Source organism: Streptococcus sp. 2100 (assembly GCF_013276335.1).
Taxonomy (GTDB): Bacteria; Bacillota; Bacilli; order Lactobacillales; family Streptococcaceae; genus Streptococcus; species Streptococcus pseudopneumoniae.
The window spans coordinates 1-57,671 of the sequence record NZ_VMKV01000003.1 but is presented as its reverse complement, the minus strand read 5'-3'; the positions used below and the strand labels follow the sequence as shown (position 1 = coordinate 57,671).

At 40.4% G+C, this 57,671-nt stretch carries 44 protein-coding genes and 3 pseudogenes (1 of these 47 running past the window's edge); 38 read left to right on the top strand and 9 right to left on the bottom strand.

From position 1 onward, the window contains the following. The 3 genes from HT669_RS00530 to HT669_RS00520 all read left to right on the top strand — a co-directional run. Positions 1 to 606 carry the end of a PFL family protein gene (locus HT669_RS00530; RefSeq protein ID WP_050207598.1) on the top strand. It extends 732 nt beyond the left edge of the window, so 606 of the gene's 1,338 nt are visible here — the last part of the coding sequence; its start codon lies beyond the left edge, outside the window; the stop codon is at positions 604 to 606. 17 nt (positions 607 to 623) lie between these two features. Next, a complete protein-coding gene (locus HT669_RS00525) occupies positions 624 to 2,093 on the top strand; it encodes an N-acetylmuramoyl-L-alanine amidase family protein (protein ID WP_050207597.1) in 1,470 nt (489 codons plus the stop codon). Positions 2,094 to 2,325: 232 nt separating this feature from the next. Then, positions 2,326 to 3,018 (top strand): histidine phosphatase family protein, encoded by a 693-nt coding sequence (locus HT669_RS00520; RefSeq protein WP_000241534.1) that lies wholly within the window; start codon positions 2,326 to 2,328, stop codon positions 3,016 to 3,018. A 184-nt stretch (positions 3,019 to 3,202) separates the two neighbouring features. On the opposite strand, the gene HT669_RS00515 is transcribed toward HT669_RS00520, so the two are convergent. The 5 genes from HT669_RS00515 to HT669_RS00495 all read right to left on the bottom strand — a co-directional run bounded on the left by HT669_RS00515 (position 3,203) and on the right by HT669_RS00495 (position 9,528). Beyond that, the gene (locus tag HT669_RS00515; RefSeq protein WP_000440015.1) at positions 3,203 to 4,861 is read right to left on the bottom strand and encodes an iron ABC transporter permease; all 1,659 of its coding nucleotides are present in this window, start codon (positions 4,859 to 4,861) and stop codon (positions 3,203 to 3,205) included. Beyond that, entirely contained in the window at positions 4,851 to 5,942 is a 1,092-nt protein-coding gene (locus HT669_RS00510) for an ABC transporter ATP-binding protein (RefSeq protein WP_101514792.1), read from the bottom strand. Before HT669_RS00510 ends, HT669_RS00515 begins: the two co-directional genes overlap by 11 nt. Positions 5,943 to 5,954: 12 nt before the next feature. After that, complete coding sequence (locus HT669_RS00505; RefSeq protein ID WP_000731166.1) at positions 5,955 to 7,001, bottom strand: ABC transporter substrate-binding protein; 1,047 nt, start codon at positions 6,999 to 7,001, stop codon at positions 5,955 to 5,957. 111 nt (positions 7,002 to 7,112) lie between these two features. After that, complete coding sequence (locus HT669_RS00500) at positions 7,113 to 7,886, bottom strand: response regulator (protein WP_000475415.1); 774 nt, start codon at positions 7,884 to 7,886, stop codon at positions 7,113 to 7,115. Further along, complete coding sequence (locus tag HT669_RS00495; RefSeq protein ID WP_172933595.1) at positions 7,879 to 9,528, bottom strand: histidine kinase; 1,650 nt, start codon at positions 9,526 to 9,528, stop codon at positions 7,879 to 7,881. The genes HT669_RS00500 and HT669_RS00495 overlap by 8 nt, the downstream gene beginning before the upstream one ends. Positions 9,529 to 9,675: 147 nt before the next feature. On the opposite strand from HT669_RS00495, the gene leuS reads away from it, so the two are divergent. The 4 genes from leuS to HT669_RS00475 are packed head-to-tail and all read left to right on the top strand — an operon-like array spanning position 9,676 to position 14,240. After that, entirely contained in the window at positions 9,676 to 12,177 is a 2,502-nt protein-coding gene (gene leuS / locus HT669_RS00490) for a leucine--tRNA ligase (protein WP_000011746.1), read from the top strand. A 41-nt stretch (positions 12,178 to 12,218) separates the two neighbouring features. Beyond that, positions 12,219 to 13,061 carry a hypothetical protein gene (locus HT669_RS00485; RefSeq protein ID WP_001081167.1) on the top strand — a complete coding sequence of 281 codons (843 nt, stop codon included), beginning with the start codon at positions 12,219 to 12,221 and terminating at the stop codon, positions 13,059 to 13,061. 55 nt (positions 13,062 to 13,116) lie between these two features. Next, positions 13,117 to 13,812 (top strand): GNAT family protein, encoded by a 696-nt coding sequence (locus HT669_RS00480; protein ID WP_172922615.1) that lies wholly within the window; start codon positions 13,117 to 13,119, stop codon positions 13,810 to 13,812. Between the two features lie 11 nt (positions 13,813 to 13,823). After that, positions 13,824 to 14,240: a GNAT family N-acetyltransferase gene (locus tag HT669_RS00475; protein WP_000628384.1), complete on the top strand. Its 417-nt coding sequence runs from the start codon at positions 13,824 to 13,826 to the stop codon at positions 14,238 to 14,240. Between the two features lie 823 nt (positions 14,241 to 15,063). Here the strand turns inward: HT669_RS00475 and HT669_RS00470 are convergent. After that, entirely contained in the window at positions 15,064 to 15,156 is a 93-nt protein-coding gene (locus HT669_RS00470; protein WP_000970294.1) for a type I toxin-antitoxin system Fst family toxin, read from the bottom strand. A gap of 115 nt (positions 15,157 to 15,271) precedes the next feature. Between HT669_RS00470 and HT669_RS00465 the strand changes: the two are divergent. Both HT669_RS00465 and HT669_RS00460 read left to right on the top strand, forming a co-directional pair. Beyond that, a pseudogene (locus tag HT669_RS00465) lies at positions 15,272 to 15,713 on the top strand (IS630 family transposase); the annotation flags it as partial. Between the two features lie 228 nt (positions 15,714 to 15,941). Next, on the top strand, positions 15,942 to 16,595 hold the full coding sequence (locus HT669_RS00460; protein WP_001074692.1) for a DUF4352 domain-containing protein: 654 nt from the start codon (positions 15,942 to 15,944) through the stop codon (positions 16,593 to 16,595). A 595-nt stretch (positions 16,596 to 17,190) separates the two neighbouring features. Here the strand turns inward: HT669_RS00460 and HT669_RS00455 are convergent. Continuing rightward, positions 17,191 to 17,283 carry a type I toxin-antitoxin system Fst family toxin gene (locus HT669_RS00455; protein ID WP_000970381.1) on the bottom strand — a complete coding sequence of 31 codons (93 nt, stop codon included), beginning with the start codon at positions 17,281 to 17,283 and terminating at the stop codon, positions 17,191 to 17,193. A gap of 131 nt (positions 17,284 to 17,414) precedes the next feature. Here HT669_RS00455 and ruvB point away from each other — a divergent pair, with 131 nt between their 5' ends. The 20 genes and pseudogenes from ruvB (at position 17,415) to HT669_RS00355 (ending at position 40,263) form a co-directional block, all read left to right on the top strand. Beyond that, positions 17,415 to 18,413: a Holliday junction branch migration DNA helicase RuvB gene (gene ruvB, locus HT669_RS00450; protein ID WP_345889806.1), complete on the top strand. Its 999-nt coding sequence runs from the start codon at positions 17,415 to 17,417 to the stop codon at positions 18,411 to 18,413. Beyond that, positions 18,394 to 18,966: pseudogene (locus HT669_RS00445) on the top strand (nucleotidyltransferase family protein). The gene ruvB and the pseudogene HT669_RS00445 overlap by 20 nt, the downstream one beginning before the upstream one ends. 305 nt (positions 18,967 to 19,271) lie before the next feature. Continuing rightward, complete coding sequence (locus HT669_RS00440; RefSeq protein ID WP_000466722.1) at positions 19,272 to 20,030, top strand: isoprenyl transferase; 759 nt, start codon at positions 19,272 to 19,274, stop codon at positions 20,028 to 20,030. Between the two features lie 8 nt (positions 20,031 to 20,038). Continuing rightward, complete coding sequence (locus HT669_RS00435; RefSeq protein WP_172933594.1) at positions 20,039 to 20,842, top strand: phosphatidate cytidylyltransferase; 804 nt, start codon at positions 20,039 to 20,041, stop codon at positions 20,840 to 20,842. A 21-nt stretch (positions 20,843 to 20,863) separates the two neighbouring features. Continuing rightward, the gene (gene rseP, locus HT669_RS00430; protein ID WP_000900657.1) at positions 20,864 to 22,123 is read left to right on the top strand and encodes an RIP metalloprotease RseP; all 1,260 of its coding nucleotides are present in this window, start codon (positions 20,864 to 20,866) and stop codon (positions 22,121 to 22,123) included. 12 nt (positions 22,124 to 22,135) lie between these two features. Next, positions 22,136 to 23,989 carry a proline--tRNA ligase gene (locus tag HT669_RS00425; RefSeq protein ID WP_054392882.1) on the top strand — a complete coding sequence of 618 codons (1,854 nt, stop codon included), beginning with the start codon at positions 22,136 to 22,138 and terminating at the stop codon, positions 23,987 to 23,989. 98 nt (positions 23,990 to 24,087) lie between these two features. Further along, positions 24,088 to 25,467 carry a 6-phospho-beta-glucosidase gene (gene bglA / locus HT669_RS00420; RefSeq protein ID WP_101514829.1) on the top strand — a complete coding sequence of 460 codons (1,380 nt, stop codon included), beginning with the start codon at positions 24,088 to 24,090 and terminating at the stop codon, positions 25,465 to 25,467. Between the two features lie 191 nt (positions 25,468 to 25,658). Next, on the top strand, positions 25,659 to 27,467 hold the full coding sequence (gene glmS / locus HT669_RS00415) for a glutamine--fructose-6-phosphate transaminase (isomerizing) (protein WP_000334290.1): 1,809 nt from the start codon (positions 25,659 to 25,661) through the stop codon (positions 27,465 to 27,467). Between the two features lie 444 nt (positions 27,468 to 27,911). Next, positions 27,912 to 29,681 carry a PTS mannitol-specific transporter subunit IIBC gene (locus tag HT669_RS00410; RefSeq protein WP_023939117.1) on the top strand — a complete coding sequence of 590 codons (1,770 nt, stop codon included), beginning with the start codon at positions 27,912 to 27,914 and terminating at the stop codon, positions 29,679 to 29,681. Between the two features lie 23 nt (positions 29,682 to 29,704). Then, positions 29,705 to 31,660, top strand: a complete 1,956-nt coding sequence (locus HT669_RS00405; protein WP_031222573.1) for a transcription antiterminator — start codon at positions 29,705 to 29,707, stop codon at positions 31,658 to 31,660. A gap of 1 nt (position 31,661) precedes the next feature. After that, entirely contained in the window at positions 31,662 to 32,099 is a 438-nt protein-coding gene (locus tag HT669_RS00400; protein WP_016397206.1) for a PTS sugar transporter subunit IIA, read from the top strand. A gap of 61 nt (positions 32,100 to 32,160) precedes the next feature. Beyond that, complete coding sequence (locus tag HT669_RS00395) at positions 32,161 to 33,297, top strand: mannitol-1-phosphate 5-dehydrogenase (protein ID WP_050315664.1); 1,137 nt, start codon at positions 32,161 to 32,163, stop codon at positions 33,295 to 33,297. 251 nt (positions 33,298 to 33,548) lie between these two features. Next, positions 33,549 to 34,598: an LLM class flavin-dependent oxidoreductase gene (locus HT669_RS00390; protein WP_000229792.1), complete on the top strand. Its 1,050-nt coding sequence runs from the start codon at positions 33,549 to 33,551 to the stop codon at positions 34,596 to 34,598. Between the two features lie 206 nt (positions 34,599 to 34,804). Further along, complete coding sequence (locus HT669_RS00385) at positions 34,805 to 35,812, top strand: uroporphyrinogen decarboxylase family protein (protein WP_000202171.1); 1,008 nt, start codon at positions 34,805 to 34,807, stop codon at positions 35,810 to 35,812. A 9-nt stretch (positions 35,813 to 35,821) separates the two neighbouring features. Beyond that, complete coding sequence (locus tag HT669_RS00380; RefSeq protein WP_000823549.1) at positions 35,822 to 36,025, top strand: hypothetical protein; 204 nt, start codon at positions 35,822 to 35,824, stop codon at positions 36,023 to 36,025. Positions 36,026 to 36,027: 2 nt separating this feature from the next. After that, entirely contained in the window at positions 36,028 to 37,026 is a 999-nt protein-coding gene (locus HT669_RS00375) for a uroporphyrinogen decarboxylase family protein (protein ID WP_172922011.1), read from the top strand. 11 nt (positions 37,027 to 37,037) lie between these two features. Then, positions 37,038 to 37,916: a transporter substrate-binding domain-containing protein gene (locus HT669_RS00370; RefSeq protein WP_000039542.1), complete on the top strand. Its 879-nt coding sequence runs from the start codon at positions 37,038 to 37,040 to the stop codon at positions 37,914 to 37,916. Positions 37,917 to 38,070: 154 nt separating this feature from the next. Further along, positions 38,071 to 38,763, top strand: a complete 693-nt coding sequence (locus HT669_RS00365) for an amino acid ABC transporter permease (protein WP_004256697.1) — start codon at positions 38,071 to 38,073, stop codon at positions 38,761 to 38,763. A gap of 3 nt (positions 38,764 to 38,766) precedes the next feature. Next, a complete protein-coding gene (locus tag HT669_RS00360; RefSeq protein WP_000362517.1) occupies positions 38,767 to 39,489 on the top strand; it encodes an amino acid ABC transporter permease in 723 nt (240 codons plus the stop codon). 9 nt (positions 39,490 to 39,498) lie between these two features. After that, positions 39,499 to 40,263: an amino acid ABC transporter ATP-binding protein gene (locus HT669_RS00355; protein WP_000942261.1), complete on the top strand. Its 765-nt coding sequence runs from the start codon at positions 39,499 to 39,501 to the stop codon at positions 40,261 to 40,263. A gap of 75 nt (positions 40,264 to 40,338) precedes the next feature. Here the strand turns inward: HT669_RS00355 and spuA are convergent, their stop codons facing one another. Continuing rightward, positions 40,339 to 44,199 (bottom strand): LPXTG-anchored pullulanase SpuA, encoded by a 3,861-nt coding sequence (gene spuA, locus HT669_RS00350; protein ID WP_101514417.1) that lies wholly within the window; start codon positions 44,197 to 44,199, stop codon positions 40,339 to 40,341. A gap of 580 nt (positions 44,200 to 44,779) precedes the next feature. Between spuA and HT669_RS00345 the strand changes: the two genes are divergently transcribed. Then, positions 44,780 to 46,777, top strand: coding sequence for a thiol-activated cytolysin family protein (locus HT669_RS00345; RefSeq protein WP_172933593.1), 1,998 nt, complete (start codon positions 44,780 to 44,782; stop codon positions 46,775 to 46,777). 257 nt (positions 46,778 to 47,034) lie between these two features. Here the strand turns inward: HT669_RS00345 and HT669_RS00340 are convergent. Next, positions 47,035 to 47,195: pseudogene (locus HT669_RS00340) on the bottom strand (helix-turn-helix domain-containing protein); the annotation flags it as partial. Between the two features lie 274 nt (positions 47,196 to 47,469). Here HT669_RS00340 and rpsL point away from each other — a divergent pair. From rpsL to HT669_RS00300, 8 genes are all read left to right on the top strand, one after another. After that, positions 47,470 to 47,883, top strand: a complete 414-nt coding sequence (gene rpsL, locus HT669_RS00335) for a 30S ribosomal protein S12 (RefSeq protein WP_001142332.1) — start codon at positions 47,470 to 47,472, stop codon at positions 47,881 to 47,883. Positions 47,884 to 47,902: 19 nt separating this feature from the next. Then, on the top strand, positions 47,903 to 48,373 hold the full coding sequence (gene rpsG / locus HT669_RS00330; protein ID WP_000087873.1) for a 30S ribosomal protein S7: 471 nt from the start codon (positions 47,903 to 47,905) through the stop codon (positions 48,371 to 48,373). 279 nt (positions 48,374 to 48,652) lie between these two features. Next, complete coding sequence (gene fusA / locus HT669_RS00325; RefSeq protein WP_000090348.1) at positions 48,653 to 50,734, top strand: elongation factor G; 2,082 nt, start codon at positions 48,653 to 48,655, stop codon at positions 50,732 to 50,734. 103 nt (positions 50,735 to 50,837) lie between these two features. Further along, on the top strand, positions 50,838 to 55,229 hold the full coding sequence (locus HT669_RS00320; protein WP_172922010.1) for a PolC-type DNA polymerase III: 4,392 nt from the start codon (positions 50,838 to 50,840) through the stop codon (positions 55,227 to 55,229). A 37-nt stretch (positions 55,230 to 55,266) separates the two neighbouring features. Then, entirely contained in the window at positions 55,267 to 55,944 is a 678-nt protein-coding gene (locus HT669_RS00315) for a hypothetical protein (protein WP_000970259.1), read from the top strand. A gap of 13 nt (positions 55,945 to 55,957) precedes the next feature. Continuing rightward, entirely contained in the window at positions 55,958 to 56,110 is a 153-nt protein-coding gene (locus tag HT669_RS00310) for a hypothetical protein (RefSeq protein ID WP_031222513.1), read from the top strand. 21 nt (positions 56,111 to 56,131) lie between these two features. Next, positions 56,132 to 57,373 (top strand): aminopeptidase, encoded by a 1,242-nt coding sequence (locus tag HT669_RS00305; protein WP_023932544.1) that lies wholly within the window; start codon positions 56,132 to 56,134, stop codon positions 57,371 to 57,373. Between the two features lie 9 nt (positions 57,374 to 57,382). Beyond that, a complete protein-coding gene (locus HT669_RS00300; protein ID WP_023932538.1) occupies positions 57,383 to 57,613 on the top strand; it encodes a GlsB/YeaQ/YmgE family stress response membrane protein in 231 nt (76 codons plus the stop codon). Positions 57,614 to 57,671 lie beyond the last annotated feature (58 nt).

The window sequence follows — 57,671 nt, the reverse complement described above, 5'->3', positions numbered from 1 at the left end:
ATCACTCGGATCGGTCAATTGGTTGGTCAAATGGCCAGTGAGAGACTGGGTGTGGAGTTTGGTATTGTGGACTTGAGTTTGGCGCCAACTCCTGCGGTTGGAGATTCTGTTGCACGTGTCCTTGAAGAAATGGGGCTAGAAACAGTTGGTACGCATGGAACGACGGCTGCCTTGGCTCTCTTGAATGACCAAGTTAAAAAGGGTGGAGTGATGGCCTGCAACCAAGTCGGTGGTTTGTCTGGTGCCTTTATTCCTGTTTCCGAGGATGAGGGAATGATTGCTGCAGTGCAAAATGGCTCTCTTAATTTGGAAAAACTAGAAGCTATGACGGCTATCTGTTCTGTTGGTTTGGATATGATTGCCATCCCAGAAGATACACCTGTTGAAACCATTGCGGCTATGATTGCGGATGAGGCTGCAATTGGTGTCATTAACATGAAAACAACAGCTGTTCGTATCATTCCAAAAGGAAAAGAAGGCGATATGATTGAGTTTGGTGGCCTATTAGGAACTGCACCTGTTATGAAAGTCAATGGAGCTTCGTCTGTTGATTTCATCTCTCGTGGAGGACAAATCCCAGCACCAATTCATAGTTTTAAAAATTAAGAAAATAGGAGAAATTCATGAAAAAAGAAATGAAACATGCTTTAGTAGCTTTAGGACTGTCGACTTCACTAGTCCCAACTTTTGCTAGTCAAGTAGTTTATGCGCAAGAAAATGATATTGATTCTAGTAATGAGAGTTTTTACAAAACACGGGCAGATTTAAAGAGTGCAGTTAGAAATTATTCTGAACAAGTAAAGAAAAAAATATTAAAAGAAATTGATGATATTGATTGGTATACTGTACAATTTAAAGAGGTTGATGTTTTAAAACTCAAGAATGCCATAGTTAAAAAAATAGATGAGGTGATAGAGGAGAGAGAGGAAAATATAAATAGATTTTCAAAAAGAGATCATTACTATTCGTCTGACATAGAAGGAACTATTAATAGAATGAAAGGTGATATGCCTAACTCTTTAGAATATGTTTTTGATATTGCTAGAATAAAAAAATTTGACTTACTACTTCAGCAAGTAGAAAAAGATAGTAATTTATACTCATCTGTTGAGAAGGAAAAACTAATTAGCGATTTAAAAAGTTTTTACGGACCATTAACAGGCTGGTCGTTACCTCGGTCTCGTCATTTTGGCGATGATGAGCCATACAATGATAGTAACTTAACATTAAAAGAGTATGTTCAAAAATTATCAACTTTTTATAACAAAGTTGATAAATGGAGCCCTAGTTTAATTCCTACGGAAAAAAATATCAGAGAAATTAATGCTGTTGCTTTCATGGAGAAGACAGCCATTAGTAATGATGATACACTTTCAAAAGCAGATAAAGTTTCTATGTTTAGTAAGATTGATGATATAGTTGAAGAGGGGATACACAAAATCAGGAAAGAAGCAGGTCTTGTATATAAGGAAGAGACTGTAAGACACATGTTATCCCCTGAAGAGTTATCTGTCTTTACTAAGCGTATCGAAGATGTTTACCAAGGAAAAGCTAAGCCTAAGGTGACAAAAGAAGAGGCTATTCAAGCAGTTTCTACTGGAACTTCATCCTCAGTTTCAACTTCATCTCAAGCTATTATTACCTCTAATGGAGAGACTAAGAAAAATCATCAAGCAAGTAAGTGGTTTAAAGAGTCTGGCAAATGGTACTATAATGACCTTTCTGGCAATCTTGTAAGAAACCGTTGGGTAGGCCGTTATTATCTAAAATCAGATGCTTCAATGGCTGCAAGTGAATGGATTTATGATGAAGACTATAAGAGCTGGTTTTATGTAGATTCAACTGGTAGTTATGTGGAGAAAGCTTGGCAGGGAGAATACTACCTAAAACGTGGCGGTTACATGGCTAAGAGTGAGTGGGTATTTGATTCTCAGTATGATAGTTGGTATTATCTGAACCAAGATGGTAAGTACGCTCGTAATCAATGGATTAAAGACGGAGATAAGTGGTATTACTTGTTAGCTGATGGGAAATTGGCAAAAAATATGACCATTAACGGCTATAAAGTAAATGAAAAAGGTGAATGGGTATAATTTTTTAAGCTCTATTTAAGGTTAGCTGTGTATACTATAATCATTAAATAAAGACCTCCTAATATTATTTGAAACAGATAATACTGATTTAGTTTGAATTTGATTTTCATCTAATATCTTTATTTAATAGAACTCCTAAACTTTTTCATAATAATCTCCTGCAAAAGTCACCTGTCTGGGTGGCTTTTGTTTTATCATCCATGATATAATAGAAGCAAACGGAGGACGGAAAATGGTAAAAGTACGATTGTATTTGGTACGTCATGGCAAGACCATGTTTAACACGATTGGTCGCGCGCAAGGTTGGAGTGATACTCCCTTAACAGCTGAAGGTGAGCTAGGAATTCAAGAATTAGGAATCGGTTTGCGAGAATCTGGTCTACAGTTTGAGCGCGCTTATTCCAGTGATTCTGGTCGCACCATTCAGACTATGGGAATTATACTTGAGGAGCTTGGACTGCAAGGGAAAATCCCTTATCGCATGGACAAGCGTATCAGAGAATGGTGTTTTGGTAGCTTTGATGGAGCCTACGATGGCGATCTTTTCATGGGCATTATTCCTCGTATCTTTAATGTGGACCACGTTCACCAATTATCTTATGCGGAACTGGCTGAGGGCTTGGTAGAGGTTGATACAGCTGGTTGGGCTGAAGGATGGGAAAAACTCAGTGGTCGAATCAAGGAAGGTTTTGAAGCGATTGCCAAAGAAATGGAAGAACAAGGCGGGGGCAACGCCCTTGTCGTCAGCCATGGAATGACCATTGGAACCATTGTTTATCTGATCAATGGTATGCATCCGCATGGCCTCGATAATGGTAGCGTGACGATCCTTGAATATGAGAACGGCCAGTTTAGCGTAGAGGTTGTTGGTGACTGTAGTTACCGAGAGCTAGGATGGGAGAAGATGGAAGCGACCTCTATTTAATACTCTTCGAAAATCTCTTCAAACCGCGTCAACGTAGTCTTGTCGTAGATATGGTTACTGACNNGATTTTCATTGAGTATAATCAGTCTAGACTTGCTTGCTATGAACTAGGGATTTGATAGGAATATCAAGATAAGAAAAAACAGCCGAGGGTAATCCTTTCGGCTGTTTTTGATGGGGGAAACTAAAGTGTAATGCTGTTGCTTTTAGAGATTTTCATAAACAAGAGCAAGGAACCTACTGTTAGAATAGTCAAGATAGTTGACAAGGCTGCGGCTACACCGTAATTCCCTCTGAGAACCTCTGTATAAATGGCTACAGTCATTGTTCTTGTTTTGACATTGTAGAGGAGGATAGAAGTAGAGAGTTCTGAAATCATTGTGACCCAAGATAAGATGGCTCCAGAAATAATACCAGATAGCATCATTGGAGTTGTAATCTTGGCAAAGGTATTGAGACGACTACTTCCTAAGCTTTCCGCGGCTTCTTCAATACTTGGTGCTATTTGTTGCAAACTAGCAACAGATGAGCGAATAGTATAAGGTAATCTTCTGACAGATAGGGACATAATCAAGATGAAAGCAGTTCCTGTAATCATAAGAAATCCACTTCCAAATAGGCCAGTATTGAAGGAAGAAATGAAGGCAATCCCTAGAACGGTTCCTGGTACAATATAAGGGACCATACTGAGGCTGTCAATTAAGTTTGTAAATAAATTCCGTTTTCTAACGGCTAGGTAGGAGATAAATGTTGCAAATAGGACAACTAGAACTAAGGCAATCAAAGGGATACGAATAGTATTGAAAATAGCAGATCCCATACGATTGAAAGCTACCTTGTAACTGTTTAGAGAATAGCCTTTGACAAATACCATACCTGATGTTTTTAGGAAAGAAGTATAAATCAAGTAGACTTGAGGTAGAACAGAGAACAAGATAATTCCGTAGACTGTTGCATAAATGGCAACCATTTTTCCTTTTGTGGTTTTTTTAGGCTCAATTGGATGGAGCGAATTCATACTGAAACTGTAGCGGTTTGAAATGTATTTTTGGATAAGGAAGATTGCCAAGGCAATGATAATCGCCATAATTGCTAAAGCAGATGCAAAAGCAGAATTTCCTCCAACCTCGCTAATAAATTGAGTATAAATCAAGACGGGGAAAGTCCGATATCCTTCACCAATCAACATAGGCGTTCCAAAGTCTGAGAATGCTCTCATAAATACAAGTAGGGCAGCAGCTAGTAAGGTTGGAACTAGGAGAGGCAAAACAACCGTTACGATACGCTTAAATCCGAAGGAACCCATGCTTTCAGCAGCTTCAAGTAGAGAATTGTCAATACTTTTCATTGTCCCAGCAACGTATAGAAATACCAGTGGGAATAGTTGCAGTGTAAAGACAAGTACAATTCCTTTGAATCCATAAATATCGATAGCTGGAAGATGAAGGGTATTTGTCAGGAATTTAGTAATGACCCCATTTCGTCCCAGCAAGAGAATCCAGGAGTAGGCTCCCACGAAAGGAGCTGACATGGAAGCAATGATAATCAATATTTGTAGAAATTTCTTTCCCTTGAAGTCATACATAGAGAAGAGATAAGCTAATAGGGTTCCTACAACTAAGGAAGTGACAGTAGCGGTAATGGAAACCTTGAAACTGTTGACGAGTGTCTCAGAGTAGTAGGCTTTACTAAAGAAAGTGACAAAATTAGCTAGTGAGAATTGTCCTTCATGTATGAGTGCTTGCTTGAGCACGGTAACGATAGGATAAACGAGAAAGACAAGATAAGTAAGAAAGATGAAGAAAGAGGAGGCTGTCCAAATATTTAGTTTTTTACGTTCCATGGTTGACTCCTTTTATCAGGTTTTGTGAACCATCTGCAGAAAAGACGTTTAATTTTTGAGTATTGATTCGTAGACGAATACGATCGCCTTTTTGTATATCTTCTTCAAAAGTTGATTCTTCGCTAACTTGAATTTTTGAGGCAAATCCTGTTTCGATGAAGTATTCAGTATTCAGTCCAAGATAGACGCTATCGCTAATAGTGCCTTCAATATCTCCAGATTCATCTTTGATAAACTCTTCAGGACGAATACTTACATGAATAGCTTGTGCTTCAGCCTGATCAAGGGCTGGCATTCGAAGAGCATAGCCATCTGAAAAGACGATATAAGCGCCGTCGCTCCGTTTTTCAAGATTGGCAGGGATGATATTTGTGCGTCCGATAAAGGTTGCTACAAACTCATTAGCTGGTTTATGATAGAGTTCTTTTGGCCGACCGATTTGTTGGATGACTCCGTCTTTCATAACAGCAATTTGATCTGAAATAGCCATGGCTTCTTCTTGGTCGTGGGTTACATAGACGGTTGTAATTCCCACTTCGTGTTGGATTTCTCGAATGGCTTGACGCATATCCAAGCGAAGTTTGGCATCTAGGTTACTAAGTGGCTCGTCCATGAGGAGAACACTTGGATTAACAGCTAAGGCGCGTGCCAAGGCGACACGTTGTTGTTGTCCACCACTGAGTTTATCGGGCTTCCGATCCGCATATTGAGCAATTTGCATGAGTTCAAGATACTTGTTGGTCTGTTGAATCAATTCTTCTTTTGGAACCTTCTTTTGCTTGAGACCAAAAGCGACATTATCTCGGACAGTCAAATGTGGGAAAATAGCGTAGTTTTGGAAAACCATCCCGATATTGCGTTTGCTGGGTTCCATATTATTGATTTTTGTATCATCGAAGTAAAATTCTCCACCTTCGATACTGTTGAAACCTGCAATCATACGAAGAAGGGTCGTTTTCCCACACCCTGAAGGCCCAAGAAGGGTAAAGAGACTTCCTTTTGGAATTGTAATGTTCAAATTCTCAATAACAGGGACATCGTGGTAGATTTTTTTGGCGTTAATAATTCTGATCTCACTCATAGTGAACCTCTTTTACTGTTTAGATTGGATATCTGTAAAGACTTCGTTGTATTTCTTAACGATATCTGATTTATTTTTGATGACATAATCATAATCTTCAGTGAGTGTTTTGATTTTGTCAATTGGTTTCATGTTTTCACTTGTTTTGGCATTTTTACGAACAGGACGGTTAGTAGTGGTTGTACCAAGTGTATCTTGTACTTCTTGAGAGATAATAAAATCGATAAATTTCTTGGCATTTTCCATATTTTTCGCTTTTTTAACGATAGCAGCACTAGCAGGTAGGAAGACGGTTCCTTCTTTTGGATAGACTACCTTGATATTAGCTCCGTCATTTAAGAGTTTAACTGCTGGATCTTCATAAGAGAGACCAACAGCCATTTCTCCGTCAGCGACTGCTTTATAGACACCAGATGAGCTTGAACCGATTTTCCCATCAATAAGTGTGAAGAGATCTTTTACATAAGACCAAGCCTTATCGTCTTTGTAACCACCTTGAGCTTGTAGCATATTTGTTAATTGAGCAAAGGCGCTAGAAGAGTTTGCTGGGTCAGCAGTTGCAATTTTTCCTTTTAGTTCAGGTTTGAGAAGGTCGCTATATCCTTCGATGTTCATGCCTTTCGTTAAATCAGGATTGACGATTAAAACACTACCATCTAGTGTATAAGGAGTAGAGTAGCCAGTTGTGTTTTGATATTCTTTGATAACATTATCATTTTCTTTTGAAGTATAGTTTTCAAAGAGTTCTCCGTGGGTAGCATATTGTGTATAAGAACCACCAAAGATGACATCAGCTACAGGAGCTTCTTTTTCTGACTCCAGTTTTTTGAAAAGTTCTCCAGTACCAGCTTGAATCAGTTCTACTTTGATACCATATTTTTCTTCAAAGGCAGGAATAGTTGCTCCGATTAAGCCCTCTGAGTTTGGTGAATAAACGACTAGCGAACCGCCGTCTCCTTTATCAGATGAACCGCCATCGGCAGATTCATTAGAAGAACAAGCAGCAAGACCAAAAAGGGCTAGTCCGCAAGCAGCATAATACATCCATTTCTTTTTCATGATGGATACCTCCGTTGTGTTATTTAAGTTTATTTTAAAACAATATAAGCGTTTTTAAAACCGACAATTCTATTCTATTAGAGTAAAATTCTCTACAAAAAGAAGAATAGCTTATTTTACTATTCTTCCGAGTGATTTCAATTCCTTTGGGGAAATATGGAGATACTTTTTAAATACTTTGGCAAAATATTTATAGTCTGAAAATCCAACTTGATCAGAGATGTCGCTTAGAGGGGAGTTGGGAGATTCAGCCATCTTATCTATAGCTTGTTTCAGACGATATTGTAAGATATATTCATTTAGAGTCATGGGGAAGTCTTCTTTGATAACTTTATATAGATAGCTTTCGCTATAGTTTAAAGCTTCAGCAATAGTCGCAATCGTAAAATGCTCTGCATAATGCTTGTGGACAAAGGAAATAATTTGTTGAATGATTTGGTTTTGTGTATCAACCTGTTGGATAGAGGTGAGTAAAGTTTGATATTCTTCTAAAAAAGGAGTTTCTTGATAGGTACTACCTTGTAATCGCAAAACAATGTTTTGAAGACATTCTGTCAATTCCTTGGTATCAATTGGCTTGGATAAGAAATCAACTGCTCCGTATTGCATGGCTTTTTTGGCATTTTGAAAATCGTTATAACCTGATAAGATAACTTTTTCATAGGAAAGGGTACGAGTGGCTTCGAACATCATAAAAGCATCCATAATTGGCATGGTGATGTCTGTTAAGACAATATGAGGTTCTTTTTCTTGGATGAGTTTCATTCCCTCTTGACCGTGACTGGCAGTTCCTACGACTTGGATACCTACGGCAGAGTAGTCTACGGCAATCTCTAGCCATTTTCGGATGAGGTGTTCGTCTTCTACGATAATGAGCTTAAACATGAGTTAGTCCTTTCGTTATAAATTTGACCCAAGTTTCTCCTTGGCGATTGACTCCTAAATCTAGCTGGACATCAGAAAAGAAATTGCTCAATCGTTTGTAGCTGTTCACGATGCCATGCTGGGTATGAGGGCTTTCTAAAGAGTCTAAAATAGCGAGTCGCTCTTGTTTTGTGAGCCCTCCGGCATTATCCTTGATTAAAAAAGTCAGAGAATCTGCTTCCAAGGTAATTTGGATATCAATATGAAGATCAATACGGTATTGCATCCCATATTTTATAGCATTTTCTACTAGAGGAAGTAAGAAAAGTTTAGGAATAGGCTGATTATCAACAGTTTCTGGGCAGACAATATCATAAGAAAAGTGCTCAAAACGAATCTTATGAATCATCAGGTAATCCTCTATAATCTTTAAATCCTGACAAATGGTTGTTTCTTTTTCTAAATCGGTGATACTGTAGCGAAGAATGCGCGTGAGATTTTGAATTAGGTCTTGTGTGAGAGCGGCATCCATTAAAGAAGTGATTTTAATCGTCTCAAGTGTATTGTAGAGAAAATGAGGATTGAACTGAGCTTCCAGCATTTTTCTTTCAAAAATCCACTTTTCTTTTTCGATGGTCAACATTTTTTGATGAAGTTGATCTAATTCGTACAACATATTGTTGATTTTTTCTGCCATAAACTCAAACTCATCACCTGTTTGTAGAGAAAGCCTTTTTTCTGCTTGTTTAGGAATTTCTTGAAGTTGATAAACCAAACTTTCAATAGGAACAGCATTGTGTGTAGCAATCTTATGAGCAATTCGTCTCGCTTGCCAGAAGTAGAGGAAGAATATACATAAGGTGAGGACGGAGGCTAGACCGAGTAAGCTAGGAATGGGAAAGAAGGATTGAAAAGTATAGATTGAAAAAATAGCACCGACTTTTTCTTTTTGAACAATAAGCGGTTCATTCGCATACCAGTGGGTGCGAGAGTGTAGGAGTTTTTCATCCAATTTTTCAAGAGTGGAACGAGTAAACTGATTTGTATTGTTGGAAAACATATTTCCAAAGCTATCGGTAATGATGTATTTGGAATTGATCATTGGGAAGCTTGAGATGAAATCATTCTCATTTACGAAAGCAATAGTATAGGCCTTAACTCGTTGGTTTTGAAGTAGTGGTTTGATAAAGAGTGTGTAATGTTGCTTGTCTGAAGAGAGTGCAATTTTTTCTGTCACTTTTTCTTGAGAAGGATTTTGAATGAGCAGTTTTAGATAGTAGGGTGATAAAATACTTTCTTGATGATTTCGATTGGTACTAAATAGTAATTCACCTGTATCGTTTAGGATAATGAGGTCAGAACTAAGCTTCAATCTAGCTTTTGTCTCGTAAAATAAGCTAAAGACTTCTCGCTCTGTGTGTTTGCCCTCCAAAAATTCAGGAATCATTTTATGGTTCATAGTAGTCAGGAGCTCATTATTTGCTTCTTTCATTTCTTGAACCTGTTTTACAATCTGTCTTGTATCTTTGGAGAGTTGCTGCTTTTGTAAAAAATAGGAAAAACCAAAAAGTAAAATGAGTAGTAAAAGTGAGGTCACAAAGGCTGCGATAGAGCTTCTATGGAGAATTTCTTTTTGGAGAGATTTTTTAAAGGAATGAGACATCCGCTACCTCCTTGGAAGGGTTTTCTGTTATAAGTATAGCAGTTTAAAAATTCTAGAGCAAGGTAAAATAGAAAAGTATAGAATAGAACGAGACCAAATTCTCTCAAAAATGGTATAATAGTAACATCACAAAATTGGAGAGAGACCATGAGTTTTTACAATCATAAAGAAATTGAGCCTAAGTGGCAGGGCTACTGGGCAGAACATCATACATTTAAGACTGGAACAGATGCATCAAAACCTAAGTTTTATGCTCTTGATATGTTCCCTTATCCATCTGGAGCGGGTCTGCACGTAGGACACCCAGAAGGCTATACAGCGACAGATATCCTCAGCCGTTACAAACGTGCGCAAGGCTACAATGTCCTTCACCCAATGGGTTGGGATGCTTTTGGTTTGCCTGCAGAGCAATACGCTATGGATACAGGTAATGACCCAGCAGAATTTACGGCGGAGAACATTGCCAACTTCAAACGCCAAATCAATGCGCTTGGATTTTCTTATGACTGGGATCGTGAAGTCAACACAACAGATCCAAACTACTACAAGTGGACGCAATGGATTTTCACCAAGCTTTACGAAAAAGGCTTGGCCTATGAAGCGGAAGTGCCAGTAAACTGGGTTGAGGAATTGGGAACAGCCATCGCCAACGAAGAGGTCCTTCCTGATGGAACGTCTGAGCGTGGAGGCTATCCAGTTGTCCGCAAGCCAATGCGCCAATGGATGCTCAAAATCACGGCTTACGCAGAGCGCTTGCTCAATGACTTAGATGAACTAGATTGGCCAGAGTCTATCAAGGACATGCAACGCAACTGGATCGGGAAATCAACTGGTGCTAATGTAACCTTCAAGGTTAAGGGAACTGATAAGGAATTCACAGTCTTTACCACTCGTCCTGATACTCTTTTCGGTGCGACTTTCACTGTTTTGGCTCCTGAGCATGAATTAGTAGACGCTATCGTAAGTTCAGAGCAAGCAGAAGCAGTTGCAGACTACAAACACCAAGCTAGCCTCAAATCTGACTTGGCTCGTACAGACCTTGCCAAGGAAAAAACTGGGGTCTGGACAGGTGCTTATGCCATCAACCCTGTCAATGGCAAGGAAATTCCAATCTGGATTGCGGACTATGTTCTTGCTAGTTATGGAACAGGTGCGGTTATGGCTGTGCCTGCCCACGACCAACGTGACTGGGAATTTGCCAAACAATTTGACCTTCCAATCGTCGAAGTACTTGAAGGTGGAAACGTTGAAGAAGCTGCCTACACAGAAGATGGCCTTCATGTTAATTCAGACTTCCTAGATGGATTGAACAAAGAAGACGCAATTGCCAAGATTGTGGCTTGGTTGGAAGAAAAAGGCTGTGGACAAGAGAAGGTTACCTACCGTCTCCGTGACTGGCTCTTTAGCCGTCAACGTTACTGGGGTGAACCAATTCCAATCATTCATTGGGAAGATGGAACTTCAACAGCTGTTCCTGAAAGTGAATTGCCACTTGTCTTGCCTGTAACCAAGGATATCCGTCCTTCAGGTACTGGTGAAAGTCCACTAGCTAACTTGACAGACTGGCTTGAAGTGACTCGTGAAGATGGTGTTAAAGGTCGTCGTGAAACCAACACCATGCCACAATGGGCAGGTTCAAGCTGGTACTACCTCCGCTATATCGATCCACACAACACTGAGAAATTGGCTGATGAGGGCCTTCTCAAACAATGGTTGCCAGTAGATATCTACGTGGGTGGTGCAGAGCATGCTGTACTTCACTTGCTTTATGCTCGTTTCTGGCACAAATTCCTCTATGACCTCGGTGTGGTTCCAACAAAAGAGCCATTCCAAAAACTCTTTAACCAAGGAATGATTTTGGGAACAAGCTACCGTGACCACCGTGGGGCTCTTGTGGCAACCGATAAGGTTGAAAAACGTGACGGTTCTTTCTTCCATGTGGAAACAGGAGAAGAGTTGGAGCAAGCACCAGCCAAGATGTCTAAATCTCTTAAGAACGTTGTCAACCCAGACGATGTGGTGGAACAATACGGTGCCGATACCCTTCGTGTTTATGAAATGTTCATGGGCCCACTTGATGCTTCAATCGCTTGGTCAGAAGAAGGTCTGGAAGGAAGTCGTAAATTCCTTGACCGTGTTTACCGTTTGATTACAAGTAAGGAAATTATTGCGGAAAACAATGGTGCTCTTGACAAGGTTTATAACGAAACCGTTAAAGCTGTCACAGAACAAATTGAGTCCCTCAAATTCAACACAGCCATTGCCCAACTTATGGTCTTTGTCAACGCGGCTAACAAGGAAGAAAAACTTTATGTAGACTACGCCAAAGGCTTTATCCAATTGATTGCACCGTTTGCTCCTCACTTGGCAGAAGAACTCTGGCAAACTGTTGCAGCAACAGGTGAGTCAATCTCTTACGTGGCTTGGCCAACATGGGACGAAAGCAAATTGGTTGAAGACGAAATCGAAATCGTCGTCCAAATCAAAGGAAAAGTCCGTGCCAAACTCATGGTCGCTAAAGACCTATCACGCGAAGAATTGCAAGAAATTGCTCTAGCGGATGAAAAAGTCAAAGCAGAAATTGACGGTAAGGAAATCGTGAAAGTAATTGCGGTACCGAATAAATTGGTTAACATTGTTGTGAAATAAAAAGAAGTAACTCTAGAGTATGAACTTTAGAATAGGTCAGAATGAATAGATTAGTGAACGATAGCAGGAAGTGTGAAATTTTATTATTTAAGATTTCTATTATTGTAGTGTCAGTTATAGTATTAGTAATGTCAATAGTGGGTGCATATTATTTTAAAAATTGTCTTTGGGACAAGGAAAGTTTAAATTTGACACTCACTTTAGACACTCTCTTTGCAGTTTTTATTACTTTCTTTAGTTTTTCAAATGATAAATCAAGCAATATTTTTGGAATATCTCCAAATGAAATTATAAGGACACAGTCTGAAGTGTATCAATTTTTATTTACAAAATCTTTTGCAACTCTATTAATAGTGACAAATTTGTTATCCATTATTCATTATTTTGGAGCCAAAAATTTAATAGTTTCTTTTAATGAAACTTATCCTCGTATTCAATCCAGTGTTGGTATCATGTGGCTACCACTGTTTGGTATTCTGATAATCTATTTTATTTGGCTCTTAATAGAGGGATTAAAATATATCAGAAAAATAAATTATATTATTCAAAATAGGGAAATAATCTATTTTTATTCGCAGGTAAAAGTTGTAGATAAACTTACTGATTCTGAATCGAAAAAATACGGTGAATATATTGATTTGTACGAATCGTGTCGTCAGAACAATTTAAGTGTTCTACTTAACTTTCTTCAAAATTCGGATGATAAACGAGGAGTTATTGCTAGTAACTCAGTGAGAATTATGTTTGAATCTTTGGATAAAGCAGACCAAATTGCGGCCCTGAATATTTGTAGAAACTATGTAGCACGAGAAAATGTTTTAAATAAAGAAGATGCAGAAAAATTGTTAAATGAAATTGATAAAAAACTTGAAATTAGCAGATAGGACAATTCAAATAGAGTTGAGTAAAAAGTTTGAAAAGTGAAACAAGGAGAAAGCTATGCCAGTAAATGAATATGGTCAGATGATTGGTGAGTCAATGGAAGGTTATACACCCGGTGTACTGCCTTCTATTGATTTCTTAGAAGGGCGTTATGCTAGGATAGAGGCTCTCTCGGTAGAAAAACATGCGGAGGATTTGCTAGCTGTTTATGGCCCGGATACTCCTCGGGAGATGTGGACCTATCTTTTTCAGGAGCCAGTAGCAGATATGGGGGAGCTGGTTAGCCTTTTAAATCAGATGTTGGCTCGTAAGGACCGTTTTTACTATGCAATCATAGACAAGGCGACTGGTAAGGCTTTGGGAACTTTTTCTCTCATGCGCATTGACCAGAATAACCGAGTAATAGAAGTCGGAGCAGTCACTTTTTCTCCAGAGCTAAGGGGTACACGGATAGGAACTGAGGCTCAGTATCTCCTAGCTCGCTATATTTTTGAGGAGCTAAACTATCGTCGCTATGAGTGGAAATGCGATGCTCTTAACCTGCCATCCAGACGAGTTGCGGAGCGTTTGGGATTTGTCTATGAAGGAACCTTCCGCCAGGCGGTGGTTTATAAGGGACGGACGAGGGATACGGATTGGTTGTCTATGATTGATAAGGACTGGCCTCAAGTCAAAGATCGTTTGGAAACATGGCTGCGTCCTGAAAATTTTGATAAAAATGGACAGCAGTACAAGAGCTTGAGAGAACTTTAAGAGGTGTTGAGATGATTACTATTAAAAAGCAAGAAATTGTCAAGCTAGAGGATGTTTTGCATCTCTATCAGGCTGTCGGTTGGACAAATTATACCCATCAACCAGAGATGCTGGAGCATGCCTTATCGCATTCATTAGTAATTTATCTGGCACTTGATGGTGATGCTGTGGTGGGCTTGATTCGTTTGGTTGGAGATGGATTCTCATCAGTTTTTGTACAGGATTTGATTGTTTTACCAATCTATCAGCGTCAAGGGATTGGTAGTGCCCTAATGAAAGAGGCCTTAAAAGATTACAAAGATGCTTATCAAGTCCAGCTGGTGACAGAAGAGACAGAAAAAAACGTGGGATTTTATCGTTCTATGGGCTTTGAAATCTTATCCACCTATAATTGTATAGGGATGACTTGGGCGAATCGAGAAAAATAACAAAACTTGTTTTTTCTTAAGCAAAGTTTAAGGATGGTCTAGTATTATATAGTCATTAAATAAAGACCTCCTAACTTTATTTAATGAAATCCTAAAACTTTTTTTCATCATAATCTCCTAATGAAGTCACCTAATCAGGTGGCTTTTTGTGAGGTGATAGTGATAGTGATTTTCTGCAAAATGGTAGAATCTGAGAAAAGTTAAGCTAGTTTTAAGCTTCGTCTTGTATCATATAGTTATTAAATAAAGACCTCCTAACTTTATTTAATAAAATCCTAAACTTTTCTTTTTCATAATAATCTCCCTTAACTCCACCCGATTAGGTGGAGTTTTTTGGCTCTATTTCAGGCTTTTGGGGACTATTCTAAAAATCATTTTTCGATATTTTTCGGTATTTTTCGGATTTTGGTCGGGGAATTGGCGGGGGCTTTTTTAGCGAATATGATTAAGAAATAGGTCTGTTGTACCTTCAGCTACTTCAACCTCACTTTGAATGTAAGTGACTGTTAATTGAAGGACTAGAACTACTGTAATAATGATTTTGCTTGTCCAGTAGTGGCGTATTAAATGAGGAGTGACATATAAGATTGTCTCTTCGTTTACTAAATCAAAATTTCTATGAAATTGATAGAATCCCTAATTTTCTCTTAAACTTGAAAGTCTTGTTGTAAAGTGGTTAAAGCTTGAGAAGCTGAGGATGTAAAGTTTTGACAAATTTTGTGAACTGTGAGATAATGGAGAGGAATTAAGGATTAGTTCTATATCATGGACTAGAAAAGACCCCAAGCTAACTTCCACATTAAGCTTGGGGTCTTTTTTGACACTATCTATCTTTGTTTAGCCATTTATCGACTAAGCGAAGGATGACACCGACCACAATCGGTCCGATGATAGTTTTAAGGATTAGTTCCATCATGGGCTATCTCACCTCCTTTCGCAGGCGGTGTAGCAGTGCCGTAGAATATTATACCATAAAGTAATCTACTCTCTCATATTATACTAAAGTCAAAAAACATCTTATAATAGTAGTTATGAAACTCACAAACGAAGAAACACAAAAAATTGAAAAACTCCTAAGAGATTCATCGTACGCCGAATACCACAAACGTCTATAGATTATATTTTATTCAAAAGAGTTATAAGGAAATCATGGATCTGCTAGATTGCAATAAAACAACTGTTTGGAGGAATTTGAAAAATATAAGGAGTTTGTATGCTCTTCTTCAAGAGACTCGTGGTGGACGTCATAGAGAATATAGGACTTACGAAGAAGAACAAGCATTTCTAAAACGTCATATAGAAACTGCTCAAGCTGGGGAATTTGTAACTGTCAATCAGTTATTTGCATCCTATCAAAAAGAGATTAGTCGCACTTCTACACGTGATGGTTGCTATTATCTCCTGAAATGCCATGGTTGGCGAACGGTCACTCCTCGACCTGAGCATCCCAAGAAGGCAGACGCTCAGACAATTGAGTATGAACAAGAATCACCTCATTTGTCTTAGAGTGCTATATTTTAGAAAAATTGAAATGGCAAAGTTCTTTTGAGATAATTTTGTTAGTTGAAATTGTTTAGCTAGGCTCAGTGATTGAAACTTTTTAAATCGCATTTATTTAAAAAAATTAAAATTACCCTCAAAAATGCTTTTTTTTTTAGGAAATATAATATAATAGTTGAAAAAGATTAAAGGAAATTTCTTATGGCTAAGAAAATCAAAGATGAAAATGGGAATGTATATGTGAAAAAAACACCTTTTTATAAAAAATGGTGGTTCATATTGATTGTTATTATTGTTGTATTTGGTGTAGTTAAAGGTGGAAGTGGAAGTAACTCCACTAAGCAGGAAGTTGCATCTAGTTCAAGTACGCAAACAGCAGCATCAGAAGAAACTTCTCAAACAAAGGCAACAGAAAAAAATAAAAATAAGGAAGAGGAGACAAAAGCTAAGGCAGAGAATAAAATCGGAGAAGTTGTTAAAGTTGGAGATGTTGAATATATCGTGAATTCAAAATCTCTGTCTCAAAATGTTGGAGGAGAATTTGGCAAAAACGCAAATGGTATTTATTTAATTCTGAATGTGACGGTAAAAAATAATGGTAAAAAATCTATAACTGTTACGGATGATTTCTTTAAGCTTTTAAAAGATGATACAGAGTACTCAACTGATAGTACAGCTGGTATCTATGCAAATCAGGAAGCAAAATTCTTTTTGTCAGAATTAAACCCTGAAAATAGTATCACAGGAAATGTGGTATTTGATGTGAATACGGAGACTGCAGATGCTTCAGGCTTACAGTTACAAGTACAAACAGGTGTTTTTGGAACTCAAAGAGGAAAAATTAGTCTAGATTAGTCTGAATTAAAAATGCAAAATGTCTATTTTTTAGTAGATGTTATGCATTTTTTCTTATTCTTTACATTTGTTTTTATGTTATGGTTTTAAAAAATTAGTAATCTAGGAATTATGTTGAAGTGGAGAAAATGGTGCAAATTGGATTTTGAAGCCTTATCCACCTATAATTGTATAGGGATGACTTGGATCAACAGAGAAAAATAATAAAACTTGTTTTTGCTTAAGCAAAATTTAAGGCTAGTCTAGTATTATATAGTCATTAAATAAAGACCTCCTAACTTTATTTAATAAAATCCTAAACTTTTCTTTTTCATCATAATCTCCCTTAACTCCACCGGGACTGGTGGAGTTTTTTTGCTCTATTTCAGGCTTTTCGGAAGTTTTCTAAATATCATTTTTCAATAGCTTTCTCTAAATCTTATAAACTTTATTGGACAGATTCTAAAGTTGGAGAAGCTGAATGGATGAGGATATAAACCTTTGACAAAATTCGTGAACTATGGGATAATAAAAAGGAATTGAGTACTAGTTCTATATCATAGGCTAGAAAAGACCCCAAGCTCACGACCAAATAAGCTTGAGGTCTTTTTTGACACTATTTGTCCTTGTTTAGCCATTTATCGACTATACGAAGAACGACACCGACCACAATTGGTCCGATGATAGTTTTGAGTACTAATTCCATCATGGGCTATCTCACCTCCTTTCGTAGGCGGTGTAGAAGTTCCGAACAATATTATACCACATAAGTGCTAGACTCGGGAGTCACAATCCAGTGGCTTTTTTGTTTGTGGCTTGGTTTTTTGATATAATAGAGCCATGAGTAGAATTTTAGATAATGAGATAATGGGGGATGAGGAGTTAGTAGAACGCACGCTCCGTCCTCAGTATTTACGTGAATATATCGGACAGGATAAGGTCAAGAACCAGCTCCAAATCTTTATCGAAGCTGCCAAAATGCGGGATGAAGCGCTGGATCATGTGCTCTTATTTGGCCCTCCAGGCTTGGGAAAAACGACCATGGCTTTTGTTATTGCCAATGAACTAGGTGTCAATCTCAAGCAAACGTCTGGGCCTGTCATTGAAAAAGCCGGTGATCTGGTAGCGATTTTGAATGACTTGGAGCCTGGGGATGTCCTTTTTATTGATGAGATTCATCGCTTGCCCATGTCTGTGGAAGAGGTGCTTTATAGTGCCATGGAGGACTTCTACATTGATATCATGATTGGTGCTGGTGAAGGCAGTCGCAGCGTTCATTTGGAGTTGCCACCTTTTACCTTGATTGGGGCGACGACTCGGGCTGGTATGCTCTCAAATCCGCTACGGGCACGTTTTGGGATTACAGGTCATATGGAGTATTATGCCCATGCTGACTTGACGGAAATTGTTGAGCGGACGGCAGATATTTTTGAGATGGAAATCACCCATGAGGCAGCATCTGAGTTGGCCCTACGTAGTCGTGGGACCCCTCGTATTGCCAATCGTCTCCTCAAGCGCGTGCGCGATTTTGCCCAGATAATGGGGAATGGGGGGATCGATGATCTTATTACCGATAAGGCTTTGACTATGCTGGATGTTGACTATGAAGGTCTGGACTATGTGGACCAGAAAATCCTTCGTACCATGATTGAGATGTACGGAGGTGGTCCTGTTGGTCTAGGAACTCTTTCTGTTAACATAGCAGAAGAACGTGAGACGGTGGAAGACATGTATGAGCCTTACTTGATTCAAAAAGGTTTTATCATGCGGACACGGTCTGGACGGGTGGCGACTGCTAAGGCTTATGAGCATTTTGGGTATGAATATATTGAAAAATAAGGCTGAAATTTTAGACTCTTTCAGAGAAAATCCGGATATGATGGCTATTCTGACTATCATCCGAAACCTTGGTCTGAAAGATTCCTGGTTGGCAGCAGGTTCTGTCAGAAATTTTATCTGGAATCTCTTGTCAGACAAATCCCCTTTTGACTGTGAAACAGATGTAGATGTAATTTTCTTTGATCCAGATATTTCTTATGAGGAAACCTTGTCTCTAGAGAAAAAGTTGAGAGAGGATTTTCCTCAGTACTAGTGGGAATTGAAAAATCAGGTCTGTATGCATCAGCACAGTCCTCATACTGCTCCCTATAGCAGCTCTTGTGATGCCATGAGTAAGTATCCAGAACGATGTACGGCTGTTGGACTGCGCTTGAATGAAGATTCTACTTTAGAACTCTTTACTCCTTACGGACTCGAGGATATTTTGAATTTTCAAGTTCGTCCAACTCCTCATTTCTTAGAAAATGAAGACCGAATGGAGCTTTATCAAACACGTTTATCCAAGAAAAATTGTCAGGAGAAATGGAAAAATTTGATTTTTAAAACTTCTTAAGGAAACTTTAAGCTAGGGAGTGTATACTGAGTTCATAAGTTAAGAAGACCTTAACTTAAACTCCTAAAACTTTTTCATAATAATCTCCCTATAAAAAATAAAGTCGCCCAATCAGGCGGCTTATTTTTTTGAAAAATGGGCTTGGTGCCTGAGAATAATACTCAATGAAAATCAAAGTGTAAACTAGGAAGCTAACCGCAGGTTGCTCAAAACANNTTTTCGAAGAGTATAAATAGCTTAGTGATAGAAGAAAATAGGGAAATATGGTATAATGAAACGATAGATTTTTGAATAGGAATAAGATCATGTTTGGATTTTTTAAGAAAGATAAGGCTGTGGAAGTAGAGGTTCCGACACAGGTCCCTGCTCATATTGGCATCATCATGGATGGCAATGGCCGTTGGGCTAAAAAACGTATGCAACCGCGAGTTTTTGGACATAAGGCAGGCATGGAAGCATTGCAAACTGTGACCAAGGCAGCTAACAAACTAGGCGTTAAGGTTATTACGGTCTATGCTTTTTCTACAGAAAACTGGACCCGTCCAGATCAGGAAGTCAAGTTTATCATGAACTTGCCAGTAGAGTTTTATGATAATTATGTCCCGGAACTGCATGCGAATAATGTTAAGATTCAAATGATCGGAGAAACGGACCGCCTGCCTAAGCAAACCTTTGAAGCTCTGACCAAGGCTGAGGAATTGACTAAGAACAACACAGGTTTGATTCTTAATTTTGCTCTTAACTATGGTGGACGTGCTGAGATTACACAGGCTCTTAAGTTGATTTCTCAGGATGTTTTAGATGCCAAAATCAACCCAGGTGACATCACAGAGGAGTTGATTGGTAATTATCTTTTTACCCAGCATTTACCTAAGGAGTTACGAGACCCAGACTTGATTATCCGTACCAGTGGAGAATTGCGTTTGAGTAATTTCCTACCATGGCAGGGGGCCTATAGTGAACTCTATTTTACAGATACCTTGTGGCCTGATTTTGACGAGGCGGCCTTGCAGGAAGCCATTCTTGCCTACAATCGTCGTCATCGCCGATTTGGAGGAGTTTAGGAGGAAATATGACACAGGATTTACAGAAAAGAACCTTGTTTGCAGGGATTGCACTGGCTATTTTCCTACCGATTTTGATGATTGGGGGACTCTTGCTTCAGATAGCAATCGGAATCATAGCCATGCTAGCCATGAATGAACTTTTGAGGATGAGAGGTCTAGAGACCATGACGATGGAGGGCCTCTTGACCCTCTTTGCAACCTTTGCATTGACCATTCCCTTGGAGAATTACCTGACTTTTTTGCCAGTTGATGGGAATGTGGTTGCCTATAGTGTTTTGATTTCAATCATGTTAGGAACGACCGTTTTTAGCAAGTCTTATACGATTGAGGATGCGGTTTTCCCTCTTGCTATGAGCTTCTACGTGGGCTTTGGATTTAATGCTTTACTAGATGCTCGTGTTGCAGGTTTAGATAAGGCGCTTTTGGCCTTGTGTATCGTCTGGGCGACAGACAGTGGTGCCTATCTTGTTGGGATGAACTATGGGAAACGAAAGTTAGCACCAAGGGTATCGCCTAATAAAACCCTTGAGGGTGCCTTGGGTGGTATTTTAGGAGCGATTTTAGTAACCATTATCTTTATGATAGTTGACAGTACAGTTGCTCTTCCATATGGAATTTACAAGATGTCAGTCTTTGCTATTTTCTTTAGTATTGCTGGACAATTTGGTGATTTACTAGAAAGTTCGATCAAACGTCATTTTGGTGTTAAGGATTCTGGGAAATTTATCCCTGGACATGGTGGTGTTTTGGATCGTTTCGATAGTATGTTGCTTGTATTTCCAATCATGCACTTATTTGGACTCTTTTAATCAAAAGACGGAGGAAACGCTATGCTCGGAATTTTAACCTTTATTCTGGTTTTCGGGATTATTGTAGTGGTGCACGAGTTCGGGCACTTCTACTTTGCCAAGAAATCAGGGATTTTAGTACGTGAATTTGCCATCGGTATGGGACCTAAAATTTTTGCTCACATTGGCAAGGATGGAACGGCCTATACCATTCGAATCTTGCCTCTGGGTGGCTATGTCCGCATGGCCGGTTGGGGTGATGATACAACTGAAATCAAGACAGGAACGCCTGTTAGTTTGACACTTGCTGATGATGGTAAGGTTAAACGCATCAATCTCTCAGGTAAAAAATTGGATCAAACAGCCCTCCCTATGCAGGTGACCCAGTTTGATTTTGAAGACAAGCTCTTTATCAAAGGATTGGTTCTGGAAGAAGAAAAAACATTTGCAGTGGATCACGATGCAACGGTTGTGGAAGCAGATGGTACTGAGGTTCGGATTGCACCTTTAGATGTTCAATATCAAAATGCGACTATCTGGGGCAAACTGATTACCAACTTTGCAGGCCCTATGAATAACTTTATCTTGGGTGTCGTTGTTTTTTGGATTTTAATCTTTATGCAGGGTGGCGTCAGAGATGTTGATACCAACCAGTTCCATGTCATGCCCCAAGGGGCCTTGGCTAAGGTGGGAGTGCCAGAAACGGCACAAATTACCAAGATTGGCTCACATGAGATTAACAACTGGGAAAGCTTGATTCAGGCTGTGGAAACAGAAACCAAAGATAAGACGGCCCCGACTTTGGATGTGACTATTTCTGAAAAGGGGAGTGACAAACAAGTCACTGTTACACCCGAAGAAAGTCAAGGCCGTTACCTTCTAGGTGTTCAACCGGGAATTAAGTCAGATTTTCTATCCATGTTTGTAGGTGGATTTACAACTGCAGCCGACTCGGCTATCCGAATCCTATCAGCTCTGAAAAATCTGATTTTCCAACCGGATTTGAACAAGCTAGGTGGACCTGTTGCCATCTTTAAGGCAAGTAGTGATGCTGCTAAAAATGGAATTGAGAATGTCTTGTACTTCTTGGCAATGATTTCTATCAATATCGGGATTTTTAATCTTATTCCGATTCCAGCTCTGGATGGTGGTAAGATTGTGCTCAATATCCTGGAAGCCATCCGCCGCAAACCATTAAAACAAGAAATTGAAACCTATGTTACCTTGGCCGGAGTGGTCATCATGGTTGTCTTGATGATTGCTGTGACCTGGAATGACATTATGCGACTCTTTTTTAGATAATCGAGGAATATTATGAAACAAAGTAAAATACCTATCCCAACGCTTCGCGAAATGCCAAGCGATGCTCAAGTTATCAGCCATGCTCTTATGTTGCGTGCTGGTTATGTTCGCCAAGTATCTGCAGGTGTTTATTCTTACCTACCACTTGCTAATCGTGTGATTGAAAAAGCTAAAAATATCATGCGCCAAGAATTCGACAAGATTGGTGCCGTTGAGATGTTGGCTCCTGCCCTTCTCAGTGCAGAATTGTGGCGCGAATCAGGTCGTTACGAAACTTACGGTGAAGACCTTTACAAACTAAAAAACCGTGAAAAATCAGACTTTATCCTAGGTCCAACACACGAAGAAACCTTTACAGCTATTGTCCGTGATTCTGTTAAGTCTTACAAGCAATTGCCACTCAACCTTTACCAAATCCAGCCTAAGTATCGTGATGAAAAACGCCCACGTAATGGACTTCTTCGTACACGTGAGTTTATCATGAAGGATGCTTATAGTTTCCACGCTAACTATGATAGTTTGGATAGTGTTTATGATGAGTACAAAGCAGCCTATGAGCGTATTTTCACTCGTAGTGGTTTAGACTTCAAGGCTATTATTGGTGACGGTGGAGCCATGGGTGGTAAGGATAGCCAAGAATTTATGGCCATTACATCTGCTCGTACAGACCTTGACCGCTGGGTTGTCTTGGACAAGTCAGTTGCCTCATTTGACGAAATTCCTGATCAAGCGCAAGAAGAAATCAAGGCAGAATTGCTCAAATGGATAGTCTCTGGTGAAGATACCATTGCTTACTCAAGTGAGTCTAGCTATGCAGCTAACTTAGAAATGGCAACAAACGAGTACAAACCAAGCAACCGTGTTGTCGCTGAAGAAGAAGTTACTCGTGTTGCAACGCCAGATGTTAAATCAATTGATGAAGTTGCAGCCTTCCTCAATGTTCCAGAAGAACAAACGATTAAAACCCTCTTTTACATGGCAGATGGTGAGCTTGTTGCAGCCCTTCTAGTTGGAAATGACCAACTCAACGAAGTCAAGTTGAAAAACTACTTGGGAGCAGATTTCTTTGACGTTGCTAGCGAAGAAGAAGTGGCGAATCTTGTTCAAGCAGGATTTGGTTCACTTGGACCAGTTGGTTTGCCAGAGAATATTAAAATCATTGCAGACCGTAAGGTACAAGATGTTCGCAATGCAGTTGTCGGTGCTAACGAAGATGGCTACCACTTGACTGGTGTGAATCCAGGTCGCGATTTTACTGCAGAATATGTGGATATCCGTGAAGTTCGTGAGGGTGAAATTTCCCCAGACGGACAAGGTGTTCTTAACTTTGCGCGTGGTATCGAAATTGGTCACATCTTTAAACTCGGCACTCGCTATTCAGCAAGCATGGGAGCAGATGTCTTGGATGAAAATGGCCGTGCTGTGCCAATTATCATGGGATGTTACGGTATCGGTGTCAGCCGTCTCCTTTCAGCAGTGATGGAGCAACACGCTCGCCTCTTTGTTAATAAAACGCCAAAAGGTGAATACCGTTACGCTTGGGGAATCAACTTCCCTAAAGAATTGGCACCATTTGATGTGCACTTGATCACTGTCAATGTCAAGGACGAAGAAGCACAAGCCTTGACAGAAAAGCTTGAAGCAAGCTTGATGGGAGCTGGTTACGAAGTCTTGACGGATGACCGTAACGAACGTGTTGGTGTTAAATTCAGCGATAGCGACTTGATTGGATTGCCAATCCGTATCACTGTTGGGAAGAAAGCAGCCGATGGCATCGTAGAAGTGAAGATTAAAGCGACTGGTGATACTATCGAAGTTCATGCAGATAACTTACTTGAAACGCTTGAAATCCTCAGCAAGAAATAAAAACTATAATCAGAAGAAAAACAAGGAAAAAATGTAACTAGTTTTTACCTTGTTTTTTCTGTATAATGGGAAAAATGACTAGATAAAGAGGTAAATGTATGCTAAGATTTCCAAAGGATTTTGTCTGGGGATCCTCTACTTCTGGACCACAAACAGAAGGACGTGTAGCTGGTGACGGTAAGGGAGATAATCTCTGGGATTATTGGTACCGAGTGGAGCCAAATCGATACTATAATGGGATTGGTCCAGATAAAACATCGACCTTTTATGAAAATTGGGAACAGGATATCGACCTCCTGTTAGAAACTGGTCACACGGCCTTTCGAACTTCTATTCAGTGGTCACGGATTTTTCCACAAGGACGTGGAAAAGTCAATTCTCAGGGTGTAGATTTTTACCGTAAGGTTTTTGAGGCTATTAAGGCCAAAGGGATTCGTCTGTTAGTCAATCTTTATCATTTTGATTTGCCTTTTGCCCTTCAAGAGGATGGGGATGGTTGGGAAAATAAGGCGACAGTCTCAGCCTATGAAGACTATGCTCGTTTTTGTTTTGAGACTTATGGAGATTTAGTGGATCAATGGATTACCTTTAACGAGCCAATCGTTCCAGTAGAATTTGGCTATTTTTACGATGCCCATTATCCACATAAGGTGGATGCAGAGGTAGCGGTTAAAGTAGCTTATTATACACAATTGGCCAGCAGTCGGGCGGTTAAGGCCTGTCATGAACTCTTGCCTGATTCCAAGATTGGGATTGTCTTAAACTTGACACCGGCTTATCCACGTAGCCAGCATCCTGCTGATGTCAAGGCGGCTCGTATTGCGGACCTTTTTCAGGCCCAATCTTTCTTAGATCCGTCTGTTTTGGGGACTTATCCACAGGAGTTGGTAGAAATCTTGCATGAATACGGGCTCTTGCCTGATGCTACAGAGGAGGAGTTGGAGCTCATTCGTGACAATACGGTGGACTTCCTTGGTGTCAACTACTATCAACCTTTGCGTGTTATGGCTCCTCGATTTGCGAAGCATCCAGAGAGTCCACTCTTACCAGAACATTTTTATGAGCCTTATGTGATGCCTGGACGTAAAATTAATCCTCACCGTGGCTGGGAGATTTATGAGCAAGGGATTTATGACATTGCCCAAAATATCAAGGAAAACTATGGCAATATTGAGTGGATGTTGACAGAGAATGGTATGGGTGTTGAAGGGGAAGAAAAATTCCGTGAGAATGGAATGATTCAAGATGATTACCGTATTGACTTTGTAAAAGGTCATCTTCGCGAACTTTACCGTGCTATTGAAGACGGAGCCAATTGTAAGGGCTACTTAATTTGGACCTTTATTGACTGTTGGTCATGGCTCAACAGCTATAAAAATCGCTATGGTTTGGTTGAATTGGACTTGAAAACGCAAGAACGCCGTCTGAAGAAATCAGGGCACTGGTTCAAGGAATTAAGCGATAATAATGGATTTTAAAAAGGACTCTGACTGATTATCCTAATTGGTCAGAGTTTTTTGTTTACAAGAAGTTAATGTGAACTATACCAATTTTTACTCTTGACAAGTGAAAAAAACAAGTATATACTGTTTTTGCTGATTCTATAAAAGAAGAATTAGACTATACCAATTTTAAGGAGAAAGCACAGCTTGTCTGTGTCGTATATACTATGTGTGGAATTGTTGGTGTTGTTGGAAACACAAATGCAACTGATATTTTGATTCAAGGGCTTGAAAAGCTTGAATACCGTGGCTATGATTCTGCGGGAATTTTTGTCCTAGGTGGTGCTGAAAATCATCTGGTCAAGGCGGTTGGCCGTATTGCAGAATTGTCTGCTAAGACAGCTGGTGTGGAGGGAACAACTGGTATTGGACATACTCGTTGGGCGACTCACGGAAAACCAACGGAAGACAATGCTCACCCACACCGCTCTGAGACTGAACGTTTTGTCTTGGTGCATAACGGGGTGATTGAGAACTATCTTGAAATCAAGGAAGAATACCTTGCGGGGCACAACTTCAAAGGGCAAACAGATACGGAAATCGCCGTTCACTTGATCGGAAAATTTGCGGAAGAAGATGGCTTGTCAGTTCTTGAAGCTTTCAAAAAAGCTCTTCACATCATCCGTGGTTCTTATGCTTTTGCCTTGGTTGACTCACAAGATCCTGAAGTTATCTACGTAGCTAAGAATAAATCACCACTTTTGATTGGTCTTGGAGAAGGCTATAACATGGTCTGTTCAGATGCTATGGCTATGATTCGTGAGACTAATCAATATATGGAAATTCATGACCAAGAGTTGGTAATCGTCAAGGCAGATAGCGTAGAAGTTCAAGACTATGATGGCAATCGTCGTGAACGTGCTAGCTATACTGCAGAACTTGACTTGTCAGATATCGGTAAGGGAACTTATCCTTACTACATGCTCAAGGAAATTGACGAGCAACCAACGGTTATGCGGAAACTTATCCAAGCCTACACAGATGAGGCTGGTCAAGTTGTCGTAGCCCCAGCTATTATCAAGGCTGTTCAAGACGCAGACCGTATCTACATCCTTGCAGCTGGAACATCTTACCACGCAGGATTTGCTTCTAAGAAAATGTTGGAAGAATTGACAGATACGCCAGTTGAACTTGGAATCTCATCTGAGTGGGGCTACGGTATGCCACTTCTCAGCAAGAAACCACTTTTCATCTTTATCAGCCAGTCTGGTGAAACAGCGGATAGCCGTCAGGTTTTGGTCAAGGCTAATGAAATGGGAATCCCAAGCTTGACAGTGACAAATGTCCCAGGTTCAACCCTTTCACGTGAAGCTAACCATACCATGCTCCTTCACGCAGGTCCTGAAATTGCCGTAGCCTCAACCAAGGCCTATACAGCGCAAATTGCAGCCCTTGCCTTCCTTGCAAAAGCAGTCGGAGAAGCAAATGGCAATGCCAAAGCGCAAGCCTTTGATTTAGTTCATGAGTTGTCAATCGTAGCTCAGTCTATCGAATCAACTCTTTCAGAGAAAGAAACCATTGAAGTCAAGGTTCGTGAGCTACTTGAAACAACTCGTAACGCCTTTTACATCGGACGTGGTCAAGATTACTACGTAGCCATGGAAGCAAGTCTCAAACTTAAAGAGATTTCTTACATCCAGTGTGAAGGCTTTGCGGCAGGAGAACTCAAGCACGGAACTATTGCCTTGATTGAAGAAGGAACACCTGTTTTGACTCTCTTGTCAGATCCAGTCCTTGCCAACCACACTCGTGGAAATATCCAAGAGGTGGCAGCCCGTGGTGCAAAAGTCCTCACTATCGCAGAAGAAAATGTTGCTAAAGAGACAGACGATATCGTCCTTACGACTGTACACCCTTACCTCTCACCAATTTCAATGGTCGTACCAACACAATTGGTCGCTTACTTTGCAACCCTCCACCGTGGTCTTGATGTGGACAAACCACGTAACCTTGCTAAATCAGTAACGGTAGAATAGAATCTATGAATATACGGGCGTAAAGCCATAGGTTTATCCTATAAGGTTTTACAGCCTATTTTTTATGTTACAAATGATGATAGGGGTTTACTTTTCAATAATTATAGCAGATTGAATTTAGAACAGTACACAGGAATACTAAAATATTTCTAGAAATTAATTTGAATTTTCCAATTGATTTGTTCGTATCTTATTTCAAACTACTATAAAAAGAGGAAGCTGGGCAAAAACTCAATTTGAAGAGAAAATTCAGTAAATCTTTCCATGATAAAACGCATCATATTAAGGTTTTGTACACCTGATATGATGCGTTTTATCATTTTTAAGCCTTTTTGCCCAGCCTCGTCAAAAGTAAAGTTTTGGCACAAAATCTGTGACAAAACTTTAGTTTTAAAGGTTTTTAACTTTGTATATACTAGTTTTAAGAAAAGGAGGATGATCCTAATGGAAGAAAAAGTATCATTGAAAGTCAGAGTTCAAAAACTAGGGACATCGCTTTCAAATATGGTTATGCCCAATATTGGAGCATTTATTGCTTGGGGAGTGTTGACTGCCCTCTTTATCGCTGATGGCTATCTGCCAAATGAACAGTTAGCTACTGTTGTTGGTCCTATGTTAACGTATTTATTGCCAATCCTGATTGGTTACACAGGTGGATATATGATCCATGGTCAACGTGGTGCCGTTGTAGGAGCTATTGCTACTGTTGGTGCAATCACAGGTTCTAGTGTTCCTATGTTTATCGGAGCTATGGTAATGGGCTCACTGGGAGGATGGACTATCAAGAAATTTGATGAAAAGTTCCAGGAAAAAATTCGTCCCGGATTTGAAATGTTAGTTAATAATTTCTCAGCTGGTCTCGTTGGTTTTGCATTATTGCTTTTGGCTTTCTACGCAATCGGTCCAGTCGTATCGACTCTTACTGGAGCTGTTGGGAATGGTGTTGAGGCTATTGTTAATGCTCGCCTCCTTCCTATAGCTAATATTATCATCGAACCGGCTAAAGTCCTTTTCCTCAATAATGCCCTCAATCATGGCATTTTTACTCCTCTGGGAGTAGAACAGGTAGCTCAAGCTGGTAAGTCAATTCTCTTCCTATTGGAAGCTAATCCTGGACCAGGCCTGGGAATTCTATTAGCTTATGCTGTATTCGGTAAAGGTTCTGCTAAATCTTCTTCTTGGGGGGCAATGCTTATTCATTTCTTCGGAGGGATTCATGAAATTTACTTTCCTTATGTTATGATGAAGCCTACTCTATTTTTAGCTGCTATGGCAGGAGGTATCTCTGGAACTTTTACTTTTCAACTCTTAGACGCTGGTCTTAAATCTCCAGCTTCACCAGGTTCTATTATTGCGATTATGGCTACGGCGCCAAAAGGCGTTTGGCCCCATCTAAATGTTCTTCTAGGTGTTTTAGTGGCAGCAGTTGTTTCTTTCCTTGTAGCAGCCCTTATTCTTCATGCAGACAAGTCAACTGAGGATTCGCTCGAAGCTGCTCAGGCGGCTACCCAAGCAGCTAAGGCTCAGTCTAAAGGTCAGTTAGTATCAACTTCTGTTGATGCAGTTGTTTCGACAGACTCAGTGGAAAAAATCATTTTCGCCTGCGATGCTGGTATGGGAAGCTCTGCTATGGGAGCTAGTATTCTTCGAGATAAGGTTAAAAAAGCAGGTCTAGAGATTCCAGTATCTAATCAGGCAATCTCAAATTTGCTTGATACACCAAAAACATTAATTGTTACTCAGGAAGAACTGACACCAAGAGCTAAAGACAAGAGTCCAAGTGCTATTCATGTTTCTGTTGATAATTTCTTAGCGTCCCCTCGTTATGATGAAATTGTAGCTTCATTAACAGGAGCTTCTCCAATAGCAGAAATTGAAGGAGATATATCAACTTCAGCACCAGTAGATAGTCAGGAAATTGACCTTAACCATATTGATGCTGTAGTAGTTGCTTATGGTAAAGCACAGGGATCTGCAACTATGGGCTGTGAAACGATTCGGGCTATCTTTAGAAACAAGAATATTCGTATTCCAGTTTCTACTGCCAAAATTTCAGAATTAGGTGAATTTAATTCTAAAAACATAATGATTGTAACAACTATTTCTTTACAGGCAGAAGTGCAGCAAACAGCACCGAATTCTCAATTTCTTATTGTGGATAGTTTAGTAACAACACCAGAATATGACAAAATGGCTGTTAGAATGTACAAATAGAACTAGAGGTTTCTAAATTACGAATGCTATTAACCAAACGAGAAGAACAATTATTGAAGGCTTTCCTACATGTAGGGAAGCTTTCAATGCAAGACATGACTGAAATCTTACAGGTTTCATCTAGAACAATTTATCGAACTTTATCAGATTTGACAGATAGCATGGAGCAATATGGAATCGAAATAACGAAGCATGGGAAATACTATATTTTGACTGGAGAGTTGGATGATTTGCCGACAGAACTTGAAGTGTTAGTTGAGTATAGTCCCCAAGAAAGACAAGAGTTGATTACCTATCGCCTTCTGACTGAGAGTGGTTTTGTCACCAATGAAGCATTGCAAGAGTGCATGAAAGTCAGTAATGTAACTATTATTCAGGATATTTCAGATATTGATAAGCGTCTTTTAGACTTTGATCTGAAAATTGAACGACAAAAAGGTTATCGTATTTCTGGTGATTCAGTTGGTAAGAGAAGATTTTTGGCTATTTTACTGACAAACTGTATCTCAGTAGCAGATTTTTCAACCGGTAATTTTGGGAGCTTTGATATTTTAGAAGCAGATAGAACTAGGCTGGCCAGTCAGATTGTTAATAAGCAACTGTCAGGTTTTCCAGATATGGATGCTAGGATGAAGATGTTTTTTGCGATCTTGTTATCTCTTATAGGTCAGGAGCAAAACATTGAAAATTCACCTAATACTAGTAAGCAGGCTTTGGAAATTTCTCAAAAAATTTTTCAAGCTTACTCTAAGCAGACTGCACAATTTTATAGTATTCAGGAAATTATCTATTTTGCGAGCATCTTGGATGAATTAATCATTAAACGTCAGGACAATCCGCTCTTTACGGAGAAATTTGATGGTGAATTTTTCTACAATATTTCAAATCTGATTGATACGGTTTCCATGTATACCAAGATTGACTTTTTTAAGGACAAGGTTTTATTCAATTTTCTTTTCCATCATATTCGGCTCAGTTTAGGCGTCCCTATCCTTTTTCAGGGTGAAAATTTGCCAGAATCTGTCCAGATTTTAGTTGAAAGGAATAAATTTCTTTATACAGTCATCAGTCTTTTAGTGAATGATATTTTTCCGAAATATCTTCATACAGAGTATGAGTATGGCATGATTGCCCTACATTTTATCTCTAGCTTAGGCCGTAGTCCAGAGATTTATCCAGTCCGTGTTTTGCTTTTAACGGATGAACGTCGGGTCACTAGAGATTTATTAGTCAGTAAAATTAAGAGTGTTGCTCCTTTTGTAGAGTTGATAGATATTCAGTCTCTAGTAGATTACCATAGTATTGATCTCAGTCAGTATGATTATATTTTATCTACCAAGCCGCTGACTAATCAGGAAATCGATGTAATTTCTAGTTTTCCAACCGTCAAAGAATTGCTTGAATTACAGGAACGACTTCAGTATGTACAGGCACATCGTACAATTGTCGCGCGTGATGCTATCGCTCCAGAGAAAAGTTATGACTTGCAAGATTATTTAATATCTAGTAGTCAGCTTTTGAGTCAATTCGAGTTGGTTCAATTGGAGAATAATCAATCATTTGAGCACACGGTAGAACAAATCATCCAATATCAGAAGAATGTGAGTGACAGAGATTACCTAACAAGAAAATTGTTATCTCACTTCCAGAATAGTCCTATGGCTATTCCTAATACTGGTCTGGTGCTTTTACATAGTCAGTCTAGCAAAGTAACAACAAATAGTTTTACTATGTTTGAACTCAAACTACCTATCTCCGCATTGTCAATGAAACGAGAGGAAGAAGAGGTCAAAAGGTGTCTGCTAATGCTAATGTCTAAAGAAGCTAGCGAGGAAGCGAGAGATTTAATGACAGCTATCAGTCAGTCGATTATTGAAAATCATCTTTATACAGAGATTTACAAGACGGGAAATCAATCCATTATTTATCAGATGCTAAATACTATTTTTAACGAAAAAATTAAGAAATTGGAGGACTAATATGAAACTTGAAAAACATTTGATTAAGCTTAATAAACAATTTTCTAACAAGGAGGAAGCTATCTGTTATTGTGGGCAAGTTCTTTATGAGGGTGGATATGTTAATGAAGACTATATTGAAGCCATGATTGAGCGAGATAAAGAGCTATCTGTTTACATGGGTAACTTTATCGCCATACCGCATGGAACAGATGCAGCAAAAAAGGATGTCCTCAAGTCTGGCATTACAGTCGTTCAAGTACCTAGAGGGGTTGATTTTGGGAATGTATCTAACCCTCAAGTGGCAACGGTTCTTTTTGGTATTGCTGGTATTAGTAATGAACACTTAGAAATTATTCAGAAAATTTCTATCTTCTGTGCAGATGTAGATAATGTTCTTAAACTAGCCGATGCTCAGTCAAAAGAGGAAGTATTGCGCTTATTTGATGCTGTTGAATAATTGAATTTCGTCATTTGTCATCTAGTATGTATGTTCCTCAAATAGGAAAAGGAGAAATTGAATGAAACATTCTGTTCATTTTGGTGCCGGTAATATCGGTCGTGGTTTTATAGGTGAAATTCTATTTAAAAATGGTTTCCATATTGATTTTGTGGATGTCAATAATCAGATAATTCATGCTCTAAATGAAAAGGGCAAGTATGAAATTGAAATTGCACAGAAAGGACAGTCTCGTATAGAAGTAACTAATGTGGCTGGCATTAATAGCAAAGAACATCCTGAGCAAGTCATTGAAGCGATTCAAAAGACGGATATTATTACTACTGCAATCGGACCTAATATACTCCCTTTTATCGCGGAACTTCTAGCCAAAGGAATCGAAGCTCGCCGAGTTGCAGGAAATACACAGGCATTGGATGTTATGGCCTGTGAAAATATGATTGGTGGGTCTCAATTTCTTTATCAAGAAGTCAAGAAATATTTAAGTCCGGAAGGTTTGACATTTGCTGATAACTACATAGGTTTTCCAAATGCTGCAGTAGACAGGATTGTTCCAGCACAAAGTCACGAAGATTCCCTTTTTGTTGTGGTCGAACCCTTTAATGAATGGGTCGTGGAAACCAAGCGTCTTAAAAATCCAGATTTACGTCTAAAAGATGTGCATTATGAAGAAGATTTAGAACCCTTTATTGAGCGAAAACTTTTTTCAGTCAATTCTGGACATGCAACTTCAGCTTACATTGGTGCGCATTATGGTGCCAAGACAATTTTGGAAGCTCTTCAAAATCCTAATATCAAATCTCGGATTGAATCTGTATTAGCTGAAATTCGGAGTCTCTTGATTACCAAATGGAACTTTGATAAAAAAGAATTGGAGAATTATCACAAAGTCATTATAGAACGGTTTGAAAATCCTTTCATAGTGGACGAGGTTAGTCGCGTAGCTCGTACTCCAATCCGAAAATTAGGCTATAATGAACGATTCATCCGGCCGATACGTGAATTGAAAGAACTCAGTTTGTCATATAAAAACCTACTTAAAACAGTTGGCTATGCCTTTGACTATCGCGATGTAAATGATGAAGAAAGTATTCGATTAGGTGAATTGTTGGCTAAACAATCAGTCAAAGATGTTGTTATACAAGTTACAGGTTTAGACGACCCAGAATTGATTGAGCAAATTGTAGAGTATATTTAATCTTTTTCGAAAATCTCTTCAAATCAGGTTAGCATCCATCTGCAACCTCAAAACAGTATTTTGAGCTGACTTCATCAGTTCTATCTACCACCTCAAAGCAGTGCTTTGAGCTGACTCCGTCAGTCTTATCTGCAACCTCAAAACAGTGCTTTGAGCAGCCTGCGGCTAGCTTCCTAGTTTGCTCTTTGATTTTCATTGAGTATTAGAATAATTTTTCAAATTGGAGGACAGAGTAGATAGGGATAATGGATATGGTAGAATTGGGAATTTCAACATTTGGGGAAACAACGGAGCTTGAAGGGATTGGGCAAACTTACAGTCATGACGAACGCATTCGCCAGTTGCTAGCAGAGGTTGAACTGGCTGACAAGGTTGGTTTGGATGTGTATGGGATTGGTGAGCACCATCGAGAGGATTTTGCAGTATCAGCCCCAGAGATTGTCCTGGCAGCTGGGGCAGTCAATACCAAGAAAATCCGTTTGACCAGTGCAGTCAGCATTCTCTCGAGTATGGATCCGATTCGCTTATTCCAACAATATGCCACTATCGATGCTTTGTCAAATGGACGTGCGGAGATTATGGCTGGAAGGGGTTCTTTCACGGAATCATTTCCTCTGTTTGGCTATGATTTGAAAGACTACGAAGCCCTTTTTGATGAGAAATTAGACTTGCTCCAGTTAGTCAATGAAAAGACAAAGCTAGACTGGAAAGGTCGATTGACCCAAACGATTGCTGGTAAAGAAGTTTATCCTCGTCCAGTTCAGGACAAATTACCCTTGTGGATAGCGACAGGTGGTCATGTCGAATCAACAGTAAAGATTGCTCAGGCAGGCCTACCGATTGTCTATGCCATTATTGGTGGTAACCCTCGTTATTTTAAAAAGTTGATTCAGGCTTATCGTGAGATTGGGAGCGAAGCAGACCATGCCAGTCAGGAACTAAAGGTTGGGGTCCATTCTTGGGGTTGGATTGCTGAAGATGGCGAGCAGGCTGTGAAAGATTATTTCCATCCGACCAAGCAAGTAGTGGATGCTATTTCCAAAGACCGTCCACACTGGCAAGAATTGCGTTATAAGCAATATTTGGAGCAGGTAGGATCAAATGGCGCCATGTTTGTGGGCAATCCAGATCAGGTGGCCGAAAAATTGATTCGCATGATTGAAGACTTAGGTTTGGACCGCTTCATGCTCCATCTACCGCTTGGTTCCATGCCTCATGAACAAGTCCTGAGAGCTATTGAACTCTTCGGCACACAAGTGGCTCCCAAAGTCCGGGCTTACTTTGCCATGAAAGAGGCTTAATAAAAAATACTAATCAGGCTGATAAAAAATCTATATAACAACTATTTTAAAAAAGCAATAAACAGAAAAAAATCTCTGAAAANNTTTTCAGAGATTTTTTTCTCTATTGATATAAACAATCCCAATCAAGTCGATAGTCAATATATATTGGGAAAAGGTCAAAAGGAGTGGTAAGATGGTTTCAATCCAAATGGAAGGAGAGAAGTATGACAAGTAAAAGAGAGCTAGTTTTTAGAGCTATTCGAGGAGAAGAGGTGGAACGGGTTCCTGTTGGCTTTTGGTTTCATTTTGTAACACTGGAGGAAAAAGGACAAGGTTTAAATAATCCACGTATCTTTCAAAAAAGTGTAGAGGGACATCGGAAGTACGTTGAAAGAATCCATCCTGATTTTGTCAAAATGATGAGTGACGGATTTTTCATTTATCCAAGTAATGTCTACAGTCCTAAGGTTACAAGTCTTCAGGAGTTAGCTTCTATTGAGTCGATTGGTGAAAACCATCCTTGGATTCAGCAACAAGTAGAAGTGGTAGAGGCTATTCGAGCAACCTTCACTGAGGACATTGCATCATTTTACAATATTTTTTCTCCGATCTCCTATTTGAAAAGGTGGTTTCGTACAGAGACTTCTAGAGGTGATAAGGAGGTTTCAGATCTTTTTCTTGAAAATCCAGAGCTATTCAGGGATGTTTTAGACGTGATAGCTGAGGATATCGCTATCCTAACTAAAAAAATCATTCAGGATGGTGGAGCAGATGGAATCTATCTCAGTACACAAGAAATTCAGGATGAGCGCATCACAGCAGAATTGTATCAGACCTATATTGAGCCAAGTAACATAAAGGTTTTAGAAGCTGCCAATCAGGTAGGTGGGGTAAATATCCTGCATATCTGCGGTTTCCAAGGTGCCAGTAACAATGTGACTATTTTCAAAGATTATCCAGCCCAGGTTTTCAATTGGGCAACCCACCATGAAGCAGTCAGTTTACCTCAAGGTCAGGAGCTATTTCATGGCAAAGCGGTCTTGGGTGGTTTTGAAAATGGGAAGCAGAGCCTGCTTTATGGAGGTAGAAAGGCTGCACTACAAGAGGAAACCAAACGATTGTTGGCTGAAGCTGGGACTAGAGGAGTCCTTCTTGGAGCGGATTGCACGGTTCCAGATGACTTTGAATTAGAAAGATTGGACTGGATTCGTCAGGCTGCTATGTTAGAATAGGAGAGCCTTATGAAAAGAAAAAAGTGGCTATTGGTAGGGACGGCCCTCGGCTTTGTCATCTTACTTGCGATCAGTCTTACAAAGGGACTTGCTTGTAAGGAAGGGCCAAGATGTCATGGGATTCAGGATTTTCAGAAGAGAAGTCTTCCCTTTATTCAAACCAATGATATTGCCAGTGTTTTATTAGTTGAAAAAGAAAGAAATGGAAAATAGAGATGTCAGAAAAAAGAGACTGGGTTTTAAAAGCATTTAGAGGAGAAGTGGTTGGCCGTGTACCTGTAGGTTTTTGGCACCACTTTACATCAGAAGAGGAATGGTTAAAGGGATTTTCCAATCCTGTGATTATTGAAAAGAACATACAAGGTCACAAACGTTTTATCCGTGACCTACATCCAGACTTTATCAAGTTGATGAGTGATGGCTATTTTGCTTATCCAAATCCAGTTATTGCTAAAGGGAAGTCACTCCAAGAGCTGTCGGAGGTTCAACCTCTGGGTAAAGATCATCCGTGGATTAGAGAGCAGGTAGAATTAGTGAAGAAGATTAAGCAGGAGTTTACGGAAGATATTGTTGCTATTTACAATATTTTTGCGCCTGTGACCTACCTCAAATGGTTACTTGGAGAAGTGTCTGGTGGAGATGATCTCATTGCAGATTTCTTAGTTCAAGATTCTCAGAAATTGAAAAAAGTCCTTGATGTGATTGCGCAAGATATCGCTAGCTTGAGTCAAGCTATTATTAAAGATGCAGGAGTAGATGGTATTTATCTCAGTGTGCAAAGTATTCAGGATGCGCGTGTTTCTGCTGAAGCCTATCAGGAGATTATTGAGCCGAGTGAACTGACTGTTTTAAATGCGGCTAAGTCGGTTGGTGGGGTAAATATCCTTCATATCTGTGGCTATGAAGGAGCTCGAAACGATATTCATATCTTTGCAGACTATCCAGCTCATGTTTTTAACTGGGCAGTTGGTCCAGAAGGGATTAGTCTAAAAGAAGGTCGTGAGATTTTCAAGGGTCGTGCTGTTCTGGGAGAATTTGAAAACGGTAAAGATGGCCTTCTCTATCGAGGCAGTAAGGAAGAAATTCAGGCTGAAACCAAACGATTGGTAGAAGAAACAGGGAAAGATGGCCTCATACTTGGAGCAGATTGTACCATTCCAAACGATATTGCAGTGGAGCGTATCCAGTGGGTGAGAGAAGCAGTAGCTAAATAAAGGAGAAGAATATGAGTAAGAAAACATGGATTGTTGGTGGAGTTGCGGTTGTGGCAGTGCTTGGAGCAACGATTATTGGTAGGACTTTGTCGGGAGCATCTGCTAAAGGTGCAGATGCAGCTTCGTCTGGACAAGTAACAACTTTAAAAGTTGCCCATACTCAAAACTATGTCCCTTATGATTTTATTGACGAAAAAGGGGAATCAGATGGTTATGAAGTCGCTGTTTTAAAGGCGGTGGATGAGAAATTAGCAGATTATAAATTTGAGTATACTGGAACTAGTGATGATGATCTCTTGATTGGACTTGAGTCTGGCAAGTACGATATTGGAACTAAAGGTGCTTGGTATACAGATGAACGGGCTAAGAAATTCATTATTCCATCTGAGCCAGTAGGAGCCAGCATTATTGGTTTTACTGTCAGAAAAGGAGATGAAGCTAAATATAAGAATATTGATGATTTCGCCAAAAATAAAGGGAAATTAGTACCCATCTCTCCTCAAAATGCCCAGTGGAATGTGATTAATAGCTATAATGACAAGCACAAGGATACACCAATTGAGTTGACAGCTGCTGAATCTTTCAAGGTGGCAGATGCTTATGCTTGGGTTTTAGAAGGACGTTATGATGCTTTCTTTGACATCAAGTTGTCTTTTGAAAAAGCAGTGACAGCAGAGGATGGTTCTTACCACCAATATGCGGACAAACTTAGCTGGTTCCCTTATAAAGGAATTCCAACCTATCCCTTGATTCACCGTGATGAAAAGGGTGAGAAGTTTGCTAAAGAGTATGAAAAAGCGATTAAAGAATTAAAAGAAGATGGAACTCTAGCTAAACTTTCTCAAAAATACTTCAAAGAAGATGTTTTTAGCTACGTTGATAGAGATTAGATGAGCAGTCAGGCGTGTTATACTCTTCGAAAATCTCTTCAAACCACGTCAACGTCGCCTTGCCGTAGGTATGGTTACTGACTTTGTCAGTTCTATNNCGGCTAGTTTCCTAGTTTGCTTTTTGATTTTCATTGAGTATTAGAAAGAGGTTTACATGGTTTCATATGACTTTTCAAGAGTGTTCCAATTTTTACCCACCTTATGGCAGGCTCTTCCGATGACCTTGTCCATTCTCTTTTTTACTACAATCCTTGGTTCCCTTTTCGGTGGCTTACTGGCTTGGGCTCAAGTGGGAGAAGACAAGACTTTTGCAGGTCTTTCTAAGGGCTATATTTTCACTCTTCGCTGTACTCCCCCCATTGTCTTACTGTTTTTAGTTTTTTATGGTTTACCTGAATTTTTAAAATGGTGGCTGAATTTAGATATCAACAACTGGTCTAAGACGGTCTTCGTCTTATTCACCATGGTCTTGCTATTTGCGGCTATCATTGCAGAAGTATTTAAGGCGTCCTATCAGGCAATTCCCAAAGGTCAGATGGAAGCTGGAGTCAGTATTGGTCTGACCCCTAGTCAGACATTTTGGAGAATCATTTTTCCTCAGGCTTTTCAAGTGGCTCTTCCAAATATGACGACCGCTATTCTAAATTTGATGCGGGACGCTGCCCTAGCCTATACGATTGGTTTTGTGGATGTCATGGGAGCTGGGAATCTCTTAATCAGTCGCAATTTGGGGAATTACTCTCTTGAAACCTATACAGCGGTTGCCATTCTTTATTGGGGTGTAGCCTTGGCTGTTTCCTTCTTGAGTCGCTTGTTAGAAAAATCTTTGGAAACGAAAGGGAGATAGGATATGGATTTAGACTATATTGCGAAAACTTTTTTAGAGACCTTAAAAGGGGTGCCAACCACCTTAATCATTATGATTGTAGCCATGGTCTTAAGTTTTGGACCAGCCTTGTTTTTAGCTCTGGGACAAATATATAAAGTCAAAGGTGTTCGAACTTTCTCTCTCGTGTATCTAGCTTTTATAAGAGCAACACCTCCGATTTTGCTGATTCTTTTCTTTTATAGTTTGTTTCCGAGTTTGCTCAATCAATTTCTCAAAAGCATAGGGAGTGATGTTGATATCTTTAAACTCAATCCGATCTATTATGCTTTTATTATCTATAGTTTGATGACAACAGGTAGTTTATCAGAAATCTTACGTTCGGCTATTTTGACTGTGGATAAGGGACAATTAGAAGCTGCACAAGCGATTGGTTTAACCACTAGTCAGGCTTATGTGAGGATTGTTTTTCCACAGGCCTTGCAATCAGCCTTGCCCAATCTGGCTAATCTAGTCATAAATATTGTAAAAGGAACCTCTTTGGTCTTTGTGATGACCATTAAGGATATTACAGCAATTGCCCGTGTTGAAGCGTCTTATGGTTATCAGTATTTTGAATCCTATTTTGTGATCTTTTTACAGTACATTCTTATTTGCGGATTGATTCAATGGGGCTTTTCAATCTTAGAGAAACGCTATATTCAAAGAAGAAAGGGACAAGTAGTGCCCAGTACAGGTTTAGCATAGGAGGAGACAATGTTACAAGTAGAACATGTTGCAAAAAAATTTGGAGACAGACAAGTCCTGGGAGATGTTAATCTCAAGGTCAACCAAGGGGATGTGGTTGTAATATTGGGGCCATCTGGATCAGGTAAAACGACTTTTCTCAGATGTCTCAATCATTTAGAAAAAGCCGATAGTGGCTCTTTGAAGCTTGCTGATAAAGAATACGACCTTGGAAAATTGACTAAAAAAGATATTTTAGAAATTCGCAAGAAGACTGCTTTCGTTTTTCAACATTATAATTTATTTGCTAATAAAACGGCCTTGGAAAATATTTTGGAGGGCTTGATTATTGCTCGGAAAATTCCTAAGGAAGAAGCAACAAAACGTGCGGAAGCTGCCTTAGAAAAAGTTGGTTTACTAGCTTATAAAGCTTACTATCCCTCTCAGCTTTCTGGAGGCCAGCAACAACGAATCGGTATTGCGCGTGCCATTGCTGTGAAACCAGAGGTCATTTTATTAGATGAGCCAACATCGGCCTTGGATCCAGAGTTGGTAGGGGATGTTTTAGATGTTTTAAAACAGTTAGCTAAAGAAGGAGTTACTATGGTAGTAGTGACTCATGAGATGGGTTTTGCTAGAGATGTAGCCAATCATGTTATTTTTATGGACGGTGGGAAAATTGTTGAAGAAAATAATGCCCATGATTTCTTTAGTCGTCCAAAAGAAGAACGAACCAAGCAATTTTTGGCACGAATACTCTCGGATGCGACCTATAGTGTAGAATATATGATTTGATAGATAGGCTTATCAGGGCAAAAATCAATCCCCCGAGCGTTAAGGCTTGGGGGATAGTTCTATAGGAGGGCTAGTTTAGTTCTCTTTTTTATTTTTTAGTAAGAAACCGAGACCAAGGAGCGCAAGGAGGCTGATTCCTGCAAATAGGAGTTTGTTTTCGTTTTTGATTCCTGTATTTGGAAGTTCAGCTTGTTTATCTGGGGTTGCAGGTATATTTTCCTTGCTAGAGTTTTCTACCGATTCGTTTCGAACCGCTTCTTTTACAGATGATGCTTGTGCTTCTTGTGCTGGTTGTGAAGCTTGTGAACCAGTTGTAGCTTGGCTAGGTTTATTTTCTGCATCAGCTACTGTTGCAGATGGTTTAGTAGAATCAGGTTTAGCTTCTGGAGCTGGATCTTGATGTGCAGGGTGAGAAGCTTCATTTTGATGTTCAGGCTTGGAAGGGGTTGAGTCTGGTTTCTCTTCTGCAGTTGACTCATGGCTAGTTCCATTTTGAGAGACTCGAAGAACAGTGGCTGTAAGGGCATTCAATTTCAAGCCTTTTTCAGTCCATTCAAGTCCTTGAGGGTTGGCAATTCCGACTGGTCCTGCTTGGTTTTCATCTGCTAAAACTTCAGCATTTCTGAGGTGGGCAAAGGCAGTTCCCAAGTTAAATTCGCGAGCTTTTTCATCCGCATTGACAAAGACTGCGTAGATATCACCGTTTGGAGCAGTGATTTGGTAGCCAATCACTACATCCTCTTTTTCCACGCCATTTTGACCTGGGACAGTGATGAGGTGGACACGGTCTTTGATATCTTGGAGACTCTTAAGTCGGAAGGCATCTGTAGATTGACGAAGGGCAATCAACCCTTTCATATAGTCACGGCTCTTGACATTTTCAGGATATGCTTTTCCATCTGTAGCCTTAGTCCAGTCAAACTTGTTAATAGCATCACTCGAATCGTAAGAGTCATGGATGAAGTAAGGATAGTCAAATGGATTGCCATCCTTATCACGCAACAAGTGAGATTTGTTTGGTTGTTTATCCTCTGCTACTGGAGTCTTGTAGGCCGGGTCACGGAATTGTTTGGTACGCCCGTATTCCTGACCAGAGTGGATAAACGGAGTTCCTTGAGCTGTCAAGACCATGAGGTTTCCAAGTCGCAAACGACGGTGGATTTCAGCATAGTTCTCAGCCTTGCTTGGGTCTTTTTTGATAGACTGGGCAATGATGTCAAAGAGGGTCAAGTTATCATGGGCTGCGATGTATTGGATGACATCTCCAGGACTGTCTGCTTCAAAGTTGGTTGGTTGAGCAATGAGATTTTTGAAGATAGTGTTGATATCACGCTTGCCACCTGTGATAAAGGCAGGTTGACCTTCGTTTGGATAACCAGACTTGAGGTTGTTACGGATGTCATCTGAGAAGACAGCGACAGTATCGGTATGTTTCATCCAATCTTGGTCAGCAGCTTTAGTAGGCATATTTTCATCACCAGCATAGGTTCTCCAACCTTCACCAAGCATGATTAGGTTTGGATTGAGGGCGCGTGCAGCCTTGTAAGCTTCTTCGATAGAAGCGGCGTCATGGTCTCCCATCATATCGAAACGGAAGCCATCCACTTTGTAGGTATCAACTAGATATTTGATAGAGTCAACTAGGATCCGTTTGCTCATATGGTGGGTTGTCCCCAAGCGTCCACCACCAAAGCTAGTTCGAGGTGTCCCATCAGCATCCATAAAGTGGTAGTAGTTTGGTTCTAAATCTTCAAAGAGATCGACTTTGGCTGTATGGTTATAAACTACGTCTAGGATAGCTCCCATGCCACGTTTGTGGATTTCGTTGATGAGGTTTTTAAATTCTGCGATTCGTTTTTCTGGATTCTTAGGATCGCTTGAGTACATACCAGTCAATGAGAAGTAGTTTTGAGGGTCATATCCCCAGTTGTAGTTGCTGTTGCTTGAAGCATAGTCAGACAAGCGTTCATGGTTTTTCAATTCATTGACAAAGTAGTAAGACAAGACTGGAAGGAGCTGGATGTGGGTCACACCTAAGTCTTTGAGGTAGTCTAGTTTTTCAATAAAGGCTTCAAAGGTACCAAATGGTTTGGTCAAGTCTTTTGCAATGGCAGGATCTGAAGTGAAATCACGCACATGAGCTTCGTAGATAACGGCGTCTTCACGAGTCTTGAAATTGTGAATCTTACCATAAGTTAAGTCTTGAGGTCCGAGTTTAGCTGGATCTACAAAGGCGGCTTTAGCCACTTTATGGGCATCGTCAATCTTGGCATCGTCGCTATTCCAAGCAGCAAGAGATTTAGCGTAAGGATCGAGTGCAAGAACAGTTTTACCTTGACGCTCGATTTGGTATTGATAGTAGTATCCAGTGAAATCGGTGATTCCGAGTTTGTTTGTGCTGTCTAGAGTTTGTTTCCAAGTTCCTCTTTCCCCTTTTTCAAGAGCGACAGTTCCAACTACTTTGTCAGGGTCATTCTTGTCGTAGACAACGACAGAAACCTTATCAGCACTTGGTGACCAGAGGGTCAAATCAACTTGTTTTCCTTCTTCTTTAAGATCAGCTCCAAGTTTACCATCATAGCTGTAAGCCTCATCTTTCAGGCGCCAGCTTGTTTTGGTAGTGAATTGGCCGGAATTGTAGCTAACAGTATATGGGTGTTTTGTGTCAGAGAAATCTCCGCTGTAGGTCACTTTTTTACCAGCTTCATCTATTGCAACATCGGTGATAGCTACTTTATTTCCTAGGTGATTAGTGATGTTGGAGTGTTTGAGGATATCCTCTTTTTTAGCACCGACAAGTGTTGAAAAACTACTTTCAATGCTAGAAGTTCCTACGTGTTGGGCCCCTGTCATGCGGATATCATGGACATAGTATGGATTTGTGTAAATTGATTCGTCATCGTCTTTTAGGAAAATTTGGCTATGATTTTTCAAATCTGTAAACTTATAATCTTCTTTACGGATTTTCACGTCGTCTCCTTCTTTGCTCTCATCTAGTAATAAAAATCCAAATTCTCTTGCGGCTTCATTAAGAGGAATGTCGATATAGCGGCCATATTTGCCTGTAGCCGTAAAGTCTGTTCCGTCAGGCCATTGAGCGCTACTTGGATTTTTCACATCTCCCCAGTACCAGAGAGATTTCTTGTCATAGTTGCCATCTGTGCGGTAGTAGTTGACGCGAACAGTTCCTGCAGGCTGTGGCTCGTAAGAGAAAACCTTGTAATCTTGGTCTAACCAAGCCTCGTTCATTTTTGGAACTAGTTTTTCTATAGATTTATCGCCGGTTAGATTTTTTCCAGCTGTATTGTTGATGAGGAAGCTAATTTTCTTGGCTTCTTCTCCCTTTAATTTGACATCTAGGTAATAGCCGTAGTCATCTTTTTTGGCATCCTTGAAGGACAAGGCTCCGTTTGGCCAATTTTCAGATGGTTTTTCAACATCGTCCCAAGTCCATAGTCCTTGAGCATCCTTGTTTTTTTCAGGAAGTTTTTTGACATGGATACGGAAGTAGTTATCTTCGATGGGCTCTTCTGCCTTAGTTTCAGTCGTTACTGGACTAGTGGAAGTAGTTGTCTCACTTGAACGATCTTGTCCAGTTTGTGGTGCTGGATCGGCTGGGCTTGCAACAGGAGTGGTAGCCTCTGTTGCAGGTTTTTCTTCTTTCTCTAGGGAAGCGCTTGCATTATTAGGTGAAGAAAAATCGCTTTCTTTCTTACCAGTGCTAGTTGCTGTATCAGTAAGAGGCTGGGCAAGGGCAGTAGTAGTTTCACTATTATTTGCGTTAGTGGTTGGTGTACTTTCGTCTGCTGAGATAGTTGGTGTAGCCATGGCAAGCAAGACAAGGCTTGCGCCGATAAGGACAGAACCAGTTCCATTTTTGAGGGAACGGATGCTGTAGACCATTTTTTTCTCAGTTTGAGCTGGTGTTTTTCTCATGATGATTCTCCAATCAATAAATTTCTATACCAGTATAGCATGTAGTAAAACAATATGCAAGCGTTTTCTTTGGTTTGTCAAAGAAATTCTTACTTTTGAGAAGTTTTCCGTATTATTTTATATATCAGTATAAATAATGGAAATAATACTCAATGAAAATCAAAGAGCAAACTAGGAAACTAGCCGCAGGCTGTACTTGAGTACGGCAAGGCGACGTTGACGTGGTTTGAAGAGATTTTCGAAGAGTATAAAAATGTCACATAAGACAAGACGTATTATTAGGAAGATGATGTGTTTTCAGCTATTTTTATTCAGAAATTGATCTCTAATATTTCTTTTAAAAAGCTCATCTAGTGAAATTATAAATAGGAAAAGAAAAAAGTTAGTGTTTTTCAAGTGTTATCTAGTTTCCAAACTATAGTATTTACTGGAAATCGAAAGAAAATATCAGAAAATTCAGCAAACGTTTTCTTCTTATTTTCTTGACTTTTTTGCTGGTTTGTGCTTGACTTTTGCTTGAAATTTGATAGACTATAGACAAATAGGAAAACGCATTCATTTAAAAACGGAGGAATAAGGAATGAATCAAGAAAAACGTTTGCATCGCTTTGTCAAAAAGTGTGGACTCGGTGTGTGTAGTGCTGTTGTTGCGGCCTTTTTATTGAACGCTCAGGGAGTAGCTTTGGCTACAGAGCAAGGGAATCGTCCAGTTGAGACAGAAAACATCGCTCGTGGAAAACAAGCTAGTCAAAGTTCTACTGCTTATGGAGGAGCTGCTACACGAGTAGTGGATGGTAATGTTGATAGTGACTATGGGCACCATTCTGTAACGCATACAAACTTTGAAGACAATGCTTGGTGGCAAGTTGATCTTGGAAAAACAGAGAATGTTGGAAAAGTTAAACTTTACAATCGTGGAGATGGGAATGTAGCTAATCGTCTTTCCAATTTTGATGTTGTTTTGTTAAATGAAGCAAAACAAGAAGTTGCTCGTCAACACTTTGATAGTTTGAATGGGAAGGCAGAACTTGAAGTTTTCTTCACCGCCAAAGACGCTCGTTATGTAAAAGTGGAGTTGAAAACTAAAAATACTCCATTGAGCTTGGCAGAAGTGGAAGTATTCCGTTCAGCAACAACTCAAGTTGGACAGGACAGAACCGCACCAGTAGTAAATCAAACATCAGCATTGAAAGACTACCTTTTTGGTTTAACTTATAATCCTTTGGATATTTTAACTCGCAAGGGAGAAACCTTAGAAAATCGCTACAACACAAGTGCTAAGGAACAAAATGGAGAGTTTGTCGTTGTAGAAAAAATCAAGAAAACCCTCTCTACAGGCACAGCAGATGTTTCCATCAATGGAAATCAAAATGTCTTCCTAGGTGGCTTGTATAAAGCCAACCAAAATCTGCTAGAAAATCAGCCAGAATTGATTAGTCTTGCCCGTGCAAAGGGGACAGTCAGCGTCGATTTACCTGGTATGATTCAGTCTGACAGCCGAATTGAAGCAAATCCTACAACTAGTGGTATGCAGTCTGCGATGAATACCTTGGTTGAAAGATGGACAAAGAATTACTCATCTAGCCATTCCGTTCCTGCCCGTGTTCAGTATGAATCAACTACAGCCTATAGCATGAACCAATTGAAAGCAAAATTTGGTGCAGACTTTGAAAAAGCAGGCGCACCGCTCAAGATTGACTTTGAGGCTGTGCAAAAGGGTGAAAAGCAAATTGAAGTTGTAAACTTTAAACAAATTTACTATACAGCGACATTTGATGCACCGACCAATCCAGCGGCTGTATTTGACAAGAGTGTGACACCTGAAGATTTAAAACAAAGAGGCGTTGATTCACAAACTCCACCTGTATATGTATCAAACGTTTCTTACGGACGTCAAATCTATGTTAAGTTTGAGTCAACAAGTAAGTCTACTGAATTAAAAGCAGCTATTAATGCGGTTATCAAAGGTGCAACAATTGCTCCAAATTCTGAATGGAGCCGTCTATTGAAGAATACTTCTGTAACAGCAGTAATTGTAGGAGGTAATGCTAGCGGTGCTGGCAAAGTTGTCACAGGAACAGTCGAAAACTTGAAGGAACTCATCAGAGAAGGAGCTAACTTTAGCGCTCAAAGTCCAGCTGTGCCAATCTCATATAAGACTGCCTTCCTAAAAGATAATGCCCAAGCAACTTTACAAAATAGTACAGACTATATCGAAACGAAGGTTACTTCTTACAAAAATGGTTTCTTGAAACTTCATCATAAGGGTGCTTATATTGCGCGTTACTACATTTATTGGGATGAAATTACATATGATGAACAAGGAAATCCAGAAATCCGTTCACGTCAATGGGAAGATAACGGAAAAAACAGAACTTCAGGCTTCCAAACAGAGATTCAATTTAGAGGAAATGTCCGTAATCTTCGTATCAAGGTTCAAGAAAAGACAGGTCTTGTATGGGAACCATGGCGTACAGTTTACAACCGCACAGACTTACCACTAGTACAACAGCGTACAATTACACATTGGGGAACAACTCTAAACCCTAAAGTTGATGAAAAAATTGTGAATGAGTAACGATTTGATTTACTTGATTCGATAGTAAACAGTGAAGAGGAGGAACTTCGATTCCTCCTCTTTTATGATTGACTTTTGAGAGAATGAAAAGAGGAACTTCTATAGTAGCTTGAAACTAGAATAGTACGTTGTTGCTATTAAAACATTTCTAGAAATTAAGTTGACTTTCCCAATAGATTTGTTCATGTCTTATTTCAATTCAATATAAAACTAACTTCCAGTTTTCCACAACCTAGCTTTTAGTATGAGAAAAATGCGTTGTTACAGACATAAGGAGCTTTTTGATAAGTGTGCAATCCGTGCAATCAGATTTGACGGATGTTGGATGCATGATGCGATTGCGCTTAATTTCCTTTGAAATCGTTGACGGGCCTTTTCCCATATTATCAACGATGGAACGGAAAGTCTCACACTTAATTCCACCATAAAAATCCGTTTTAGACTAATTTCCACTTCGATCAGGCAAATGGAAGTTACTTTGAGAAGTTAGCTTAGGAAAAGATTAACAATAAAAAAGAAAAATATCTTGACAAGCAAGGGAAAATTTTGTTACAATAATAGACGGTACTTTTTACTTTTGGTCTCTCAAGAGTGTACAGGGACGTGCTGACAAATGTTGCAAAAGTACACACAGATGATAGCTGTCACCAAGTGTATCATCACCAAAAATAAAAAAACACAGGAGAATGTAGATGCCTACAATTAACCAATTGGTTCGCAAACCGCGTAAATCAAAAGTAGAAAAATCTAAATCACCAGCTTTGAACGTTGGTTACAACAGTCATAAAAAAGTTCAAACAAACGTTTCTTCACCACAAAAACGTGGTGTTGCAACTCGTGTTGGAACAATGACACCTAAAAAACCTAACTCAGCCCTTCGTAAATTCGCTCGTGTACGTTTGAGCAACCTTATCGAAGTTACTGCCTACATCCCAGGTATCGGACACAACTTGCAAGAGCACAGCGTGGTGCTTCTTCGCGGTGGACGTGTAAAAGACCTTCCAGGGGTACGTTACCATATCGTCCGTGGTGCACTTGATACTGCAGGTGTTAACGATCGTAAACAAGGCCGTTCTAAATACGGTACTAAACGTCCAAAAGCATAAGGAAAGGGGATAAAGAGAAATGAGTCGTAAAAATAGAGCTCCAAAACGTGACGTATTGCCAGATCCGCTTTACAATTCACAACTAGTTACTCGTCTTATCAACCGCGTTATGCTTGATGGTAAACGTGGTACAGCTGCTTCAATCGTTTACGGTGCTTTTGAGCAAATCAAAGAAGCTACTGGAAACGATGCACTTGAAGTATTTGAAACAGCTATGGAAAACATCATGCCTGTACTTGAAGTACGTGCACGTCGTGTTGGTGGTTCTAACTACCAAGTCCCAGTTGAAGTTCGTCCAGAACGTCGTACAACACTTGGACTTCGTTGGTTGGTAACAATCGCTCGTCTTCGTGGTGAACACACAATGCAAGACCGTCTTGCAAAAGAAATCTTGGATGCTGCTAACAACACTGGTGCAGCTGTTAAGAAACGTGAAGACACTCACCGTATGGCTGAAGCTAACCGTGCATTCGCACACTTCCGTTGGTAAAATCATGATGCTAGGAACGGTAAGGATGCAAGGTGAAAATAGGAAACTGACGCAGTATTCGACGAATACAAGGAAGTTTATCTTTTTCACACAGCATCCCGTTCCGGCTCAAATCGGCTAATTAACTTTAGCCCGAGTTCAATTCAACTTGTAAATCTACAAGTTGAAACCAACAATAGCATGAAAAGATTGAGAACGGGTAGGTCCTGCCTATCCGTTTTTATTAAAATCGTGTTATAATAGAATAGAAATCAAAAATAAATAGGAGAAACAAACCTCATGGCACGCGAATTTTCACTTGAAAAAACTCGTAATATCGGTATCATGGCTCACGTCGATGCCGGTAAAACAACAACTACTGAGCGTATTCTTTACTACACTGGTAAAATCCACAAAATCGGTGAGACTCACGAAGGTGCGTCACAAATGGACTGGATGGAGCAAGAGCAAGAGCGTGGTATCACTATCACATCTGCTGCGACAACAGCTCAATGGAACAACCACCGCGTAAACATCATCGACACACCAGGACACGTGGACTTCACTATCGAAGTACAACGTTCTCTTCGTGTATTGGACGGTGCGGTTACAGTTCTTGACTCACAATCAGGTGTTGAGCCTCAAACTGAAACAGTTTGGCGTCAAGCAACTGAGTATGGAGTTCCACGTATCGTATTTGCCAACAAAATGGACAAAATCGGTGCTGACTTCCTTTACTCTGTAAGCACACTTCACGATCGTCTTCAAGCAAATGCCCACCCAATCCAATTGCCAATCGGTTCTGAAGATGACTTCCGTGGTATCATCGACTTAATCAAGATGAAAGCTGAAATCTATACTAACGACCTTGGTACAGATATCCTTGAAGAAGACATCCCAGCTGAATACCTTGACCAAGCTCAAGAATACCGTGAAAAATTGATTGAAGCAGTTGCTGAAACTGACGAAGAATTGATGATGAAATACCTCGAAGGTGAAGAAATCACTAACGAAGAATTGAAAGCAGGTATTCGTAAAGCAACTATCAACGTTGAATTCTTCCCAGTATTGTGTGGTTCTGCCTTCAAGAACAAAGGTGTTCAATTGATGCTTGATGCGGTTATCGACTACCTTCCAAGCCCACTTGACATCCCAGCAATCAAAGGTATCAACCCAGATACAGACGAAGAAGAAACTCGTCCAGCATCTGACGAAGAGCCATTTGCAGCTCTTGCCTTCAAGATCATGACTGACCCATTCGTAGGTCGTTTGACATTCTTCCGTGTTTACTCAGGTGTTCTTCAATCAGGTTCATACGTATTGAACACTTCTAAAGGTAAACGTGAACGTATCGGACGTATCCTTCAAATGCACGCTAACAGCCGTCAAGAAATCGACACTGTTTACTCAGGTGATATCGCTGCTGCCGTTGGTTTGAAAGACACTACTACTGGTGACTCATTGACAGATGAAAAAGCTAAAATCATCCTTGAGTCAATCAACGTTCCAGAACCAGTTATCCAATTGATGGTTGAGCCAAAATCTAAAGCTGACCAAGACAAGATGGGTATCGCCCTTCAAAAATTGGCTGAAGAAGATCCAACATTCCGCGTTGAAACAAACGTTGAAACTGGTGAAACAGTTATCTCTGGTATGGGTGAGCTTCACCTTGACGTCCTTGTTGACCGTATGCGTCGTGAGTTCAAAGTTGAAGCGAACGTAGGTGCTCCTCAAGTATCTTACCGTGAAACATTCCGCGCTTCTACTCAAGCACGTGGATTCTTCAAACGTCAGTCTGGTGGTAAAGGTCAATTCGGTGATGTATGGATTGAATTTACTCCAAACGAAGAAGGTAAAGGATTCGAATTCGAAAACGCAATCGTCGGTGGTGTGGTTCCTCGTGAATTTATCCCAGCGGTTGAAAAAGGTTTGGTAGAATCTATGGCTAACGGTGTTCTTGCAGGTTACCCAATGGTTGACGTTAAAGCTAAACTTTACGATGGTTCATACCACGATGTCGACTCATCTGAAACTGCCTTCAAGATCGCGGCTTCACTTGCCCTTAAAGAAGCTGCTAAATCAGCACAACCAGCTATCCTTGAGCCAATGATGCTTGTAACTATCACTGTTCCAGAAGAAAACCTCGGTGATGTTATGGGTCACGTAACTGCTCGTCGTGGACGTGTAGATGGTATGGAAGCACATGGTAACAGCCAAATCGTTCGTGCTTACGTTCCACTTGCTGAAATGTTCGGTTACGCAACAGTTCTTCGTTCTGCATCTCAAGGACGTGGTACATTCATGATGGTATTTGACCACTACGAAGATGTACCTAAGTCAGTACAAGAAGAAATCATTAAGAAAAACAAAGGTGAAGACTAATCTGTCCTCACTCTAGAAGGGAGTCACTTAGTGGCTTCCTTTTGTCTTTAGAAAATACCTCTAAATATGGTAAAATAGTAGGAGAATAATGTGAGGAAAATGAATGTCAAACAGTTTTGAAATTTTGATGAATCAACTGGGGATGCCTACTGAAATGAGGCAGGATCCTGCTTTATCACAGGCCAATATTGAGCGAGTTGTGGTTCATAAAATTAGTAAGGTATGGGAGTTTCATTTCGTATTTTCTAATATTTTACCGATTGAAATCTTTTTAGAATTAAAGAAAGGGCTGAGTGAGGAATTTTCTAAGACAGGCAATAAAGCTGTTTTCGAAATCAAGACTCTGTCTCAAGAATTTTCAAATCAACTCTTGCAGTCCTACTATAGTGAGGCTTTTTCTGAGGGGCCATGTGCTAGTCAAGGTTTTAAGTCCCTTTATCAGAATTTGCAAGTTCGTGCGGAGGGGAACCAACTCTTTATTGAAGGTTCCGAAGCGATTGATAAGGAGCATTTTAAGAAAAATCATCTTCCTAATTTAGCCAAACAACTTGAACAATTTGGCTTTCCAACTTTTAATTGTCAAGTAGAGAAAAATGATGTGCTGACCCAAGAGCAGGAAGAGGCCTTTCATGCTGAAAATGAGCAGATTGTTCAAGCGGCCAATGAGGAAGCGCTCCGTGCTATGGAACAACTAGAACAGATGGCACCTCCTCCAGCGGAAGAGAAACCAGCCTTTGATTTTCAAGCGAAAAAAGCTGCAGCTAAACCGAAGTTGGACAAGGCGGAGATTACTCCTATGATTGAAGTGACGACGGAGGAAAATCGTCTGGTCTTTGAAGGGGTTGTGTTTGATGTGGAGCAAAAAGTGACCAGAACAGGGCGTGTTTTGATCAACTTTAAAATGACCGACTACACTTCGAGTTTTTCTATGCAAAAGTGGGTTAAGAATGAGGAAGAGGCCCAGAAGTTTGACCTAATTAAGAAAAATTCTTGGCTCCGAGTGCGTGGGAATGTGGAGATGAATAACTTCACACGCGATTTAACTATGAACGTACAGGATGTGCAGGAAGTTGTTCACTATGAGCGGAAGGATTTGATGCCAGAAGGTGAGCGTCGGGTTGAGTTTCATGCTCATACTAACATGTCGACCATGGATGCTCTTCCAGAAGTAGAGGAGATTGTTGCGACCGCTGCTAAGTGGGGACACAAGGCGGTTGCCATCACGGACCATGGGAATGTCCAGTCCTTCCCGCATGGCTATAAGGCGGCTAAGAAAGCGGGAATCCAGCTGATCTATGGTATGGAAGCCAATATCGTGGAGGACCGTGTTCCTATCGTTTATAACGAAGTGGAGAAGGACTTGTCCGAAACAACCTATGTGGTCTTTGACGTGGAAACGACGGGGCTATCAGCCATCTATAATGACTTGATTCAGGTTGCGGCCTCTAAGATGTACAAGGGGAATGTCATTGCTGAATTTGATGAATTTATCAATCCTGGGCATCCCTTGTCAGCCTTTACCACTGAGTTAACTGGAATTACAGATGACCATGTCAAAAATGCCAAGCCACTGGAACAAGTTTTGCAAGAATTCCAAGAATTTTGTAAAGATACGGTCCTAGTTGCCCACAATGCGACCTTTGACGTTGGCTTTATGAATGCCAACTATGAGCGTCATGGTCTTCCAAGGATTAGTCAGCCGGTTATTGATACACTTGAGTTTGCTAGAAATCTCTATCCTGAGTATAAGCGTCATGGTTTGGGGCCTTTGACCAAGCGTTTTGGTGTGGCTTTGGAACATCACCACATGGCCAATTACGATGCGGAAGCTACTGGTCGTCTGCTCTTCATCTTTATCAAAGAGGTGGCAGAAAAACATGGTGTGACCGACTTGGCTAGACTAAACATTGATTTGATTAGTCCAGATTCTTATAAAAAAGCTAGGATTAAACATGCGACCATTTATGTCAAGAATCAGGTAGGTCTAAAAAATATCTTTAAGCTGGTTTCCTTGTCTAACACTAAGTACTTTGAAGGGGTGCCACGGATTCCGAGAACGGTTTTAGATGCCCATCGGGAAGGTTTGATTTTAGGTTCAGCTTGCTCTGAAGGTGAAGTTTTTGATGCAGTCGTTTCCCAAGGTGTGGATGCGGCGGTTGAGGTGGCCAAGTATTATGACTTTATTGAGGTCATGCCACCAGCTATCTATGCTCCCTTGATTGCCAAGGAGCAGATCAAGGATATGGAAGAACTACAGACCATTATCAAAAGTTTGATAGAAGTGGGAGACCGTCTTGGCAAGCCTGTTCTTGCTACGGGAAATGTCCACTATATCGAACCGGAAGAAGAGATTTATCGTGAAATTATCGTCCGTAGTTTGGGACAGGGTGCGATGATTAACCGAACTATCGGTCACGGTGAACATGCCCAACCAGCTCCTCTGCCAAAAGCCCATTTTAGAACGACCAATGAGATGTTGGATGAATTTGCCTTTTTGGGAGAGGAATTAGCTCGCAAATTGGTTATTGAAAACACCAATGCCTTGGCAGAAATCTTTGAACCTGTTGAGGTTGTTAAGGGTGACTTGTACACGCCTTTCATCGACAAGGCGGAAGAAACGGTCGCTGAGTTAACCTATAAGAAAGCTTTTGAGATTTATGGAAATCCGCTACCAGATATTGTTGATTTGCGGATTGAAAAAGAATTAACATCCATACTGGGGAATGGATTTGCTGTAATCTATCTAGCTTCCCAGATGTTGGTGCAACGCTCCAATGAACGGGGCTATTTGGTGGGTTCTCGTGGATCTGTCGGATCTAGTTTCGTTGCGACCATGATTGGGATTACAGAGGTCAATCCTCTCTCTCCTCACTATGTCTGTGGTCAGTGTCAATACAGCGAGTTTATCACCGATGGATCTTATGGTTCAGGTTTTGATATGCCCAATAAGGACTGTCCAAACTGTGGTCACAAACTCAGTAAAAATGGGCAGGATATTCCTTTCGAGACCTTCCTTGGTTTTGATGGGGACAAGGTTCCCGATATTGACTTGAACTTCTCGGGAGAAGACCAGCCTAGCGCCCACTTGGATGTGCGTGATATCTTTGGTGAGGAATATGCCTTCCGTGCAGGAACGGTTGGTACGGTGGCTGCCAAGACTGCCTATGGCTTTGTCAAGGGTTACGAGCGAGATTATGGCAAGTTTTATCGTGACGCAGAGGTAGAACGCCTCGCTCAAGGTGCCGCTGGTGTCAAGCGGACAACAGGACAACACCCGGGGGGAATCGTTGTTATTCCTAACTACATGGATGTCTATGATTTTACTCCTGTCCAGTATCCAGCAGATGATGTGATGGCTGAATGGCAGACCACTCACTTTAACTTCCACGATATCGATGAGAATGTCCTCAAGCTAGATGTTCTAGGACATGATGATCCGACCATGATTCGGAAACTTCAGGATTTGTCTGGGATTGACCCTAATGAAATTCCTATGGATGACGAAGGCGTGATGGCACTCTTTTCTGGGACTGATGTGCTAGGAGTAACACCTGAGCAAATCGGAACGCCTACGGGTATGCTGGGGATTCCAGAGTTTGGAACCAACTTTGTCCGAGGCATGGTAGATGAAACCCATCCGACGACTTTTGCAGAATTGCTTCAGTTGTCAGGGTTGTCCCACGGTACCGATGTTTGGCTGGGCAATGCCCAAGATTTGATTAAGCAAGGAATAGCGGACCTATCGACTGTTATCGGTTGTCGGGACGACATCATGGTTTACCTCATGCATGCGGGTCTGGAACCTAAGTTGGCCTTTACCATTATGGAACGGGTGCGTAAAGGCTTGTGGTTGAAGATTTCCGAAGAGGAACGCAATGGCTACATCGAAGCCATGAAGGCTAATAAGGTACCAGAGTGGTATATCGAATCCTGTGGGAAAATTAAGTACATGTTCCCTAAAGCCCATGCGGCAGCCTACGTTATGATGGCCTTGCGCGTAGCTTACTTCAAGGTTCATCATCCCATTTATTACTACTGTGCTTATTTCTCAATCCGTGCTAAGGCTTTTGATATCAAGACCATGGGGGCGGGCTTGGAGGCTATCAAGCGCAGAATGGAAGAAATCTCTGAAAAACGGAAGAACAATGAAGCCTCTAATGTAGAAATTGATCTTTATACAACTCTTGAGATTGTCAATGAGATGTGGGAGCGTGGCTTTAAGTTTGGCAAACTCGATCTCTACCGCAGTGATGCGACTGAATTCCTCATCGATGGAGACACCCTCATCCCGCCATTTGTAGCAATGGATGGTCTGGGAGAGAACGTTGCTAAGCAGTTGGTGCGAGCGCGTGAAGAGGGAGAATTCCTCTCTAAAACAGAACTACGCAAGCGTGGTGGACTCTCATCAACCTTGGTTGAAAAGATGGATGAGATGGGGATTCTTGGAAATATGCCAGAGGATAACCAGCTCAGCTTGTTTGATGATTTGTTTTAATAGTTTGAAATGTCTTGTGTAGGTTTGAGGTTGTATCATGATGGAAAAGAAAAAAAGAGCAACACCCTGGAAACCAGGGAAAGTTATTTCCATACGTTTGCGAAATGGCGTTTATGTATTAGCACAAATGGTGCGTGATCCCTATCTGGTATTTTTCAACCATTTTAATGAGGAAAATAACTGGAAGGGAGTGACCTTGAAAGATGAAGATATCCTCTTTTGTAAGGCTGTTACTCGCCAGTTTCTACGCTATAGTCCTGTAGCGATTGTCAAAGAAGTTACCCCCCTGTTAAATTATGAACTGCCTAAAGAATGGATTTATAGCCATATTGGAGGGCATCCTATTACTGTTTCGGTAAAGGGAAGGGAGCGCCAACTTGCTGGTTTTGGTAGACGTTGTTCTTTGGTCCTGGCGGATAAAGACAGTGGACTACCAGAAGATAATCCACTTATGGGACTCTTCCAAACCTATATCATATCAGATATCAAAGAACAGGATTGGGATCGGGTAGGTCAGGCTGAACTTATGTCTATTGAAGTATTTCCAACACTCAACGAACGTCTCTATCTTTGCTTTCTTTATGGGAAAAATATAAATCCAGAACAAGATATCTCTTTAGGAAAGCCTCTGCCTGATGACTATGAAACCTATATAGATATCCTCACAAATAGTCCAGAGGCACGACGCCTCTACCTAGGAGAGCATGAAGAATAAGAAAGGACATTTCATGAAACTAAGAATTTTTGCGGAAGACAAACCAGCTGAAAAAGTCTTTGAGTATCAATTAGACCTTGCTGATCAGACAATTCTTCTATCAACAGCACTTTTGTCAGGTGTCATTGCTTTAGCAGGATTATTCTCTGCTGTGAAAGAAAAATAAAAATAGAAAAGAGAAAATTACATGGTTTTACCAAATTTTAAAGAAAATCTAGAAAAATATGCGAAATTGTTGGTTGCGAACGGAATTAACGTGCAACCTGGTCACACTTTGGCTCTCTCTATTGATGTGGAGCAACGTGAATTGGCACATCTAATCGTGAAAGAAGCTTATGCCTTGGGTGCGCATGAGGTCATCGTTCAGTGGACAGATGATGTGATTAACCGTGAGAAATTCCTCCATGCCCCGATGGAGCGTTTGGACAATGTGCCAGAATACAAGATTGCTGAGATGAACTATCTCTTGGAGAACAAGGCTAGCCGTCTTGGAGTTCGTTCATCTGATCCAGGTGCCTTGAACGGAGTGGACGCTGACAAGCTTTCAGCTTCTGCTAAAGCTATGGGACTTGCCATGAAGCCAATGCGAATCGCAACTCAATCTAACAAGGTTAGCTGGACTGTAGCAGCCGCTGCTGGACTTGAGTGGGCCAAGAAAGTCTTTCCAAATGCTGCGAGCGACGAAGAAGCAGTCGATCTCCTTTGGGACCAAATCTTCAAAACTTGCCGTGTTTACGAAGCAGATCCCGTTAAGGCTTGGGAGGAACATGCAGCTGTCTTAAAGAGCAAGGCCGATATGCTCAATAAAGAGCAATTTTCAGCCCTTCACTACACAGCGCCAGGGACAGATTTGACCCTTGGCTTGCCGAAGAACCACGTTTGGGAATCAGCTGGTGCTGTTAATGCACAGGGCGAAGAATTCTTGCCAAATATGCCGACAGAAGAGGTCTTCACAGCGCCTGACTTCCGTCGTGCAGATGGTTATGTCACTTCTACAAAACCGCTTAGCTACAACGGAAATATCATTGAAGGCATTAAGGTGACCTTTAAGGATGGACAAATCGTAGATATCACTGCTGAGAAGGGTGATCAGGTTATGAAAGACCTTGTCTTTGAAAATGCGGGTGCGCGTGCCTTGGGTGAATGTGCCTTGGTACCAGATCCAAGTCCAATTTCTCAGTCAGGCATTACCTTCTTTAACACCCTTTTCGATGAAAATGCGTCAAACCACTTGGCTATCGGTGCAGCCTATGCGACTAGCGTTGTTGATGGAGCGGAGATGAGCGAAGAGGAGCTTGAAGCTGCAGGGCTTAACCGTTCAGATGTTCACGTAGACTTTATGATTGGTTCTAACCAAATGGATATCGATGGTATTCGTGAGGATGGAACGCGAGTACCTCTTTTCCGTAATGGGAATTGGGCAAATTAAGGAGATAATATGTTAGGAAGTATGTTCGTTGGTCTCCTAGTGGGATTTTTAGCAGGTACTCTGACCAATCGTGGAGAGCGAATGGGATGTTTTGGAAAAATGTTTCTCGGTTGGATCGGAGCCTTTCTAGGTCACTTGCTCTTTGGAACTTGGGGGCCAGTTTTATCAGGAACAGCTATTATCCCAGCTGTTTTAGGTTCCATGATTGTCTTAGCAATTTTCTGGAGACGAGGAAGTTAATTTCTTAAATCTGATACTCAATGAAAATCAAAGAGCAAACTAGGAAACTAGCCGCAGG

Bases quoted from the DNA above. Each gene is read 5' to 3' on its own strand.
- HT669_RS00525 (WP_050207597.1), top strand. From the start codon at position 624: ATGAAAAAAGAAATGAAACATGCTTTAGTAGCTTTAGGACTGTCGACT.
- HT669_RS00520 (WP_000241534.1), top strand. From the start codon at position 2,326: ATGGTAAAAGTACGATTGTATTTGGTACGTCATGGCAAGACCATGTTT.
- HT669_RS00515 (WP_000440015.1), bottom strand. From the start codon at position 4,861: ATGGAACGTAAAAAACTAAATATTTGGACAGCCTCCTCTTTCTTCATC.
- HT669_RS00510 (WP_101514792.1), bottom strand. From the start codon at position 5,942: ATGAGTGAGATCAGAATTATTAACGCCAAAAAAATCTACCACGATGTC.
- HT669_RS00505 (WP_000731166.1), bottom strand. From the start codon at position 7,001: ATGAAAAAGAAATGGATGTATTATGCTGCTTGCGGACTAGCCCTTTTT.
- HT669_RS00500 (WP_000475415.1), bottom strand. From the start codon at position 7,886: ATGTTTAAGCTCATTATCGTAGAAGACGAACACCTCATCCGAAAATGG.
- HT669_RS00495 (WP_172933595.1), bottom strand. From the start codon at position 9,528: ATGTCTCATTCCTTTAAAAAATCTCTCCAAAAAGAAATTCTCCATAGA.
- leuS (WP_000011746.1), top strand. From the start codon at position 9,676: ATGAGTTTTTACAATCATAAAGAAATTGAGCCTAAGTGGCAGGGCTAC.
- HT669_RS00485 (WP_001081167.1), top strand. From the start codon at position 12,219: ATGAATAGATTAGTGAACGATAGCAGGAAGTGTGAAATTTTATTATTT.
- HT669_RS00480 (WP_172922615.1), top strand. From the start codon at position 13,117: ATGCCAGTAAATGAATATGGTCAGATGATTGGTGAGTCAATGGAAGGT.
- HT669_RS00475 (WP_000628384.1), top strand. From the start codon at position 13,824: ATGATTACTATTAAAAAGCAAGAAATTGTCAAGCTAGAGGATGTTTTG.
- HT669_RS00470 (WP_000970294.1), bottom strand. From the start codon at position 15,156: ATGATGGAACTAATCCTTAAAACTATCATCGGACCGATTGTGGTCGGT.
- HT669_RS00460 (WP_001074692.1), top strand. From the start codon at position 15,942: ATGGCTAAGAAAATCAAAGATGAAAATGGGAATGTATATGTGAAAAAA.
- HT669_RS00455 (WP_000970381.1), bottom strand. From the start codon at position 17,283: ATGATGGAATTAGTACTCAAAACTATCATCGGACCAATTGTGGTCGGT.
- ruvB (WP_345889806.1), top strand. From the start codon at position 17,415: ATGAGTAGAATTTTAGATAATGAGATAATGGGGGATGAGGAGTTAGTA.
- HT669_RS00440 (WP_000466722.1), top strand. From the start codon at position 19,272: ATGTTTGGATTTTTTAAGAAAGATAAGGCTGTGGAAGTAGAGGTTCCG.
- HT669_RS00435 (WP_172933594.1), top strand. From the start codon at position 20,039: ATGACACAGGATTTACAGAAAAGAACCTTGTTTGCAGGGATTGCACTG.
- rseP (WP_000900657.1), top strand. From the start codon at position 20,864: ATGCTCGGAATTTTAACCTTTATTCTGGTTTTCGGGATTATTGTAGTG.
- HT669_RS00425 (WP_054392882.1), top strand. From the start codon at position 22,136: ATGAAACAAAGTAAAATACCTATCCCAACGCTTCGCGAAATGCCAAGC.
- bglA (WP_101514829.1), top strand. From the start codon at position 24,088: ATGCTAAGATTTCCAAAGGATTTTGTCTGGGGATCCTCTACTTCTGGA.
- glmS (WP_000334290.1), top strand. From the start codon at position 25,659: ATGTGTGGAATTGTTGGTGTTGTTGGAAACACAAATGCAACTGATATT.
- HT669_RS00410 (WP_023939117.1), top strand. From the start codon at position 27,912: ATGGAAGAAAAAGTATCATTGAAAGTCAGAGTTCAAAAACTAGGGACA.
- HT669_RS00405 (WP_031222573.1), top strand. From the start codon at position 29,705: ATGCTATTAACCAAACGAGAAGAACAATTATTGAAGGCTTTCCTACAT.
- HT669_RS00400 (WP_016397206.1), top strand. From the start codon at position 31,662: ATGAAACTTGAAAAACATTTGATTAAGCTTAATAAACAATTTTCTAAC.
- HT669_RS00395 (WP_050315664.1), top strand. From the start codon at position 32,161: ATGAAACATTCTGTTCATTTTGGTGCCGGTAATATCGGTCGTGGTTTT.
- HT669_RS00390 (WP_000229792.1), top strand. From the start codon at position 33,549: ATGGTAGAATTGGGAATTTCAACATTTGGGGAAACAACGGAGCTTGAA.
- HT669_RS00385 (WP_000202171.1), top strand. From the start codon at position 34,805: ATGACAAGTAAAAGAGAGCTAGTTTTTAGAGCTATTCGAGGAGAAGAG.
- HT669_RS00380 (WP_000823549.1), top strand. From the start codon at position 35,822: ATGAAAAGAAAAAAGTGGCTATTGGTAGGGACGGCCCTCGGCTTTGTC.
- HT669_RS00375 (WP_172922011.1), top strand. From the start codon at position 36,028: ATGTCAGAAAAAAGAGACTGGGTTTTAAAAGCATTTAGAGGAGAAGTG.
- HT669_RS00370 (WP_000039542.1), top strand. From the start codon at position 37,038: ATGAGTAAGAAAACATGGATTGTTGGTGGAGTTGCGGTTGTGGCAGTG.
- HT669_RS00365 (WP_004256697.1), top strand. From the start codon at position 38,071: ATGGTTTCATATGACTTTTCAAGAGTGTTCCAATTTTTACCCACCTTA.
- HT669_RS00360 (WP_000362517.1), top strand. From the start codon at position 38,767: ATGGATTTAGACTATATTGCGAAAACTTTTTTAGAGACCTTAAAAGGG.
- HT669_RS00355 (WP_000942261.1), top strand. From the start codon at position 39,499: ATGTTACAAGTAGAACATGTTGCAAAAAAATTTGGAGACAGACAAGTC.
- spuA (WP_101514417.1), bottom strand. From the start codon at position 44,199: ATGAGAAAAACACCAGCTCAAACTGAGAAAAAAATGGTCTACAGCATC.
- HT669_RS00345 (WP_172933593.1), top strand. From the start codon at position 44,780: ATGAATCAAGAAAAACGTTTGCATCGCTTTGTCAAAAAGTGTGGACTC.
- rpsL (WP_001142332.1), top strand. From the start codon at position 47,470: ATGCCTACAATTAACCAATTGGTTCGCAAACCGCGTAAATCAAAAGTA.
- rpsG (WP_000087873.1), top strand. From the start codon at position 47,903: ATGAGTCGTAAAAATAGAGCTCCAAAACGTGACGTATTGCCAGATCCG.
- fusA (WP_000090348.1), top strand. From the start codon at position 48,653: ATGGCACGCGAATTTTCACTTGAAAAAACTCGTAATATCGGTATCATG.
- HT669_RS00320 (WP_172922010.1), top strand. From the start codon at position 50,838: ATGTCAAACAGTTTTGAAATTTTGATGAATCAACTGGGGATGCCTACT.
- HT669_RS00315 (WP_000970259.1), top strand. From the start codon at position 55,267: ATGATGGAAAAGAAAAAAAGAGCAACACCCTGGAAACCAGGGAAAGTT.
- HT669_RS00310 (WP_031222513.1), top strand. From the start codon at position 55,958: ATGAAACTAAGAATTTTTGCGGAAGACAAACCAGCTGAAAAAGTCTTT.
- HT669_RS00305 (WP_023932544.1), top strand. From the start codon at position 56,132: ATGGTTTTACCAAATTTTAAAGAAAATCTAGAAAAATATGCGAAATTG.
- HT669_RS00300 (WP_023932538.1), top strand. From the start codon at position 57,383: ATGTTAGGAAGTATGTTCGTTGGTCTCCTAGTGGGATTTTTAGCAGGT.